The organism is Agarivorans sp. Z349TD_8 (assembly GCF_050870825.2).
Classification (GTDB): Bacteria; Pseudomonadota; Gammaproteobacteria; order Enterobacterales; family Celerinatantimonadaceae; genus Agarivorans.
The window spans coordinates 3,803,279-3,860,949 of record NZ_CP194037.2; the positions used below are offsets into that span (position 1 = coordinate 3,803,279).

The window sequence follows — 57,671 nt, forward strand, 5'->3', positions numbered from 1 at the left end:
TGATTTTGTCATTGGCGGTCACGGTAGAATGACTAATCTCAGCGGCGGTCATCGACATTTGATGAATGGCTGCTGATAACTGTTCCAACTCCTGCGTTTCAACATCCACACTATGACTGGTCGTTAAAGAGATAGAAGCTAACTCTTTAGATAATAACTGCAAACGTTTGGTCGAATCAGCGGTTCTACCCAAAATCGTTTTAATTCTCGCTTCCAATAACCCGATATGAAAACGAGCGATATCGAAGGGTTTCGCGCCTTCATAAATGTAACGGCTAGGACTGTCAAAAGATGCTTTAAGTTCGTTTATCTGATTCGGGAGCTTCACCAAAACATCAAAGTTAATGGCAACTAACAATATCAATAGTAATGCTAAAAAACCAGCGGCAGCCATTCCCCATTCACTTACCGCACCGATGAAAGCAAACAGTAATACCAGCATTGTGGCTCCAATACGCATATTGGAACCTCGCCATACAGACTCAATGGCTTTTCCCTGATTTAACTTGTTATAGATCAGCTGGGCACGCTGTTTCAACTCTGGTTTAGCCGAAACCCGAACGGATTGGTAGCCAACATGACGCCCCCCTTCATAAAGTGGAGTCACATAAGCATCGACCCAATAATAACGACCATCCTTACAACGATTTTTCACCATTCCGCGCCACGCCTGACCTGCCTTCAGCTTAAGCCACAAATCAGCAAAAGCGGCTTTAGGCATATCGGGATGGCGTACAATATTATGATGTTGTCCCATCAGCTCATCTAAGGAATAACCTGCCACTTCACAAAAATCATCATTAGCGTAAGTAATATCCCCTTGTAAATCAGTCGTTGAAACGAGCTGCTGGCTGGTACTAAACAAGACTTCTTCATCAGTAATTTTCATTATTGAATTGCCAATAATCTTCATCGGTGATTTAAATATAAGTCAACTATCAATTATGTTAGGGAATTAAGAGTATATTTGTCATTAATTAGCGACTCCCAACACAGTTTTCTAAATCAGCATCGATTCCTTAACATATGAAGGTCTATGAAATCATCCACGTTTACCACAGCCAGTCACGCAACCCCCTCAGCATGCCTCGCGCCTATTCATTTTTCATAGTCGATGTGTATTCAGACAACTCTTTGATCAATAGGCTTTGATATACTCATTTCGAAATACAGCCATCGGCATAGTTCTTAACGTGGTGAAATAACTTTTACGGCACAGACTCATCTCACGACTATCAGCAGTCACTCAGTGGCTTGCTCATTGATACCGACCCATTACAATAATAATGGCAAACAACAGTCCGAAGGGTTTGGCTAAATCACAATAGAATCGATAACAACAAAACCAACAAAATAAACAGCTTAGTTTGTATCGGGATATATAAAACCTGTGTCAGATAAGCCGATGCTCTAGACTCACTTGTCGAGTAATAATGAACCATGCTGTTTCACATATTGCAGAAACGTTTCTGCAATAGGCGACATCGGACGAGAACGTCGTCGAACTAGATACCATTGAGTGACTATTGGTAAATTTTCAACATTGACAATACTCAAGCCTTCTAAGCCGCCATAACTCAAGGTGTGTTCCGATAATATGGACACCCCAAGTTCCGACATCACCGCATATTTTATAGCTTCATTACTCTCAATCGTCATTCGTACATTCAATTGGCAGTTCTGCTGCCTTAAAAAACCATGAATCGCATGGGCGGTGCCAGAACCGGGTTCGCGCATTAAAAAAGGGTAGCTGACAAATTGCTCCAGAGAGACTTGTGCTTGTTCTGTTAAAGGGTGATGTTCTGGGGCAATCGCCAATAAGCGATTCGGTAGAAAATCGATCAACTCTAAATCGGGATCTTCAGGGGGGTGACTAAATACATAAAAGTCATCTTCGTCAGCAAAACTTCGCGTGATAGTTTCAGCGCGATTTCCCACCTTAAATTTGATGTTGATATTGGGGTATTGCTCTGAAAAATCGCCGACTAAACGGGGGATAAAGTATTGTGCAGTGGTCACCACCGACAACGAAAGCACCCCACTATCTAAGCCTTTAAACTTATCGAGTTTAATCTCAAGATACTTAAACTGTTTAAGGATCTCGCGCGCAGATTCTACAAGCATATTGCCTACTTCAGTAAAATGTAGCCTTTTCCCCGAAGTGTAATAAAGCGACATGCCGATAGTCGTTGCTAATTTATTCAGCTGCATCGACACCGTCGGTTGAGTGAGATGTAAAATTTCCGCAGCACGAGTGATACTGCCTTGCTCATGCACCACAACCAACAACTCTAGTTGGCGTACAGTTCCCACTTGAGAATGCGAACGATAAGGATTGTTCATATAACAACTCATAGACTTTTATCTATGTATATTATAGTTAATATCTAATTTTATCTATTATGATTGAAGTAGATAATCCTTGTTCCTATATCAACAGGGCTTATTCAATGACTAAAACTCAACTCTTGTTTGGCTTAAGTATCGGCTTAATATTAAGCGCCATTGGGATCACAACTTGGCAACAACAACTCACCAGTGCCGCATTACTCATGGTGGGACTAGGCCTTTGTGCCCTCAACTTAATATCTTGGTCAATTGAGCTGATCAAACAAACCAAGCAAAATATTCACCGACAAGCGCCACATGCCCTGACTAGCTCAAACTACAATGGGAATCCCTAAGCATGCAAATCGATGTTGTTGTCGGCTTCTTCGTGTTAGGGGCATTCGCCAAACTGATAAAAAGCGATTTAAAATTACCCTCGGGCTTGTATCAAAGCTGCTTGATTTTTTTACTACTTGCCATTGGCCTTAAAGGCGGTATGGCATTACATTCCAACAGTAGTTTAGAGATCCTGCCACAATCACTCGCGGTGATGATCTTTGGTGCGCTATTACCCTTACTCGCTTTTCCAATATTGTATTTTATTGCAGGTTGGTCACGCTTAGATGCTGCCGCCACAGCGGCTCATTATGGCTCAATTAGTGTTGGCACCTATGCCGTCGCAGTTGCCTATGCTCAATCATTGGGGCTCGCTTATGAAGCCTATTTACCCCTATTTGTGGCGCTACTCGAAGTGCCAGCGATTGTAGTTGGAATTTTACTCGCGCAAAACCAATTCAAGTGGAAAGAAATGCTGCCAGTGCTACGTGAAGCACTATTGAATAAGGGGGTCATACTGCTGTTAGGTGGGCTTGCAATCGGCGCTTGGGCGGGGCCTAGAACGGCATCTATCATGCCATTTTTTGGCGAACTGTTTCATGGGATGCTGGCCTTGTTCCTTCTGGAAATGGGTCGTGTGGCAGCCGAACGGATCCGTGATATTCGTAAACAAAGTGCCTTTCTAATTAGTTTTGGTATCGCGATGCCGGTGATCGGTGGCTTTTTAGGCGCCATGCTTGGTGCTGCGATAGGCCTTTCGGTAGGCGGTACATGTTTGCTAGCGGTGTTAGGTAGCAGTGCCTCTTATATCGCAGTGCCAGCAGCCCTCGCAGTGGCGCTGCCCAATGCGAAGGTGAGTGTCGCCCTTACTGCCTCACTGGCGATTACTTTTCCCTTCAATGTATTGGTAGGGATCCCTGTTTACTTCGCATTAATTCAGCATTGGTTTTAAGCGAAGAATAAAAAGAGATAACCACAACAGAGTCATTTGAAGCGAAAAGTTTTAATCGGCGCAGCGCCTTACAGAGCCTGCGCCTGACTCCGCACCGCGTGATTTATCCCTATCCACATAAACCAAATGGTTCCGCGTCCGATAGCGGGCACCTCTTCCTAAAATGACGACAAGCAACAAACTCTTTAACTCACCACGTATCGGCTCAGTTACGCCAAGCGGTAACAAAAATAAACCCAGCGCTTAGCCAAGCCAACTAGTTGTATTATAATCAATATTACTAAGCCGCTTCATTTTCTCATTAAAAATGAAGCGGTTCCCTCTACTCGTATTTCTCTAAGGTTAGCTTATTGCCAAATATTCAGTTAAAACAAGAAGACAAGATGGTGGTGAAAATTAACCACCAAATGGAAATGCACACCCATCGACGGGTTGATGTGTACCTGTCCCTTCCCAAAGAAATGGGGATTAGTGCCAAAACATTAAAAGAAAGCAATTATTTTACCAGCAACGTCATCAGCAAACACAGTTATTACAGCCCTGGCTTACATTTGCCTTTATTGCAAAGCCGTTTTGCCAGCATGAATAATTTGGCCATCGAAGAGTACCGCGTCAACTTAAATCTGTTTGCTTATCAATATGCAGTTGCACTCGACGTCGATTTAAGGCTGTTGTTAAAAGAGCAAGACATCGAAAATTTCTACAATCTTGCGAATAGTCTGATGGAGCAGAGTAGTTCTCTGCTGAAAAAGTTTCGCCGTAGCACCCCCACCGGAGCAGCCCAACTGGCTCACTTCGAAAATGCCGACAATTACTTATCTTGGCATACCGAGCAAGTATTTATGAAACTCATCGCAACTCGCCCTCGCAATGGTGAATTCTCAGAGCAACTGAAGCTTATCTTAGATTATACGCGAAGCGAGAAAAACTATCGTACCGAGCGAGCCTATAACTCGACAGCAACGATTAAAGACCCCAACCGAATTGCCAATAAGATGCGTTTAATTCGCCGCCTAATTGAGTACGGCGTTGTGTTTAAAGAAAAGACCTATGCCCTTGGCAATACCAGCCGAAAATTTGTCACTGGATTGGCAACAGCCTTAATCATGGTGGTGGTATTAAGTTTAATCATCAAGACTCAGGGAGCCTTAAGTGGTTTAACGGCTTTAATGGTAGTTGTACTTGCCACCATTTATGGTGTGAGGGAGGTCTTTAAAGAAGACTTAAAAAATGCCCTGTGGCGATGGATTAGCAAAGGACGAGCAAAATGGTCTAGAGAACTACACGATAGCGCAAACAATACCTTGATTGCCAAGCAAAAAATTTGGCTCGATTATATTAGAACCAAACATTTACCAGTGCCAGTGGCCGATATACTCGCCCACCGCCATCGCCGTAATCGCCAAGCTGAAGAATTACTCCACTACCGGATAGAAAGCCGGGTGTTTGGCCGTAATTTTAGGGCTGGTTATAGCGCGATTAACGAATCCTTGTACTTCAATTTAAGACCCTTCGCTCGTTATTTGGAAGGAGGGCGAGGCGTGGTTTATCAAGAAGACAAGGGGAAAATATCCAAAGAATCCATCGAACGTCGTTATCAAATTAATCTGATATTGGCCATCGCCGATGGTGATCAAGAACCAATTTACCAACGCTATAAAATCACCTTAAATCGTAGCAAAATCGCTGATATTGAAGCGGCATGAAGGCTTTTCTTGCTCAGCCCGGTCGCGAACTAAATCAAATACCAATCTGACGAATGATATAATCGGCTTATTGCACAGAATAAATCTGCCGATAACGAGGAGTGAAGCGCAATAATTCGTGATTCTAGTCCCACGATTCAGAATGCAACTAGCGGTGATATTTAGGCCAGCAAGAGTAAACAGATAATTAGTGGGATTGATATAAGCCCAGATAGATCGACATTGATCGCAAACAATATCCAAGAGCAACGCTGCGGCTATCCATTCGAGGAAAGCCGCTCAAAATGTTCACAATAGGGCCTGCAAAGCTTACAGTTACCAGCTTAGCCCGCGGTAGTCGCTAAGCACCAACCGCCAAACAAGCACTCACTAATTGCGGAATCGACTGCTGCGCTAGCCCTGCAATATTGATCCGGCCACCACCCACAATGTAAATGCCATACTGTTCACGCAACTGTTCGGTTTGCTCAAAACTAAAACCAGTGAGCGAAAACATTCCTTGATGAGCACTTAAATAATCAAAGCGCTCACTGTTAGATTGTGTTCTAAACTCTTCGGCTAAGGCTTGGCGAAGGCCGCGCATTCGAACACTCATAACATTCAGTTCTTGTTGCCACAAATCTCGCAATTGCTCATCCCCTAAAATTTCGCTCACAATTGCAGCCCCCCAATTTGGTGGCATAGTGTAACTACGTCGAGCCAATTCAAATAATTTACCTCGCGCATTCATCGCTTGCTGTAAACTTTTCCCAACCACAATGGCTGCGCCAGTCCGCTCACGGTAAAGGCCAAAGTTTTTTGAATTAGAACAAGTCATGACTAATTCAGGTAAACTGTCAGCTAACAGTCGAAGCCCTGCGATATCTTCGTCGACCCCTTGACCAAAGCCCTGATAAGCCAAATCGATAAAAGGCAAAAATCCATGATTTAACGCCAACTGATTAATCTGCTGCCAAGCCGCATAAGAAATATCGGCACCAGTAGGATTATGACAGCACCCGTGGAGCAACAATACATCCTTAGGGCCTAGCTTCGCCACCTGTTCTAACATTGCGGCTTCATCAACCTGCTTAGTCTGCGGGTTAAAGTAAGGATAATAGGCGACCTTCAAACCTGCCGCTTCCATGATCGGTTGGTGATTCACATAACTAGGCGTTGATACCCACACCGTCGCATCAGGGCGAATACTGGCGATTAAATCGGCTAACAAACGCAAGCCACCACTGGCGCCCGGCGTTTGCATAGCAATAGAGCGAGCATGCGCAGCCGTATCGCCTAACAAGAGATCTAATATGGCTTGGTTATAACTTTGGTTTCCAGCTAAGCCCAGATAGGCTTGAGTGGTTTGCGCCGCTAACAAACGCTCCGAAGCCAAAGTGACCGCCTGCATCACAGGAGTAATGCCCTGCTCGTTACGGTAAACGCCAATACCTAAGTCGAGTTTATTAGGACGAGGATCCTGCTGGTAGGCAACGCCTAAAGATAAAATAGGATCGTCTTTGGCTTGGTCGATGGCTTCAAACATGGGGCTTCCTTTTAGTAAATGCCTTGAATAACAGCAAAAATGCTTCATCTATATATCAGACATCTGCACAACTGGCTAGAACGAATATACACCTTAGCTAAACTCACCTCATGATATGCTCAAAATAGCCCTTGATAAGACCAGCATCGAAGCCAAAACAAGCTTGGCCTATGCACTAAATCTGCATTCAATTGGTGATTCATATAGACCTGCTAGTTAAAATCATTTTCCTAGTACCGATATGGCTCCTCTGTAACCAGTCAATCATCCAGAGATAGCCATCAAACTCAATCGCCGAAAGTCAGACCGATAATGGTAAAAGCCTCCGCGAATTTGACAGCTCAGTAAGTTTGCAACTAAAGTTGCACACTCTCACTGCAGATCATCGTACTCGCTTGGTGTGTAGTGCTCATCATTTCAATAGATTTAAGGAACGTTCATGGCTAGAGCAAGTGCTCGTCACATTTTGGTTGATAGCGAACAACAGTGTTTAGAACTGAAACAGCAAATCGAGAATGGCGCAGCCTTCACCGAAATTGCAAAGCAACATTCGAGTTGCCCATCAGGCGCCAATGGCGGTGAACTCGGCGAGTTTGGCCAAGGCGACATGGTGCCAGAATTTGATCAGGTGGTATTTAACGAAGCGCTCAACACCGTTCATGGCCCAATCAAAACCCAATTTGGTTATCATCTGCTAGAAATAACCAGCCGCAGTTAAGTTCAAACGGTTCCATAAAGCCTTGGTGATTGCCAAGGCTTTTTTAACCGCCGGAGTTGGTGCAGATTTACAGTGTTTAATGCTGTCTATACCACTCAACCATATATCACAGCTTATATTTAAGACATCGTGAGGCCAGCTTGACCCGCTGTCGTTGTTGCTCTCATTTGGCGTGCAGTTAATGGCTGATAATGAGTGGATAAAATCGTATCCACAAAATACCAATCTGCACTGGCGCTGGTTTGACTAAAAGTCACCGTTAAGAAACCACGATTATTAACATTCATATATTTTAAACCGTCAATTAAAGAAACCAGACCCGCCTCAACATTCGGCACCGCAGCTTCATCAATGGCTAAATACTCTTCTAAGCCGGGAGAGCTCACCGATGAAGTGGCAAACTCGACTCCAACAACCGCTGAACTTGCGTCACTTAAATCGTTAGCCCAAGCATTATGTGTATCCCCGGCTAACACCACTAAATTTTTTGATTGCTGCTTAAAGAGTTGTAATATTGCTTCACGCTCATCAGCGTAGCCATCCCAAGCATCCAAGTTATAGGGAATATTCGGCAACTGTAACTGAGCGAGCACTTCAGTGGTCAATTTGTCAGCGTTAGCGGCTAAGTAAGACAATTCGTCGGCAGTTAAACTAGGATCGCCAGCGTTTGCACGTGCGGCAAGCTGAGCCAAAGCGCCCAATGAGGCATAGCTTTCAACCGACATTAAACCCAGTACGATCGCTGCCGGTAGGTGCATTTTCCCCATTAAGACTTGCTGACCTAATACCTGCCAGCGGGCACCACTAGCCGAGACGCTATCTTGCAACCATTGAAGCTGTTCACTACCAATCATGGTACGTGTTGGATCACTCAGATCACTGGTCAGCGTGGTTTGATCCAAATTCCCGGTCGCAGCATCGAAGTAATCCGCGTAATCGAGTTGCTTGTCTCTTGCTAAGACCCGGGTATCTAACATATGTAAATCGACTAAATCACCAAAGCTAAAGCTTCGGTATATTTCCTGATAATTCCCTTCATTCCACGGCCGGATCGGAAGCCATTCGAAATACGCTTGTAAGGCCCCCAGTTTACGCTCTTCAAAATCACCTTCGCCATCATTGTGATTTTCGGCCCCCTCACGCCAGGTATCATTCGCGACCTCATGATCATCCCAAACGCATATAAAAGGCACTTGTGCATGGAGTTTTTGTAAGCTTAAATCCGTGTGATATTGAGCATAGCGAGTACGGTAATCACTCAGTGTAAATAACTCTCCAATCGGCAATACTTGGCGATCGATTTGCTCTGCATTAGCACTGGCATAGCCGCCTCTCGGATATTCATAAATATAGTCCCCAAGGTGCAATACAGCATCTAAGTCTTGATGCTGCGCGGCCAAATCATAAACATTAAAATACCCCGCAGGATAATTAGAGCAAGACATTACCGCCAGTTTAACCGAGCTTGGAGAACCTTGTACTAGGGTGCGGGTTTTCCCCACTGGCGATTGACGCCCTGCGCTAATAAAACGATAAAAATAGCGACTCCCAGCTTCTAAATCAATCACATCCACCTTGACCGTATAATCGCGAGATGCATTGGTTACCATTTGCCCATTGCTCACCAATTGAGTAAACGCCTCATCGCTGGCCACTTCCCAGGAAACGGTAATATCTCCCGCATACGCGGGCGTAACTCGAGTCCATAGGATCACCGCATCGGCAAGTGGATCACCACTTGCCACACCATGCGTAAACTCAACCGGTATTGCCGATTCTTGACTGCTACCACAGCCCATTAAACCATAAGAAATTACTGCTGCGCCTGCGCCTTTGGCAGACATGATTAAAAAATTACGACGAGAAATTGAAGCTGCCATTACTACTCCATTAGCATTAAATAAAAAGTGGTCAGATGACTTACAGCGCTTAGTGTGGGAGGTGAATATGACAACTTAATTAAGTACTATAAATAAATCTAAGTAATTATTTTTATCATTTAGAGTCCATGAATGAGCGATAATGGCCTACCGGTGCATGTTGCTTCGAAACCAAATCTGTAATCGCAGCGAAAACTCTAAAATAGAGCTTTCTAAGCAACGACTTTGCAACTTTCCCATCCAACATAAAGAGAATAAATTCAGCCACAGCTTTCTTGCTAGAGCGATCCTTGATTGATTTGACACTGATCACGCTGCACAACTAAATAGTGCTCAAGCAAGCGCCGAAATCATCATTAAGGGTCAAGTGCACTTCGATAACAAGCGGCTCGACGTTCGATTTCGCGCGTCCAATATTTGCTTTTTTAAAACCACAAAACGGTCTGCTTACCTTGCTAGGGATCGTGTTTTCTAATCAATTTAAGATCTATCAAGGACTTATTCGATAACGCTAATACTGCTAAGTCAGCCCTGAGGGCTTGGAATAAAAGCAGTGCAATGATCAAACAAATTACTGGTATACTTATGCAATTAGTTTTAGCAACGAGACCAGTACATGTTAGACAATCTTAAAATCCCCGAAAACATAGAGCAGGAACCTGAACTCCCCATTCCTAGCATCGAAGAGCAGAAAAAAGTTGTCGCAGAGTTAAAACGCTTAGAAGAAGCTGGTGAACTCACGCCGGAAATTCTCGAGGCCTACATGACCGGCAAACGTAAGCCTGAGTAATCTTCTTCGCTTCATAGGGATAAACAAATGCCATCGAATCGTTTATCCCTAAGCGTCAATCATTAAACAATGTATTCAGCCTGAATATTTATCTTCCACATCCCTCCTTCATCGAGTCTCTGTATCGATAATTCCACCAAGTAAACTCAGGCTAAATTCAACATTCGGTTCATATCATTCAACATGTCGCGACTCATGATTACCGTTGAGCATGATCAAACAACTATTCCCAGTGAACATCAATCTATCCGCCGCAAAAATAGCTGACGTTTTACATTTCTTTACATAGCTTGACGTTTTACAAGATTGTATTCAGTAAACTTAAAGTGACGATATGTATTTGGGAACCACCATGAAAAAGCTTTATTATGCTGCCGCGCTATTGTTAATCGTTTTGTCAGCATTTTGGTTGCAAGCCGAGCCTCAGCTCTGGTCCTATGACAACTTCTTTCAATATCGCTCGGCGCTGGTGCAATATAGTGGCATGCTCGCACTGGCGTTAATGACCCTAACGATGATCCTGGCTTTGAGATTAGCCTTTGTAGAAAGGCTCACTCAGGGTTTAGATAAATCGTATCGCCTGCATAAATGGTTGGGCATAGCGGCCTTGGTGACCGGGATCTGCCACTGGCTATTGTCGATTATTCCACGATACTTAGTGAGCTGGGAAATTCTCAGTCGGCCAAGTCGCTCACATGGTCCACGCAACCCCGATTCCTTCTATGCAGTCATTCAACCGCTACGCCATAGCGCCGAAGATATTGGTGAATGGGCTTTCTATGCCTTCGTTATTCTGGCGACCATCGCCTTAATTAGCGCGATCCGTTACAGCAAATTCAAAATATCCCATCGCTTCATGTCGCTCTGTTATTTGGCGATTGCGATGCATTCGCTCATATTAATTAAACACAGTTATTGGCCTTACCCAATCACCTATATTTGTATCGGTCTTGCTGTCTTAGGCTCTTTGGCCGCGCTTTGGAGTTTATTGGGCTTGATCGGTAAGTCCCGTCAACATCAGGCTAGGATTAGCGATCTCAAGTTCAGCCCCGATAATCAGGTATTGGAATTACAACTAGCAGCCCCCACTTGGCAAGGCCACCAAAGTGGACAGTTTGCTTTTTTAGGCTTTGCTGGCGAGCCCCCTCACCCCTTTACCATTGCCTCTACCAACAATAAAAGTGGGCAACTACGGTTCTTAATCAAAGAACTCGGAGACTTCACTTCCACCTTGAAAGACCGTATAAAAGTGGGAGATAAGCTTCGAGTAGAAGGTCCCTATGGCTACCTCGCCTTTAAAGATCCGGCCCCCCAACTTTGGATCGCCGGCGGCATTGGCATCGCCGTATTTGAGGCCATCTTAGAGGAACGTCAGTCCTGTAAAGATAGTCCTGATGCGATACTTTATTATTGTACCAGCGCCCCCAATCAGGCCTTGATTGAGAACTTAATTGAACAAGCGCAACGCGCTCGGGTCGACCTGCGGATCATCAACCGCTGTAAACAGCAAGCAACATTGCCTGCTCGGCTCAGTGTCGCCCAACTTCAGGCAGAGGTGGGGGATCTATTCGCTCGTAAAACCTGGTTCTGCGGCCCCAGTGCTTTTTCCGGCGATCTGCGACGTGACTTCGCCGCCATCCACTATCCACTCAAACACTTCCACGAAGAACTTTTTGAAATGCGCTAAACCACGTCGCTCCCCACGCCGATGCCAAAGGGACCCGCCAGGGTCCCTTATGTCAACGCGCCAGATCTCTGGTCTGCAACGGCTTTACCCAAGTACCGAGGGCCAACGCTTCGAGCCAACCCTCACATCGTGAGCCCAGCCTGCCACAACATTCAAGCCTCTGGCGAGCCAGCTGACGGCTGCTCAAGCGACTTAGAGAATATGAGCGATCACCGCCTGATTGCGGTACTCAAGCCGAAGCTCAATGTCTCCGGCATCCACTCGAGTAAACTCACCATAGCGCTGACCGGCCTCAATGAGAGGAATTGCATCACCGGCGTTTAAGTCCAGCGCGCTTAGATCCAAGTGGAGTTCTCCCCCCTCAATAAACAACTGCTTCGCAACATTGACCGGCGTAAAATCAGCCCCTGGCACCAGCTTTAAAATCCCGCCTTCCTGAGTAAAGTGACCAGCAATATTTAAAGGCTCGCTCAGAGCCACGCTTAGACCGCCATCTAACAAATAAACATCACCGGAACCTAGCGCATGAGCACTCTCGGCAACAATCCTACCCTGCTCAATTAAGCTGCCGCCGCGGTAAGAATTATTTCCGGCAAGATGCAAGCTGCCCGAGCCCTGCTTGGTGAGTTTGCCGGCCCCGCTGATATCGTTATACCACCAATCCCGAGCGTGAAAACCGCCCTTACGCGCATCCATATTAACCGTTACATCGCCGATAAATGCCCCATAACCATCGGCAGCGGTGACTAAGTCAAGCCGGCCCCAACCTTTGCTGTCATCTAAAATAGGGTAACCGGAATCGAGCGCCGTGGTATATAACACCGCACGACGTTGCATATCACTCAGATAGGGCTGGCGAGTCTCTAACAAACGTTCCGCACCTTCCGGGATCTCTGGCGCTTGACCCGCAAGTTGAAGGTTTTGGCTAAACCCGTAGCTTAAACGTTCACGATAAACCCGTTTATTCGCCTGACGATCTGCATAGCGATTATTATTCCCAACCTCGACAATAATGTTATCGCCATCAATAAAACCTAACTCATGTTCGACCCAGCGATGTGCGTAATCATACAGCTCTAGTCCTTCAGCTTGCGCTTGCCCAGCAAAATACGCTTGCGCTTGCTGATAGGCAGCTTGTGCATTCTGATAGATGTGGTCCTGACCTAAGGCATAGGCCGCAATCGTTTGAAAATGTATCCGCGCGCCCATAACATCTAAGGGAGAATGCATTCCGGTAATGATTCGGTTCTCACCCAATTGTGAGCCACGAGTCAACAGCTCTGCATAACGCTGCGGGAAGGCGTAGGCGTAGGCCATGGCTGCCAAATAACCCGCATTGGTATGGCCACTGGGGTAACCACCGTCCTTACGACGATTTTCCCCTTCATCAGTTAAGGGATCATTTCCATGATGCCGAGCGGCGCAGCGCAGACCCGGCAATACCTTCACCGGACTCTGATACCGGTCGTAAATTCTTTGCTCGGTGCTGCCATCCTGTTGTTCACAGTGATGAAGATAGGTCCCCAGATAGTCAACTTCTCCAGATGCCGTCATCCGCCAGGGCCGAGGACTAGAGAAAATATATTTAGAACCATTCGCCGAAGCTGGCGAATTTTGGCGAAAATCGTTCACCAACTGCACCACTGCGCCGAGGTCGGCGTGAATATCACCTGAGTAATCGCCACCATCATTATGAACCGCAAAGAAGTTCTCATTTTCAAGCACATCGCTCACCCGTGGAACATCCAGATCGACATAGGCACCACTCCCCGCAAGGTAGGCATGAGTCAGGGGACCAAAACCATCGATGACGCTGTAGTTTTTACTACGCCGATCATCGGAATAACTCTCGATGGCTTGTTCCGGGGTTCGCTGCTCGGTCACTTGCAACACGTAGCTCATATTATGTCGCCAGGCATCGGCATCGATGATCTTTTGCTCCTTGAAGCTTTCCGGCCCATCACCATTTGCATCGTTTTGCCAGCCCGCTAAGCCCAGCTGCCAGATACGATTAAATCCATTTAAGATGGTGGCTACAGGGTTGTGCTCAATCATAAACCGTTCGGGATCTTGAGCATTATGCTCGGCATGCTCGACGACTGGCAAAGGATAAACGCGAGACGGAATCGCCACATCGAGTTCATGGCCCACTCCTTCAGGCTTATTTGGCTTCGTCGGCGAAGGGGATGAAGAGCTAGAAAAATTACAGCCCAGCAGACTAAGCATCAGCAGTGAAGCCAGGCTCAATTGTATTTTATGGTTTGCAAATGTTGTCATATTTTTTGTCAGCAATAAGTAAGTGATAAATTTGAAGAGCCAAGACCTTATATGCCGAATATGACTCGACCATTGCAAAAAAGTAAAAACCAATCCAGCAAAGGTAAAATCCATAAAAAATAATATAAATAATTGATATAAATAGAAATATTTTATTTTTTGGTGGCTTATTAATGCCTAAAACGCAACGAAACCTGAATAATCAGGCCCGACCAAGCGGTGCCTTTACAACACCCGGATAAATAACTGAGCCAAGCGCTCTGTCGCCCTTTCGACCAGCCAAGTGAAATGCTGCTGAAAGTGATTCAGCAATCAATTATCACACTGTGTTGCTTGCTGAACCTTGCTGAAATCACGTTCACTCATTCTCTTATTGAATAAATCATCGGTAAGCGTATGGTCTTGCTGAATCGATTCAGTTATGTGTACTTAGATAATTAATGAAGGAATATTCAATGAACATTAAATACTCGTTAGCTGCTGTTGCTCTAGGTTTATGCTCTACAAATGCTTACTCAGCCGAATTCCTACTCACCGACTCCAGCTCGTCTTTAGATGTAGGGGACTGGAAAGTAAGCAGTGCCTCTCTTGGCTATCAAAGTGATACCCCATTCTCGATTGAAAAACGCAGCCTAAAGGGTGGCAAACAAACCGGTGTCGATGTATTGGTCATCAATAATGGAGAAATGTCGATTACCCTTGTGCCGACTCGCGGCATGGGGATCTACAATGTACAAATGGATGGTAAACGCATTCTAGGTTGGACTTCACCAGTCAAAGAAATTGTAAACCCCGCCTTCATTGACTTAGAGAGTCGCGGCGGTTTGGGTTGGTTAGATGGTTTTAATGAAATGTTAGTCCGCTGCGGCTATGAATGGACGGGCCATCCCGGCGTTGACGATAATGGTCAATTGCTCAGCCTGCATGGCCGCTTACAGAACACCCCTGCTTCCACAGTAAAAGTGATTATTGACGATACCCCCCCTCACAAAATTACCATTCAGGGTGAAGTGAGCGAACGGACCTTTAAAAAAGCAGAGCTGGTCACCATGACTGAGTTTCAGGTGACGCCAGGTGCAAACAGCTTCTCCTTGCACGACAGTCTCACCAATAAAGCCGATTATGATGATGAATACCAAATCATTTATCACTCCAACTTTGGTCGTCCTATTTTGGAAAAAGGCGCCAAAGTCACTGCTGCCGCCAAGGAAATATCGCCATTTAATAGTTATGCCAAAGCTGGACTCAAAGATTGGCAAACTTATTTAGGCCCCACCAAAGACTATGACGAAATGGTCTTCAATTTGAAACCCATCGGCGATAAACAAGGCAACAGCTTGGTGGTGCTGCACAATAAACAGGGTAATCAGGGAGTTGCGGTTGGCTATAACGTAAAACAATTGCCCGTATTAACACTGTGGAAAAATACCGATACCGACCAACAGGGTTACGTCACTGGTATTGAGCCCGGCACTAGTTATGCCTATAACACCAAATTTCAACGTCCGCTTGGTTTAGTTCCCACCATCAAAGCAGGAGAAACTAAACACTTTGATGTGAGCTATACGGTTTTACGGAATAAACAAGAAGTGAAGTCTTCTTTAGCTCAAATTAAAAATATTCAAAAAGGCACAGAGCTGAAGCAAAGCATGGACTTAATCGTCGACTTGGATAAAGTTCAATAAGCGACGCTTATCATTCATAGCACATAGCAGCCTCTCAACGAAAATAATAAGATAGGCTTTACAAGCCCTGAACAACATTCATGTTGCTCAGGGCTTCACTCAAAAACACACAAGCTAATGTATACGAGACACGTCAAAACGTCCCACTAATAGCTCTAAACGCTGAATCGCATTCTCCATTAAGGTGGTACGACGCGACATTTGTTGGGCCGAGGTTTGCAGACGAACGGTAATATCCTGCGCACCACAGGCAGTTTGCTTATGTTTCTCACTATTCGCTGATAAATCGTTGATAATATCGAACAGAGACGATACGGATTTTTGCAGTTGCTCGTTGCGGTTAGAAGATTCATTATTCACGCTGCTACTGTCAACGTTCTCGATGCCTTGCTGCATAAATTTAACCGCAGTTTCAGACTCTCGGTGTAGTTTATTCATTAACTCGCCAATATGATTGGCCGCCTGAGAAGTTTTATCTGCTAGATTTCTCACTTCATCAGCCACCACCGAAAATCCGCGCCCATGCTCGCCAGCTCTCGCCGCTTCAATCGCCGCATTTAAGGCCAGCAAGTTAGTTTGGTCGGTAATCTCGGTAATCAACTTAACAATACCACCGATCTCTTGCATTTCTTTATTAATATCGTTGACACTTTTAGCTGAAGACTCAACAATTTCACGAATGGTGTTCGCTCCTTCTAACGCTTTAAAATACTCTTGCTGAGCACTATCAACCACCTGTTGCATCACCGCCTGCATGGTATGCGCAGAGTCACTGGCAAGCGCAATTTCATCTTGCTGGCTAGTTGCCAAGTTCAACATTGAGTCGATAGACTCAGCAGTTTCCACTGTGGCACCATCCATTTTTTGACAACGCCGTAACATCGAAGCCGAGACCTGTTGCACTTCATTGGAGGCCTGAACCAGTCGGCCCATTAATTCTTCCAGATTATCGATGAAACTATTCACCCAACGCCCCATATCACCAGTCTCATCGGCCTTAAACTGACTGGCATCCAAACGCTGATTTAGGTTGCCATCCCCTTCGGCGATGGTTTGAATCACTCGCGTCATCCCCTTCAGGCCCTGAGTCACCGGAGATGCGCAAAAATGCTTAAAAGCCAAGGCGCTAAATAAGGCCATTGAAAGGCTCAGTCCCCACTGGCCCACTAGGCCCATCTCCAGCCAGTGATTCGCCAACAAAGGAGCAAATAACACCATCAACATACACAGTACATATTGTCGGGTTAAGCTATAGGTCAGCGAGCGATGACGATACACCTCCTCCAGATCGGCCTCACACATCATTCCCCATCTATCAGCAGAGCCCTGCATCTGAAAGGTGACCCCTTTGCCAATAACCGGGATATGCCGATAGTCTGAATAACCAGGATAGTCGACGTAAAGGTTGCTGCCATTGGCGATGGTTTCCCTGACCCCGGGATGTAACTGTCCGGTGGCAGGATCGGTAAAACGGATCTCAAACTCGGTATGTTGCTGAACTTTTACCGTTCCCCACTCAGTTTTCACCCCTGACTTTAAATTTTCGCCATGGGAAAAGGTATTATCTTCAAAACGAGAGCGGGACAGAGCGGTTCCGGGCAAAATACTCGAATCAAAGTTCGACTCCACCATAAAGATATAATTATCGCCAGATTCGCTATAAATATGACCCGCTTCGCGTTGGATCAAATCGCCTAGCACATCATTCGGCACCCGACCACATAAGCAGCCACTCACCTGCTTATCTGAATCAAACAGAGGTAGGTAAAACATCAAAGTCACGGCGTCATGAAAAGACGAGCTGGAAGCCCCTAAGCTTAAGGTCCGCGGATCCACATAAGGGCCATGTAAAAACTTGTCCTGCAAACCTTGTTGTAAGGCTTTACTATCGCATTGGGTTTCGGCCAGTATCGCAGCCGATGAATGACTTACCTTCCCCTTATGATCGACTAAAAATAGCTCGGAGAAATCTGCACCACGAGAAATTAAATGCTGCAGGGTATCAACTTTATCTTGCGTCTTCTTGGTCTGTAAATAAAGCGCAGCATTTTCTAAGAAAGCCCACTGACTATTCACCCAGGCTTGCAATATTTGCACTCTGGTTTGCGCAATACTTTCAAAAGTTTCCGCCAACAACTCGCTTCTCCCTCGATTTAGCCAAGTTGCCTTCTTCATAGCCAATTTACCGGTACTTCCCATCCAGGGGAGCCAACGCCGCTCTGCATTAGTCAAATTCATCCGTCTATCTCGCATAATTATTTTTATTGAGTCACGCCAATGCAATCAATAAGCCAGCCAAGCAAAATAAGCACCAAGCCAGTGCGGTAAATAATAAATCATACAATTTTAAAAAACCAAGCACGAAAAATGGAACCAATTTAGTGCGCGCGCACCAAAAGCAAGCCCATATATAGTGCCTTTCGGTTGGGTGCGTAGACGAGCGCACAAAAACAGAAATATTTTTTTATAAAATAAACAACAACATAAAATTAAATCAGCGTCTTTTCAGCACAATAATAAATAACAAAAAAATGAAGGGGGAGGGCTAGTAATAAACATAGTAAAATTTAAAAATCTCACTATTGTCTGCTACTTTTTTATGATTAAATTACTTAATAAAACCGTGATACTTCTCCAAAGCAGCACAAGCAACTGAACAAAAATGAATATTTATTTAAATTTTACGCAAACATCAAAATTGAATATTAACTTCAGTATTCAGCGTTGTGACAAGTAAGTTCAAACGTCAAAGTCCTACAGGACCCTAAAGCTGATTGCGCTTCAGCGAGGTTTTACATCCAATCAACAGCCGAACCATTGAAGATGGCGCACAATAATTTGAACACCAACACTGTCGAACAAATGCAGCGACAAATTTTATCTGAAACGAAAATATCTGACCAAAACTCAGTAAACCTAGCCCATGCTCCCTCATCGAGACAACTGAACAAAAACAAACTCAGCTAAGCATCAGATTAGTTTGTGATCCCAATAACAAATTAATAACCGCAAAATTAATATGGCCAACTATAGTTAATTCTGACATTTATGTTATTTAGGGATGAAATTGCATACTTGTGCTGCAACCATTTAGCTAAATACTTAATGAGATTTTCAAGGCTTAATAGGCGACAGAAATGGAAAACCCTCAAGCTGATAACGATCCAAATGTCCGTCCACTCACCTTTGCGGATCCTTTAACCGACGAGCTGTTAAAATACTCACTCAGAACGCAACTTGAGTCTCTTTTCAAGACTGAAATGACGATTCAGCAGCGACAACATCAACTTCAACAAAGCTTTGTTGAGGCAATAACCTTAGTACTCGCAGACAAATCAGCAAAACATCAGCAGTTAGTTGCAGCCTTTGAGCAAATGTATGAGTCGGCGACGCAATCAATGGCTTTAGCTGAATTAAGTCAAGAATTACTGACCCGTCAGTACGTATCGAGCAGCGGACTTATTATGTCGCCTCTCAATTGTCGCCACACCATTAAAGATGTTTATCGTATTCAAGGTTATGTGCGTGGTATCGATCTCGCAATTAAACAACAGCTACGTCAAAAATCAGTAGTAAATGTTCTCTACCCTGCCTGCGGCCCATTCGCCCCGCTATTACTCCCCTTACTTAAATATTATCAGCAACACGGTCAGATCAAAGCGGGCCAACTTAAAGTTACTCTGCTCGATATACAAGCTGGTGCGATCCTCTCGCTTCGCCAGTTAGTGAGTGATCTGGAGATTACTGACTATATCTGCGACATCGTCGAGCAAGACGCCACCGAATATATTCCCGAACAAAGCATCGATTTATTGATCTTGGAAGCAATGCAACATGGTTTCACTCGAGAAGGACAGCTGAGTATTGCCAAACACCTGGTGCACTACCTAGACCTAGAAGGTAGCCTGATCCCGCAACAAGTGTCGGTACGCGGCATCATGGTGATTGGAGAGACCGAGTTTAGCCATCAATGGCAAAGTGCAGCATTTACTCACTCACTCAATGTAGACCCAACGGCACAAGCCGACCGTATTGAACTTGGTGAGATTTTCAAGGTCAACAAATCCAGCTTATTAAAGGCACAGCCAATTGCTCTAGATGGCGGGATAAAGGTTCTCACAGCCAACCAATTGACCATTCCAAAAGGCATTGAAGATATGCCTCAGCGGATATTGGCCATTTATGCGCATATTCATACCTACGGCCAAGAAACGGTTCAGCAGTATGACTCAGGTATCACTCATCCTCGACCGGATATGAGCTTTTACATCGATGCCCAGCCAAATCAAATTGATCACCCTTATTTTGTCGCAAACAGTGGCGATACAGTGCAGTTTTTTTATCAACTCACAGGATTACCTGGTTTTATAGCAAGCAAGTTATAGGGAATGATGATGAAACAACAATATGCAATTTTTACTGGTAGCTGTTTTGCATTTCCCACGATTCAGCGATTGCAGCAGCTGGATATGTTGGCTTGTGTCGTCCTGGTGAATAGCCCAGCGAATCCAGATCTGACCCAGTTACAAACGCTTCTCGCGCAACATCAGATAAAAGCGTTGCAATATTCCCTCCAAAGTGAAATTCAATTATTGGCAGAGCTTGATGCATTGCAAGTCAGCGCTGGTCTTGTGTACTGGTTCAGGCATAAGATCAGCCCTCAAGTCATCCAATTTTTCAACGGTTGGCTATTCAATATTCACCCAGGAAAGTTGCCCGATTACCGAGGACCAATGCCGCTGTATTGGCAGTTGCGTCATGGAGAGAAGCAACTTTGTTTAACCCTACATCGAGTCGCAGCCGAATTTGACAGTGGGGATATTGGCATGGAACAGCTCGTGCCAATCCACCCCTTCGATAGCTTGCAATGTTTATATCAAAAGGCCGCACAATATGCACCGCAGCTCATTGAACGCTTATTGGACGCTATCCAATCTGATGATATCTGTTGGCAAGCTCAAGCGCAGAAAGATGTTACTGGCGCGCCGAAGATCAGCGAACAAGACCTAGTAGTAGATTGGCATCGTCACTCCAGTGAAGACATTGTCAATATGGCTCGGGCAGGAAATAGCGATTGCGGGGGCGTAATACTGCCTTTTCCCCAAGGTTACTTTCATCTATATCAAGCAAGCAAGGTCAACTGTGAACTATCAGGGATAACTGTTGGAACGGTTTTAGAGGTGAGCATTCAAGCGGGAATGCTCATAAAAACCAAAGATAGCGCGCTAAGGCTAGACATCATTTCCTGCCCACAGGGCTTTTTTGATGGCTACCGTTTTGCTTTGTTATTTGGTTTAGACGCTGGCACCTGCATCGACATGGCGCTTCATCGAAAAAATAATGTTTAGAGATGGAGAGCACTGACTAAAGCGTTCCCTCTGACAATAAGTGAATAGAGAGATAAACAGCAAATTTAGACAGATACGATAATAGCCTTAGCGATATATTTATCATATCTCGACTGAAACCCTAACCTAGAAGCGAGAGAGCGATGAAGATCAAAGTTAATGTTACCAATCACTACCTCTATCAATTGGCCATTTTACCTTACAACCATGGGCTGCTCCCTGATTCAATACAGCTTTCAGAGACAGAGCGTATCGCCAAATCAAAAGGAACGGGGTCATTTCAGGTGCTCAGTGGAGAAGCCACCATTGTTTTCGTGCCGGGGATGGGCGAGTTACTCATCCATTTTTTAGGTCAGCAAAAAATTGAAAACTGCCATGACAAATTTACCGAGACCTTTAGTGATTTTGATCACTATCAACAGATGGTATTGCTCCGTTATAAAACAACAGAATTATATTGGCGATTTCCAAGTGCAGAAAGCGATGCCGAGCTGGATATCAGTGTCAATGAATTAGGCACTCTGTGCCTGGATAAAGTCCATCATGGCGAAGCCAGAAAAATATCGCTACCTGAATTTTTTATTCCGCCGGTGTTTCTGGTCGACTTACCAGAAAAATGTGAACCGATTTAAAGCCTATGAACATTCACCCTATGCTTTCCAACAACGGCAACACATGTATCGTTATCGGCAAAAATACGCCTTTTAACATGCATGAAGCTGAGCAAAGTAAACCACGTTTAATCAATATGATGAGGATTAATTATGTCTGCTGAACCCTATCTAGGCACCATGACACCATTTGCTGGCACCTTCACGATCGAAAAATTTGCGATATGTCTTGGACAACTGGTCGCTATTTCGCAAAACCCGTCACTTTTCTCAATACTCGGAGCGACGTACGGCGGGGATGCTCGAACCACCTTTGGGATCCCCGATATGCGTGGCCGCTCCCCTGTCGGTGTTGGCACAAGGCCTGGCGGGAAAACCTATTATCAAGGACACATGATGGGTAACGAGTACGCTGTTCTTGCGCTATCACAAATGCCGGAACATACGCACGCAGCAACATTCGCGCCGAGCGGGAATATATCAGTCTCAAGTAGTTTGCAGGCTGCCACTGACACTGCAACAACGACCACCCCAGCATCGAACACCCACCTCGCTGCTGGAGCCTCAAGTATGTACGTTGCACCCGGCTTTCAACCCCCCACCCTAACCGAGATAGAAGGCTTGACGGTAGAGTTGCAAGGAAGCACTGGTGGCAACGTGACTGTAGACAACACTGGAGGTGGTAATGCCATTGATATTACTAATCCGGTGCAGGTGGTGAACTGGCAAATATCGTTGGATGGACTGTACCCACCCAGAGCTTAGCTCGTCCCTGAAATCTAAATGGCGCAGTGAACAACAACTTCGCCATTGATTTGCAAACAGCGAAAGGTATCGCATCGAAGTGAGTTAAGGCAATTAAGATAATTGTATTTGATAGGGAAGACTCGAATGAAAAGGAATAAAAAGATGATTGATCTCACCTCCGCGTTCGCTGGATTACTTATCACTGTCTCGGTCAGCGCTTTTGGTGCAGATAGCTGGGAAACATCCTCATCATCGGACAGGGAACCGTCTATTACCACGCGGTCAATTGAAGAGGCCAAGCATCACTTAAGCCCTCTGGTTGGCGAAGATCAACACATTTTCCAGTCGGTTCCATTTGACCGGCTCGTGATCATCGATGCAGACGTCCCACACAGTGCTGTATTACAGAGAGCTTTTGGCATGGATATGGATAACCAGATTATTCAGCTCTCTGCACTAGATACCTTAGCCACGCTTAGCGAAAAACTGGCAAGTTTTGTAGATCTAGACGCGATTCATCTCATCTCACATGGTGCACCCGGACAACTATTCTTGCTGGGTGAAACTCTCTCCTCAAACACCCTTCGGTCCTCTAATCAATTACTCGCAGCATTGAAACACGCACTCAAACCAAGCGGTGACCTGCTTATTTATGGCTGCCAAGTTGGTCAAGGTGCGCAAGGTGCCGAGTTTGTTAGCGCATTAGCCCAACTGACTCAAACCGATGTCGCTGCATCTATTGATAATACCGGGGGTGTTCAGCAAGGGGGAAACTGGATTCTTGAGCGTCAGTTCGGCAAGATAAATACGGCGCACCTCTTTAATTCAAACGCTCTATTATTGGCAGATTATCCAACCGTGCTTGGCCAACAAGTCGTGAAATATGGAAACATCAGTTCTGCGATTGTTGATGATGTGACAATGACCGTGAATATTTCTCCCACCGTCGATTTAACCATCGACTGGGGAACGGGAACCCAAGGCAGTAATGTATACACAAATAGTCGGGTACAGCAGTTAACAGCGCTTGGCGGAGCGGTTGGTCCCGTTGATGTGGATGACACTTTTTATAATAATCGAAGCGGAGGATTGCAACTCACCGCTACAGGCAACTTCTCGCTGGATGCGTTTGAACTATTTCGAAGAGGTGCAGCGAATGGGAATACCGAAGACTTTACGCTGATTGGTTTTGATAATGGCTCACAAGTTGTTTCAGATACCCTAACTTGGGTGATTACTGGCTCCTTTGCTGCCGAAACCTTTACCCGAGGTTCAGGCACTTGGGCAGCCAATCCCGCATGGCAATCGGTAGATAAAGTGGTGATAGTCTGGCCAACTGAGGTTGCCGGGAATACGACCGGGATCCAAGGAACGGCTGGCTATCAAGAAATAGCTATATCCAGCGTGACGATTTCGGATTTTGTCGCTGCGACTAACACGGCCCCAGCCCTTGATTTAAATGGTGTTGGCGCGGGTAACGATCACACGATCTCGTTTAGCACCAGTACTGTATCCATTGCCCCCGATGCGACGGTCACCGATGGTGATGGCGATACCATGAGTACTATCACCGTCACGATGGCAAGTCGCCCGGACGGAAGTGCAGAAGGCTTGAACGTGACGGCCGCAGCAAAGAATGCACTAGGTGGTATCAGTGGACAAAGTGACAGTGTGCTGCAAAATACCATTAGCATAACAGGCGCATCAGCGACCACGGCACAAGTGGCTACTTTTTTGCAAAGTATCACTTATAACAATACGGCGGGTTCTCCGGATCTGAGCGCCAGAAGCGCGACGGTGGTGATCAACGATGGGACTGATGATAGCCTCACTCGGACCGTGACGATTAATGTGACAGGAGATATCACTCCGCCCAGTGGCCACAGTGTCGCCTTGAATCAAACAAGCTATAACGCGACTCAAGCCAGCAGCCTATCCTTCCAGTTTGCTAGTGGTGAAATTGGAGCAAACTACAGTTATAGCCTGACATCAACTGGGGGCGGGAGCGCAATTACGGGGACAGGCACACTTGCCACGGCCGTAGATACGGTTAGTTCTTTGAATGTCACAGGGCTGAATAATGGGACATTAACCCTGAGTGTGGTTGTGACCGATGCGGCAGGCAATGCGGCGACAGCGGTCACCGATACGGCCACGCTCGATAAAATATCCCCCACTGTGGTGACAACCACATCAGATAACGCGCTAAAAATGGGAGAGACGCCAACCCTAACCTTCACCCTGAGTGAAGCAAGTAGTAATTTTTCTTCTGGGGATGTCGTCGTTACGGGAGGAGCACTGTCAAACTTTAGTGGCAGTGGCTCACTGTATACGGCTACATTTACACCGACCACAAACAGTACCACGGCGGCAACAATTAATGTGGCCGCAGATACCTTTACCGATCTAGCGGGCAACAACAATACGGTTGCAGCTCAACTGAATATGACGGTAGATACCCTGCGTCCCAGCGTGACCCTGTCGAGTAACAAAACCCAGTTAAAAGTCACTGAAACCGCCACCATTACCGCAACATTAAGCGAAGCGAGCAGCGACTTTGCGGTCAGTGATATCGCAATCATCGGCGGTACCTTAAGTGGATTTACCGGCTCAGGCACCAGCTATACGGCCACCTTTACGCCAACCACAAACAGTACCACGGCGGCAACCATTAATGTGGCCGCAGATACCTTTACCGATCTAGCGGGCAACAACAATACCAGTGCAACCCAACTGAATATGACGGTGGATACCCAGCGTCCCAGCGTGACCCTGTCGAGTAATAAAACCCAATTAAAACTCGCTGAAACCGCCACCATTACCGCAACTTTAAGCGAAGCGAGCAGTGACTTTACGGTCAGTGATATCTCTATTACGGGCGGAACCTTAAGTGGATTTACTGGCTCAGGCACCAGCTATACGGCCACCTTTACGCCAACCGCAAACAGTACCACGGCGGCAACAATTAATGTGGCCGCAGATACCTTTACCGATCTAGCGGGCAACAACAATACGGTTGCAGCTCAACTGAATATGACGGTAGATACCCTGCGTCCCAGCGTGACCCTGTCGAGTAACAAAACCCAGTTAAAAGTCGCTGAAACCGCCACCATTACCGCAACTTTAAGCGAAGCCAGTGGTGACTTTACTGTAGGGGATGTCGTCGTAGCAGGTGGCAGCCTGTCAAGCTTTAGTGGCAGTGGCTCACTATATACGGCCACCTTTACGCCAACCACAAACAGTACCTCGGCGGCAACCATTAATGTGGCCGCAGATACCTTTACCGATGCTGCGGGCAACAACAATACGGTTGCCACTCAACTGAATATCGCAGTGGATACCCTGCGTCCCAGCGTGACGCTTTCTAGTAATAAAACCCAGTTAAAAGTCGCTGAAACCGCCACCATTACCGCAACGTTAAGCGAAGCGAGCAGCGACTTTACGGTCAGTGATATCTCTATTACGGGCGGCACCTTAAGTGGATTTACCGGCTCAGGCACCAGCTATACGGCCACCTTTACGCCAACCACAAGCAGCACCACGGCGGCAACCATTAATGTGGCCGCAGATACCTTTACCGATCTAGCGGGCAACAACAATACGGTTGCCACTCAACTGAATATGACAGTAGATACCCTGCGTCCCAGCGTGACCCTGTCGAGTAACAAAACCCAGTTAAAAGTCGCTGAAACCGCCACCATTACTGCAACGTTAAGCGAAGCGAGCAGTGACTTTACGGTCAGTGATATCGCGATCATCGGCGGTAGCTTAAGTGGATTTACCGGCTCAGGCACCAGCTATACGGTCACCTTTACGCCAACCACAAACAGTACCTCGGCGGCAACCATTAATGTGGCCGCAGATACCTTTACCGATGCTGCGGGCAACAACAATACGGTTGCCACTCAACTGAATATCGCAGTGGATACCCTGCGTCCCAGCGTGACGCTTTCTAGTAATAAAACCCAGTTAAAAGTCGGTGAAACCGCCACCATTACCGCAACATTGAGTGAGGCCAGTGGTGACTTTACTGTAGGGGATGTCGTCGTAGCAGGTGGCAGCCTGTCAAGCTTTAGTGGCAGTGGCTCACTGTATACGGCTACATTTACACCGACCACAAACAGTACCACGGCGGCAACCATTAATGTGGCCGCAGATACCTTTACCGACGCTGCGGGCAACAACAATACGGTTGCCACTCAACTGAATATCGCAGTAGATACCCAGCTGCCCAGTGTGACGCTTTCTAGTAATAAAACCCAGTTAAAAGTCGGTGAAACCGCCACCATTACCGCAACATTGAGTGAAGCCAGTGGTGACTTTACGGTAGGGGATATCGTCGTAGCGGGTGGCAGCCTGTCAAGCTTTAGTGGCAGTGGCTCACTATATACGGCCACCTTTACGCCAACCACAAACAGTACCTCGGCGGCAACCATTAATGTGGCCGCAGATACCTTTACCGATGCTGCGGGCAACAACAATACGGTTGCCACTCAACTGAATATCGCAGTGGATACCCTGCGTCCCAGCGTGACGCTTTCTAGTAATAAAACCCAGTTAAAAGTCGGTGAAACCGCCACCATTACTGCAACTTTAAGTGAAGCTAGCAGCGACTTCACGCTCGGCGATATCTCTATTACGGGCGGCACCTTAAGTGGATTATCTGGTTCTGGTACCAGCTATACTGTCACATTGACCCCCACGGTCGAGGGTCAAATAAACGTTTCCGTTGCCGCAGATACCTTCAGCAATGCATCTGGGAACCTGAATGTAGCGTCAACAACTCAGCATATTCAGTATGACGGAACCTCCCCTTATATTACGGCATTGCTTCCTGCAGATAACAGCGCCAATGTGGCTAAGGATGCGTCGTTGGCGATCACATTTAACGAAACCATCGTTGCCGGGAGTGGCAATATTTCGATTTTTGACAGCGCCGATGATAGCTTACTCGAAGCCATAGCGGTGGGTGGTTCGAAAATAATCATGACTGGGCAAGTTGTGACCATCGACCCTACCGCCACTTTTACGCCTACTCACAGTTATTATGTGCTGATCGGGAACAATGCCCTAGAAGATAGCGCAGGCAACACCTTTAGCGGCTTTTCGACACAAAACTCATACAACTTCACCATTAACAACCTCGTCCCTCATGTATCCGATGATACCGTTTCAATCGCTGAAGATAATCAAGTTGCGATTGCTGTTTTGGAGAATGATAGTGACGACGATAGTCCAATCAATTTAGCGAGTATGACGATTAATAGCCAGCCGCTTCATGGCATTACCCGCGTGAATACCGGAACGGGAGTCGTGAACTACACACCAGATCCTAATTATGTCGGCAGCGATAGCTTTACCTACACTGTTGAAGATATCTATGGAGGCGAATCCATACCCGCAACAGTTACCCTAACAGTGGCACCTGTTGCCGATGATCCGGTAGCGCTCAATGATGTTGCAGAGACAACGGAAGATACCTTATTACCAATTGACGTTGTTGCCAATGATACCGACCCAGATATTGGCGATATACTAAATACCACTCAAATTGTAGTCACACCACCCAAACATGGCAGTGCCATGGTAGCTGATGGCAAAGTGAACTATACACCCTCCCTTGATTTTACCGGGACAGATCACTTTAGCTACACCGTTGCAGATAGCACTGGGCGAGTGTCGAACCTTGCCACGGTCACGATCAATGTATCTGGAGCAAATGAGGCTCCTATCGGCGTTGCAGATAGTGTCACAACAGACGAAGATCATGACATTGATATCAATGTGCTTGTCAACGATACCGATAGCGACGGCACAATTGATGTCGCCAGTGTCCAAATAGTTAAGCCACCAGCGCATGGTTCGGTGAGTGCAAATGCCAGTGGAGTGTTGACCTTTACCCCTGAGGCTAACTATAGCGGCGGTGATAATTTCACCTATGTTGTTGAAGACGATTTACATGCTAGTTCTGCAGAAACCACCGTCACGGTGACCATCAATTCTCTCAATGACGCGCCAGTTGCCCGCGATGACATCGCGATGCTGCAGGCAGATATTCCCCATCGCATCAATGTGTTGGGGAACGATAGTGATATCGATGGCACACTCAATCTGAGTTCGATTTCTATCGTAGCAACGCCAACGCAAGGGCTTGCCACAGTGATTGCTTCTGGCCTGATTCAATATACCCCAAACACACATCTTAGTGGAGAAGACAGCTTTACCTATACGATTGCCGACAACTCAGGTGCCATTTCTAATGTGGCCACCGTGACGCTGACCAATAATGTGGTGAACCACCTCCCCATAGCGAATAACGATGAAGCCTCAACAGAAGAAGATCAGCCGGTCAGCCTAAATGTAACCAGCAACGACAGCGATGTTGATGGTTCACTGGAAACCACATCTTTGATGATCGTAACAACTCCGAGTTTAGGTTCGGTCACCGTGAATGGCGATGAGTCGATCACCTACATCCCTCAGGCAAATGCCAGTGGCCTAGATAGTTTCATGTATACCATCAGTGACAATGAAGGGGGGCGCTCCAATCAAGCCACCATACATATCACGATTCGCGCGGTGAATGATGCCCCCAGTATCAGCATTGACTCTACCATCAGTACCGATGAAGATAATGACCAGAACCTAAGTTTTACTTACACAGATGTAGATGACAACACGGTCGTCGCAAGTGTCAGTACCCAAGCAAGCCATGGCACAGCCAGCGTAAACGGCACCAGCGTGAACTATATACCCGAAGCGAATTTCTTCGGTAGTGATAGCTTTACCCTCACTCTCACCGATAATGCGGGCTATACCACCACCCAACAAATTAACGTCACCGTTTCTTCAGTCAATGATGTGCCGAGCATCAACATAGGCTCCACCTTAAGTACCGATGAGGATAATAACCAAAGTCTCAGTTTTAGCTACTCGGATGTGGATGGCGATACAGTAGTCGCTTCAGTATCCACCCAAGCAAGCCATGGTACGGCCAGCGTAAATGGCACCACCGTCAGCTATGCCCCCGTAGCGAACTATTTTGGCTCGGATAGCTTTACCCTCACCCTAACCGATAATAATGGTTACAGCACCACCCAGCAGATCAACGTCACCGTGGCGTCGGTGAATGATGCGCCCAGCATTAGCATGGGCTCCACCTTGAGCACCGATGAAGATAATAGCCAAAGTTTGAGTTTTACTTATTCAGACCTAGACGGTGATACCGTGGTCGCGAGTGTTAGCAGCCTAGCTAGCCATGGTACGGTGAGCGTAAACGGCACCAGCGTGAGCTATGCACCCGAAGCGGATTTCTTTGGTAATGATAGCTTTGTCCTCACTCTCACCGATAACAATGGTTATCAAACAACAAAAACCATTACCGTGAATGTTAACGGACTTAACGACAAACCGATTGCCGAAGATGATTTACCAATTTTACAAACCAATGATGAGAACCGCTATCAAATAGACGTCTTAGCCAATGATAGTGATGCCGATGGCGACCCTATTTCCATTATTGCAGCCTCGGTGAGTGTAGGAGAAGTGCGAATTAAAGATAAGCAACTCGTTTATCAAGCGCCTATTGGCACCGCGGGTAAAGTCGAATTTAACTACATGATTCAAGATCCAACGGGAGCAAGTGCCAGTGCCCAAGTCTCTTTACTACTGCAGGCGATTGCCAATGAGCGATTACCTATATTAAGTCCACCTGAGGATGTTGTCGCAAATGCCACGGGCTTATTTACAAAACTTGATATCGGAAAGGCAAGTGCGATTGATGCAGCAGGTGAAGCGATTCCAGTTTCTCTGGTGAATGGCCCGAGCTTATTTCCTCCCGGCAATAACACCGTACATTGGCAAGCCAGTGATGCTCAAGGCAACACCGTGATCTTAAGCCAAAATATAAAAGTAAATCCATTAATTTCAATCGCTAAAGACCAACAAGTGGTTGAAGGTACAGAGCAACAGGTTACGGTATACCTGAATGGTAAAGCCCCTGACTACCCGGTTCGCATTGCTTATAGCGTTTCGGGAACCGCAGATGAGAACGACCATGATTTAAGTGACGGGGAACTTATTATTGAGCAGGGAACGGAGGGGGTGATTCCATTATTCATTTACCAAGATTCGCAAACAGAAGGAAATGAAACCATTGAAATTCACCTCAGTCGCGAGCACAACTTAGGCAATAAGTCGGTACATACTTTAACGATTGTTGAAAACAATGTGGCCCCAGAAATGGAGCTTCAAGTTTCACAAGCTGGAGAACAGCGGCATTTAGTGCTCAATAATCAAGACTTAGTGCTCATTAAAGCCTTAATATCCGATGCTAACCCAGCTGATAATCACACTATAGTCTGGGTTCCCAAGCATTCAGAGATGATTAATTTAGCGACCGAACAGGATCAATTCATTTTTAACCCAACATCCTTAGTTCCTGGAATATACCCGTTAACCGCAACGGTAAGTGATGATGCCCCCGAAGCTCTCAGCTCCAAACAAAATATATATATTGAGGTGACCAACGCACTCGCCGAACTGGGGAATGAAGACAGTGATAATGATCTGATCTCAGATGCCCAAGAGGGCTATAAAGATTCTGACAATGACGGAGTTCCTGATTACCTCGACGCCATTGATGAATGCAATGTATTACAAGAACAAGTCTTACACGGACATCAATTCTTAGTAGAAGCAGAGCCCGGCGTTTGTTTACACAAAGGAGTCACCATTGCTGGAAATCAAACAGGCGGCGCGCAATTACTTGAACACGAGCTACTCGCCAATGATGAGATGACGAATGTAGGTGGTATATTTGATTTTATTGCGACGGGTTTAGCGACACCGGGACAAAACTATACGGTAGTACTCCCCCAACGCTTACCTATCCCCGAAAGTGCTGTTTATCGAAAATTTCAAAACGGACAATGGGTTAATTTTGTCGAAGATACAAATAATACAGTCCGCTCTGCGGCTGGCGAACAAGGGTACTGTCCGCCCCCCAATGATCCACAGTGGGCTGCTGGCTTAAACGCTGGATATTGGTGTGTGCAATTAACCATTCAAGATGGAGGCCCAAATGACGATGATGGCCTTGTGAATGCCAGTATTACCGATCCGGGCGGAGTCGCCATAAACTTAAGTAACAACCAATTTCCTGTCGCAATGCCCGATAGTGTGACCGTAAAATGGAATGAGAGTATTGTTATTGACGTTCTCGCAAATGATACCGATCCAGATAACGATACACTTAATATCACTGCCGCAACGGTCGACTTTGGCGAATTATCCATTGAAAATTCGCAACTGGTATACACCACGTCAGATAGCTTTTTCGATAAAGCAACCATTCAATACAACATTACCGATAACCATGGTGGATCAGCTTACAGCTCCGTTGTTATCCAAGTTGTCAACAACTTTGCTCCGATAGCCCATCAAGATAGCGCCACGACCGACGACCATAGTCAAATCAAAATTTCGGTCCTGAGCAATGATCTCGATGCCGACAATGATCAACTAACCCTCACTCAAGCAAGCGCAAACTATGGAGACGTAGTCATCAATGATGATCAAACCTTAACTTATACACCCAAACTAGGTTTTGATGGCGAGGATATGATCACTTACAGCATACAAGATGAAAAATCAGCAAGCGCACAAGGCACGGTAATGGTCACGGTGAAAGCCTATGTATCAACTACTGTTGAAAACTCTTCGGGAGGCTCTATGGGAGTCACTATGTTGTTATTCGCAGGCTTGCTCCTGCTACGTCGCCATAAACAAATAGTCAGCATGCTATTATTACTTATCATTAGCGCTCAGGCACAAGCAGAGCCAAACCGATGGTCAGTTGAAACAGAACTTGGCTATGCCAAAGCACACCACAACAGTGAACTCGATAACATTCCTTCGGTACAAGTCATGGATACTGATGACTCAGATTTTGCTTGGTCCATTGGAATTGCTTATCGTTTCAAACCCAAGTGGAAGTTAGCCCTTCGCTACATCGATCTTGGTCAGGGCAGTGCCACTTTAAAAGCGGAGACTCTCTCACCCGAGGAATACCACCAAGCCGTCGCTAAGGCGACGCCAGTACTTAGCCATGGTTTCGCAAGTGATTTGAGTTACCAACTGCTGAATAACGAACATATTCTGGTTGATGGCAGCCTAGGCCTGTTCCGCTGGAAAAGTCAGTTAGAAAGCGTTGTGCAAGACAGTGAGATCCAACATGATAAAACCGCCACCGATCCCTATCTCGGTCTACAAGCCGCTTATCAATTAAGTCCTCAATGGGGCCTAGGCCTTGGATACGCTCATTATTTCATTTCTGAGAACGATATTGACGCTTTCAGTATAAAACTTATTTATCGTTTATAAGCCATCCTATTTACAGGGTTCTATTATAAACAAATCCGCAGCTCTTTCGATTTGCAGCACCAAAACCTCAAGGTGCTGCAAATTCTCGGCTTAAATCGCAATCAAATATCCTTGAAATACCTCAACAGATAACGCTTGCTATAAATAACTCATTGTAGCCATTCAAGCACTTGTTGATAACTGGGTACACTGCCTTTGTGTATCACCTGTTCATCAAGCACCACCGCAGGTGTCGACATCACCCCATAAGCCATAATTTGAGCTGGCTGTTCGACTTTCTCCACACTAATTTCGCTATCTAATTCATTGGCGGCTTTTTCTAATAAAGCGACGGTATTTTTACAGTTACGACAACCTGAGCCTAAAACTTTAAAATGTTTCATGATTCACTCCTAAATAAAAGTACTTAAAAAATTAAAAATCCAACCAATCAAGGTAAAGGAACACAACAAGGTCACGAATAAAATGGCTAATAAACGCCATTGCATCACTTGTTTTAACAAAATAAATTCCGGCATACTGGCGGCCACAGTACTCATGCAAAAAGCCAGCGTTGTACCTAAAGGTAAGCCGTTCACTAACAAACTTTCCATGATGGGGATCACCCCTGTCGCATTCGAATAGAGGGGAATGCCAATCACCACCGCAGCAGGCACCGACCACCACTGACCACTTCCCAAATGTTGTTCTATCCAACCATCAGGAACAAAACCATGTAAGGCTGCACCAACTCCAACGCCGATAATCACCCACTTCCAGACACGAGAAAAAATAGTTCGAGTTTCATCGAAAGCAAATTGATGGCGAGCTCGATAACTTAAACGTGTAGAACGTTGCTCATTAGAAGGCTGTGCACTTTGGCTTTGTCCCTCTTGTAAGGCCTTGGCCGCAAAAGACTGCAACCATCGCTCCGCATGAATGGCATCAAGAAACAGCCCGCCAAGGATCCCAACCGACATCCCTATCAGCAAATAAAGTAGGGTAAACTTCCACCCAAGCAGGCTCATCAGCAATAATATGGCAACTTCATTGATAAGCGGCGAGGTCAGTAAAAAGGCCATGGTGATGCCCAAAGGGATCCCAACTGAACTAAATCCCAAAAACACTGGAATACTAGAACAAGAGCAAAATGGAGTAATCGCGCCAAAGACACTCGCCAATACATAGCCAAACCCGCGGCTTTTACCCTGTAGAAAATCCCTTACTTTTTCCACGTCTAGAGACGCCCTTAATAAGCCAATGAAGTAAATCATCACCAGCAACAAGGCAAAAATCTTGGTGGTATCTTCAATAAAAAAATGTACCGCAGTGGCCCATCGCTCATCAGGTTCTAAATTTAATAAGCGGTAGGTAAACCAGTCTGCGAACCAGCTAAAATAGTAGAACATCATTGTCTCCCCTAGAGTTCACACCATCGGCAATGCAACCATGGTGAACTCACTTGTAATTTTCGATTAGCAGTGTCTTTAGGGTAAGACGGCACAGGAAGTGAAAAGATGCAAAAATATATGCTCCCTCTTAAGGATAGTTAAACTTCGATGCTCCACACTGGTTGCGAATCACAGTTATAACGGAAGCGAAAATCGGAATAATAAGCACAGTAAGTGTCGACGGAAAAATTTGATCACTCCATGGTTCATCGAATTCCTGTCCAAGTGCCAGTTACTTTAAACTAATGCGTATTTGCCCCGTTCTGTGTTAGCAACGGGGTAAAAGCTTTCGCCTACGGCGACGTCATTAAGCTTCAACGAGCAAAGCTTAGCTAAGCAAAAAGAAAGCTCGCCCTGCATCTTCTTAAACCCTGCGTTGCTCATTCTCAAGGGCGTTGAACTAAACACTACGCTCAAACAGACTTCAATTTTGCACCCTTGTTCATTTGCGCTACTCGGCGAAGATGAAGGGATTTAAAAGCGTAATCTTGGCTATCGAGAGTATGAAAGGTTTTTGTTTTTAGAATGGGTGTCTAGTTTATTTTAGTTTATTTCTGCCCTTGTTCATTTGTGCTACTCGGCGAAGATGATGGGATTTAAAGCGTAATCTTGGCTATCGAGAGTATGAAAGGTTTTTGTTTTTAGAATGGGAGTCTAGTTTATTTCTTTAGCTACGGGGTCAAAGCTTTCGCCTACGGCGACGTCATTAAGCTTCAACGAGCAAAGCTTAGCTAAGCAAAAAGAAAGCTCGCCCTGCATCTTCTTAAACCCTGCGTTGCTCATTCTCAAGGGCGTTGAACTAACTCGCTACGCTCAAACAGACTTCAACTTTGCTCCCTTGTTCATTTGCGCTACTCGGCGAAGATGATGGGATTTAAAGCGTAATCTTGGCTATCGAGAGTGTAAAAGGTTTTTATTTTTAGAATGGGTGTCTAGTTTATTTCTTTAGCTACGGAGTCAAAGCTTTCGCCTACGGCGACGTCATTTTTCTTTGGCGAGCAAAGAAAAACGAAGCAAAAAGAAAGCTCGCCCTGCATCTTCTTAAACCCTGCGTTGCTCATTCTCAAGGGCGTTGAACTAACTCGCTACGCTCAAACAGACTTCAACTTTGCTCCCTTGTTCATTTGCGCGACTCGGCGAAGATGAAGGGATTTAAAAGCGTAATCTTGGCTATCGAGAGTGTGAAAGGTTTTTGTTTTTAGAATGGGTGTCTAGTTTATTTCTCGGTGCGAATACTGTAATTGTGCTGATAAATTGTATTTCTAAATCGCTGCTGGAGCCGCAATGGTGTGTTTGACATGTTGCGCACTTTTTATCTGTATATATACAGCATTCTTAGTTTCGTTTGCGTCATTTGTCAAAGTAATCAATGATAGAAATGGATCAACGATTGATTGATTCCGAGTAAAAAACTAAGGTAGACAATGGGTTAATATCAAATCATTAATTGATGAGCGAATGTGATGAAGGTCATGTTTTTTTGTGATAGGCCGCACGCTCATTGAATGGGATAGGCCGCACGTGCGGCCTACTTAGCGTTAGGTGTCTTAACTCTGAATACTAGGAATTTTTTATGAAAACTGAAACAATAATTGATTATGAAAGTCGCCTTAAAGAAGCCATGTTAGATTCTAATGTTGTGGTACTTAACGAACTTTTATCTGAAGAGCTTGTTTTTACAAATCATTTTGGGCAGCTTATGTCTAAATCTGATGACATAGAGGGACATCGTTCAGGCTTTGTTAATATCAATTCAATCAAATTATCAGATCAAACCGTAAAAGTGTTTGGTGATACTGTTGTCGTATCTGTCCTTTCATTAATAGAGGGTACATTTGGTGATGCTCAAGCTAATGCACTTTTCCGCTTCACCCGTATTTGGAAAAAAATTGAAAGTGGTAAGTGGCAAGTTATTGCTGCTCACTCGACAGCTATATCCGATGCAAGCACCTAATCGGGTAGCCGGAGGTATCTAGCCTCCAGCCCCCACAACACCCTGCATGCGGCTCCGCACAGGGCGTTTCCTGAAAACGGTTAAAATACAACGGCCGATTAGCTCCTTTGCATTCCAATGATGGCTTCTGTTTTTGCGCCATGACTCCTCAGTCCGGTCGGATACGGAGACAATGAGCTGCACAGGCTCCTCATTGATTTTCAGGTTCAGGCCTTCACCATGTCCCAACCATTACACAATAGAACGGCATTGGGACTTTTTATCTGAAAAAAAAGCCGTCTGCTTAAATCGCCATGGCGTGAGTTAAACGATCAGCTTGTTAAGCAGAGCTCCCCACTCTTTGTTTATAAGAAGTAGAACATGCACTTTCTCTTTTCTCTGCACTGCTGCATCATTTACGGTGGCCGTTAGATCACATGGCTTCGTTGTCTTGTGCCAACTCGCCTCCAGCCTACGCCTCATATGATATTCTTGTTCATCAGCTCGCCCTCTCTTTAGATAAAAAGGCGTCCGGCTTCCTTCAGACATTCCCTCGCGGCAATGCCCTTGCCATTCGCTAGTAGTTAGCGTTTAATAATAAGAATGTTATTAAACGGTGACCTTCCTACAGAGGACTTTCACCTCATTAGTTCATGCCCATGCTGGGCGTACACAAGGCAATTAAAGCTGACTCCATAAGTCAACCCGATTTTTGCTAAAAACAAGAGCTGCAAAAATGCGGTTCAACTTATTCCGCAGTTTATTGCGGCGCTGGAGGATCCCCTCATAAATCTTTGAGTCCTGAAGGGTGAGTTAACCAGCGAAACGCATTAATTGCCCAACGTATTCGCTGTTCTGTTATCACATACTCAGGCCTTCGCCGTACTTCTTTTCCTAACCTTACTACCGATAAAACCGCCCGTTTGCGGATGGTATTGGCCTGAAAGTGTCGTTGCCAACCCACTTGCTGAGCCACTAAACCTAAGCACCACAAAACATGCGTCATTGCTCACGCACATCAGCTCAATCGACTCGCACCACAGGCATGGGATTAGCCCCCGCAAATCTGCCGAGCATGCCATTGGTATATCGCTAAACGGTCACTATTTAAATGGTGGTTACCGAGCAAGCGGTCCATGCGTTTAATGCAGTGTTTAGGTGAGGTACGGCTGGTGATATTACGCCCTAACTCGGTGAGAGACAATTTATCGCCATCTAATAGCGATGTTGTTGCAACCATCAGAGAGTTAAGGCGTTTTTTGTGAATATTGAGGCCAGCTCAATAAGCATTTGGTGTAGAATTTGAGTTTCGCGCATCCCGACTGCCTCCGTGCAGGTTTGATAGGAAAGGTTTTTGGCGAAATTAATTAGATCAAACAACGGGGTGCGCGTCTACTTATATGAATTCTCAAGAGATTATGAGGGGATTCGCTAGATTGCGGCGTTATGGTTCAAGGAGTATGAAGTGAAAGAAGTGTTCCCAATAATGTTCGGAGTCTTATTTTGCTCGGTATTTGTCTGGTTTTTCCTTTGCTACCGACTATTCAAAATATTAGAAACTAGGCATCCCGAAAAATATGAATCTATGGGTAAACCAAGCCTCATCATGAATAGTTCACTTTCTAGCAATATTACGTTCATGAAGTTTCTCTTTAAAAGAGAGTGGCGAGAGCTAAATGACTCAGGGCTGGCAACGTTGGGCAAATCTATGTTGGTTTTCTTTGCCATCTACATTGTTGGTTTTCTAACATTATTCTTTTCGGTGCCACTAGGCTATGCACCATAATCGGGTAGCCGGAGGTATCTAACCTCCAGCCCCCACAACACCCTGCATGCGGCTCCGCACAGGGCGTTTCCTGAAAACGGTTAAAATACAACGGCCGATTAGCTCCTTTGCATTCCAATGATGGCTTCTGTTTTTTTGCGCCATGACTCCTCAGTCCGGTCGGATACGGAGACAATGAGCTGCACAGGCTCCTCATTGATTTTCAGGTTCAGGCCTTCACCATGTCCCAACCATTACACAATAGAACGGCATTGGAACTTTTTATCTAAAAAAAGCCGTCTGCTTAAATCGCCATAGCGTGAGTTAAACAATCGCTTGCTAAGCAGATCTCCCACTCTTTGTTTATAAGAAGTAGAACATGCACTTTTTCTTTTCTCTGCACTGCTGCATCATTTACGGTGGCCGTTAGATCACATGGCTTCGTTGTCTTGTGCCAACTCGCCTCCAGCCTACGCCTCATATGATGTTCTTGTTCATCAGCTCGCCTTCTCTTTAGATAAAAAGGCGTCCGGCTTCCTTCAGACATTCCCTCACGGTAACGCCCTTGCCATTCGCTAGTAAGTTCATGCCCATGGGCGTACACAAACATAGGCAGCATCGCCCTACGGGCTGGATGCGCTAACGCACGCCGCTGCTTTCGGCGTTATCTCCGTCTCAGCCATACTGAATCTAATCCAGCATACCTTTGAACAAACAATCAGCGTAACTCACTTTTGTCCAGAGGCGTGTTACAGCGAAGAATCGCAACCCAAACATATATGGGATCCACGTATTTACAAAGTGATCATTTCAATAGACGGTTAAGATACGTACGTATATTCGGCTTCTTGTTGAAGGCGCTACCTGGTAAGGCCTTACCACATACTGGGATCCTCGTTTTTTTCATTCTCCTAAGTCTAGTCTTGGCAAAGGAGGGAGTGGATCCCATACATCAAGTTGGAAGTCATACGAGATATTTGGCAAACAAACAACCTGTGTCCAAATTATAATAATGTGACTGTGAATCTGGCTTACTAGAGCAGATTTACTGTCATTCATGTGGGTCTGACTTATGAACCCGCTCATTATCCAAACTTTCTAAACGACATTTAAATTGCATATTGAGTTCTGCAAGTGTAACGGTCTCAAGTTGAGCGATAAACACACGTCGAGACATCTCTAGAGCGTTGTTAAGAGACTCATCAGCTATCTGCTGTACTAAACATGTTGGATTGTCGGAATCGCTTGATATTGCAAATAAGCGAGGCATACCTAAGGCTTCGTAAAGCCCAAGCAACGTAATTTCGTCGATGCGTTTCGTTAATATCCAGCCTCCATTATGCCCTTTGTTGGACATAACATAACCTCTATCACGTAACCCTGACATTGTTCGCCGGATGACAGATGAATTCGTGTTTAGCATCTTAGCTAAAACTTCAGAGGTTAAAGGTTGCTGAGTATCGTGCATGTGTAGTAAGGCATGAATAACTCTTGATAGCCGAGAATCGGTTCGCATCGCTAACTCCTTTCATGTTGCTTTTAAAGATACATGAAAATACAATGAGCTTCACGATACATTTGAAGTTACATGAGTTGGGTATAATGCACGATCAATATCTACCAAACAGATGGCAAGCACTCTTCTTCTTGTTGCTTGCCAACTTCCTCAATATATTGGATGTGACCATTGTTAATGTTGCTATTCCGCGGATTTACCAAGATATGGATATTTCACATTCTCAAGCACAATGGGTATCAATCATATATTTGATAAGCTTCTCTGCCTGCTTGCTTCCTTTGGGTAAGCTGGGAGATATGTATGGCAAATTGCGATTATTCAAAAGCGGGCTAATCGCCTTTATGGCGACATCATTGATGTGTGCGGTTTCTCCTAGCATTGAGATGCTAATGTTCAGCCGGTTTTTTCAAGGTTTTGCAAGTGCGATGATGGTTCCACAGGTGTTAGCCATTGCAGTGTCAATGTTTCCTGTAGAAGAAAAAACAAAGATGTTTGGTTATGTGGGGATTGTGGGAAGTTTAGCGTCAATCCTTGGCCCCGTCGTCGGAGGGATGTTGATTTCACTCAATCTATTCAGCCTTGATTGGCGAATTATCTTTGTTATAAACATTCCCATTGGAGTAATCGCGTATTTTGGCGTGAAAAGAAATCTAGCGAACGAAGTGAAAAGGTCACGATTACGAATAGATTGGCTAGGGAATAGTCTAGTTATATTGATGAGTATTTCTCTTATTGTGCCTCTCATTGAAGGCTACAGCTTAGGCTGGCAACCATGGATACTGGCTGTGTTAGCGATGTCTCTACCTAGTATATGGGGTCTCAACCTTTGGTTGAAGAAGCCTACAGCAGATAGTAGTCGTCCTAAATTGATATCTGTTAGCCTGTATACAAACCGTTTCTTCATCAACCAAGCTATGTTCATGATGTTGTTTGGTACCACGACTCCTGGGTTGTTCTTTGTTCTAACATATTACATGCAGAGGCATCTTGGCTTTAGTCCGTTTGAATCAGGAGCGGTGACTTTGGCATTCCCTTTAGGGGTTCTTATCTCTTCATCAGTGCTAAAAAATAGCCCTTTATCATGGCAACGCTACAGAGTCTTTGGTGGTTGTTTAGGACTTACCGTTGCATGGTCAATACTATATCTCACAATTAGCTATGTTTCTGTATTTGATGAGTTATATTGGATTTCATTGCCTTTATTCATAGGAGGGCTTGGAATGGGAAGCGCAATAATTGCGTTATTTCAAAGCATGATGAGCACTGTAGATAGAGAAGATTCTGGTACTGCTTCAGGTGCAATGCAAGCATTGCAACATATAGGTATGGCAATAGGTATTGGTATAGCTGGCCAGATCTATTTTATATCTATTGATTTTTATGAAATGCCACTGGTAGCGATGAAAAACTGCGTGTTATACAGCGCAGTCATGATTGGAGGATTTACGTTGAAGTCTCTTCATAGTTTCATCGACAAAAAAAGAAATATCGTTGACGTTGTAAGAAACTAAGAGCACATAATTGTGCTCCCAAGTAATTGACCCTGTAAATAATTCTGTGTAACTGCTTTGGGTTACAAGTAATCAGTAAGTCGAAAATCAACGATTAGAGCATGATTTCTATCGTGTTTTTGTCAAAAAACTTACCCAGCGTTGCAGCCAGACTATACCTTGGCATTAACTGATAAGCATTCTTCCGAGCCAATCCCCCTTTAATAAGCAATGTCCAACAATGAATTTGGAAGTGAGCAAGCTTTAGTATTCATTAAACGCCCGCTACAGACCAAGATGACTGCATTTTTCCATCAAACTATAGTGTCCTTCGATAGTAAGCCAGCTGATTTAAGAGCGCTTCGGTTTAAAGCAACAGATCTGCTGTTGCTCATCATAAGCAATTTGACATGCACAATTAAGTTGCTGTTTAAGCTTCACTCTGGCGCGCTGCAAACGAGACTTAGCCGCCGATAAACTCAGTTTATGCTGCCTCGCATAGTCTTGTTGCGACATCCCTACAATGTCACAGCACTGAATAATATGACGATCGCGCTTCGCTAATCGCTCGAGCTGTCTGGGTAAGCATTGAACTAAGGCATCGATCGGCTCAAGCGCCGTTTGTGGCTGCTCAAGACGATTCAAATCACGACTGCTAATAAACTTTGCAGACTCGCGATAGTGATCGACTAAACGATTTTTCGCAACTTTAAACAACCATGCTTTCACATTATCGAGACGACAAAACTTGTCCTTCTGGCGTAAGGCTTTCACAAAAACATCTTGTAGCACATCTTCTGCTAACAAGGAGTCTTGGGTCTGTGAGAGTAACCAACCCAACAAAACTGTTTGATATTGTAACCACGCTTGAGTTAAACACGGTTTCGGCTGAGTACGCGGCATGAATCACCTTTTAAAGATTAATGGAGCACAATTGCATTCAATTTCTGAGATGGCGAGTGCCGTCCCGTCATATCCGATGGACACTCGCAAGATTAACTGTGCCGTTCAAAGACCCTCCCACTATACGGAGTAGGCTTCGATTTCCATTTTTAATTGCTCAGCTAACTTGGCCAAAGCCATCGTTGAGCTGGAGCTTTGCTCGGCTCCCTGAGCCGTTTCATTAGAGATATCACTAATCGCAATAATGTTCTGATTGATCTCTTCGGTGACTGAGCTTTGCTGTTCAGCAGCAGTCGCAATTTGTGCATTCATCGCCGAAATATGATCAACACTTTGAGTAATTTGCGCTAAAGCGTCCCCCGCCTGTAAAGATTTTTCGGCTGTTAACGTGGCGTTATTAGCCCCCTGTTCAAGCCGTTGGGTCGACTCTCGACTGCCCTCTTGTAATTGCGAAATCGTTTGCTGAATTTCCCCTGTCGACTGTTGAGTGCGACTGGCAAGCGTTCGAACTTCATCGGCCACAACCGCAAAACCTCGTCCTTGCTCACCTGCCCTAGCCGCTTCGATTGCCGCGTTAAGCGCAAGTAAATTAGTTTGCTCTGAAATACTTTGAATCACTTCTACTACGCTACCAATTTCTTCCGCATGCTGCGCTAGCTTTTGCATTTCTTTAACCGAGTCTTGCATTTCATTGGACAAACTTTCGATCATCGCGATACTCTGCCGCACCACCTGTTGACCATCGGCGGCGGCCAAATCGGCTTTTTCCGATGCCTCGGCGGCTGTACTGGCGCTTTGCGCGACTTCATGAACAGTGGCCGTAAACTGGTGCATCGCCGTTGCAATTAACTGAGTTTGTTGCTGTTGATCAAAAATGTTTTGTTTGGTTTGCATCGCAACCGATGAACCTTCTTCTGCAGAACTAGCAAGCACTTCAACCGACTGCTTATTGGTACTCACCACATGTTGAAACTTAGCCACGATGGTATTCACATCGCTGGCAATATCAGTAAATTCATCCTCTCCATCCACATCAATTCGCTGGGTTAAATCCCCCGCAACAATCAAGCTCGATTTAGCTTGAAGCTGACGAGCCGCTTCCGAAACGCGCTTCACTATCAGTGTCGACAGACCAATAATCACCAACAAACTTAAACTAATAATAATACCAACCGACCACATGAAATGTTCGGTATCAGCTTCGGCCTGTTGAAAGTTTTTAGCGGCTTCATCTATTTGCAGCTTTAAGAATTGTTGGGCGGCCTTGGTGACAGAGGCATAACCAGGGTTAATCACCTTTAATAATACCAAATTAGCATCAGTAAACTGGCCTTGCTGTAGCGCTTTAATCGCAACCTCAAAACCACGCTGCGTCACTTGGTCAACTTCTTTCGCAAGCTGCTGAGTAACCCTGCGTTCTTCATCCGATAAATCTGAACCTAATATTTCCCGGTCAATCAGCTGATGCAAGGCTTCAATGTTAGTTTGAATCGCATCGATATGTTTACCTAAAGGATGGTCATGCATTTTTGCAAATTCAGAGCTGGGATCGTGCTGAAAGGCCAATAATAAGGAGCTTCGCGCACTGCCGATATTATCCAAAATCTTACCAGCTCGAACGGTGTGTTGTATCCCTTGAGTATATAAATCTTCTATTGCGGCTTTCTCTCGGTTCATCCCGGTAATACCTTCATAAGCCAAAAAACCAAAGGCAATAAGAAATAATAAAATGATAACTTTAAGTCGAAAACTAACTGTGCGCATAAATCCTTCCATGTGAGAGAAAACCCAAATCACCGTAAATTTGAATAAATGACCAAAATTGGCTCGAAATCCCTTATTCGTCACGGTCAGTGTTATTCAAAACAAACGTATCTTAATATTAATCTTCCAAAACAGCGTCAAACCCTGTTAATCAAACCCTGCGGTGCATTGGTTGCGCATTAAACCACCATTTATATGGATAACTAATTTCACATGGCATACCTTGCTTAAAAACACCATAAACCGCAGTAAAAGAATCCCCCCAATATGAACCGTTGCTGATAGTTAAATACTAGAACAAGCAGCTAACTATCATTCACAATCTATTTGATAAGAATCAATAAAACAGTACTTTGCTTGAAGAAAGCATGGATTAGATATAAGCAATCTTCCAAATCAAAACACAAAGCGAAGAAGTATCAACTATTCAAGGGATAACGAGTTGATTCAGCGCCGCTGGTTTTGCTATCGACCACAGCCAAGGAAAGTTGAACAATTTGCTCCAAAGTAAAATATTGGTCAATCGCAAAAATACCGCCTCCCCAATCATTAGTCTCACTTGCGGCCGGTCGGCAGCCAGCAATATAAAGCCGCTTTCTTAAGTATTTCTTAAGAAAACAATTTTAAGCTCTCTGCGTTCAGGCTGATCCTCGTTTGCTGTTAACAGAGCCATGAGGAAAGCTTCATTTATTAAAATTAACCACTGATTAAGACTTATGAAACAAACTCATACTGGCCTCGCACGCATTATTTATGCCACAGGATTTTCTATAAATGGTTTCATTTCCGCCTGGAAAAGTGAAGCCGCTCTCAGGCAGGAAGTCACGTTATTACTGCCTTTAGCCATCACAGCCTTATTTCTGCCTGTAAGCAAGAGTGAGCAGATTTTGCTTATTGGTAGCCTGATACTGGTTCTGATTGTGGAATTACTCAACTCAGCCATCGAAACGGTGGTTGATCGCATCGGCTCTGAATGGCACGAGCTGAGTGGTCAAGCCAAAGACATAGCCTCAGCCGCAGTGCTTACATCTCTCATTTTCGCTGCTTTTACTTGGAGTTGGATTCTCATTTAACATGCGTTCATTCACTAGATTCGCCTTACCCTATTGGCTCGCCACTTTGTTCATCGCCCTGTATTTTGCAGTGGTACTTAACCTTCCCATATACGCCAAAATAAGTGAGATATTCAGCCACCTCGAACAAGTAAAACTAGGTTTCATCATAAGCATTCCGCTATTTTTTATACTCGCTTTAAACCTGATATTTCAGCTGTTCTCTTGGCCGTTTCTGTTTAAACCATTTTTTATTCTATTGATCTTATTATCGAGTATTGTCAGCTACAGTAGCTTTAACTATGGCACCATTTTTGACCAGGATATGTTGGTTAATATTTTGGAAACCAATGCTGGTGAAGCCAGCTCATATATCAGCTTATATTCACTAACCTGGATCCTTGGCTTAGGCGTTCTACCAAGTGTTCTACTCGCACTATTACCAATAAAAAAAGAGCGCACCTTTATTCGTTTCATCGCTAAAAAATGCTTAGCCATGATCCTATCTGTTTTGGGTATTCTATTAATCGCAGCTTTGTATTATCAAGACTACTCGTCGGTCGGTCGAAATAATTCCTATTTAAACAAAATGATTATTCCGACCCAGTTTGTCTACAGTGCCTATGGGCAGGTCAAAGACAGCTACTTTAGCAAACCCATGGTCTATAAAACCCTCGCAACCGACGCCAAACAAATAGCAAATGCTGCTGCGAACACAAGTGCAAATAAGCCGAACTTAATCATCTTTTTATTAGGTGAGACCGCCCGCGCACAAAACTATCAATACCATGGCTATGCTCGTGATACTAACGCTTATACCCAAGCCTATCACCCGTTCTTCTTTTCCAATATGTCCTCCTGCGGCACAGCCACTGCAGTATCGGTACCTTGTTTATTTTCTAACATGAATAAAGCTAACTTCAATCGCAAGCAAGCCGATCACCAAGACAACCTGTTAGATATTCTGCAACGAGCTGGTATTAACTTACTATGGAAGGAAAATGATGGAGGCGATAAAGCAGTCGCAAAAAACATTCCTCTCATCAATATAGATACTTCGCGACAAGATCAACAATGTAATGGTCATAGTTGCTATGACATGGTGCTATTGGAAAATCTCGATCAACAAATCTCGGCGATGTCAGGGAATCGTATGATTGTGATGCATCTGATGGGGAGCCATGGCCCCACCTACTTTCAACGCTACCCAAGTTCAATGGCAACCTATCAACCCGATTGTCCACGAGCCGATATTGAAAACTGTTCGATAGAGCAAATTCAAAATAGTTACGATAACAGCATTCGCTACACCGACTTTGTCACCGCACAAGTGATAAAACACTTACAAAGTTTGCAACAATACAATACTGCGCTGATCTATGTCTCAGACCATGGAGAATCACTGGGTGAAAATGGCCTGTTTCTGCATGGCATGCCCTACAGCTTAGCCCCAGAAACTCAAACCAAGGTTCCCTTGCTGTTTTGGATGTCTCCAGGTTTTGCGAAGCAAAAACATATCGACTCAAGCTGTTTAAACGCTTCTCGTGATAAGCCTTATTCCCACGACAATCTATTTCATTCCTTACTCGGTTTAATGGATGTCTCGACTCAGGAATACCATGCCTCTGAAGATATATTCAGCCCTTGTCGTTCACTTACAAACAGCTCTTTTTAGCCTATTTTGTCAAACCTTAAGTCTTCCTTAAGTTTTGCAACTTATGATGAAGTTGAAACTAAACGAACAGGAGAACAAGATGTCACCGATTAAAATGTCAACTCAACTTATTGCATGTATCCTAGCCGCAACCTCCTTTGTGGCTTTAGCCGACCCTACTTGTACTCAACAGCCTGAAAGTACTTGGATCCCCATCGAACAAGCCCAACAGCGGGTTGAAGAAATGGGTTACAAAATCAAAGTATTTAAAAGAACCCACACTAGTTGCTATGAACTTTACGGTCATACCAAGCAAGGAAAACGAGCAGAAATTTACTTTAACCCAACCAACATGGAAAAAGTAAAAGAGGAAATCGATGACTAAACACTACGTTTGGGATTGGCTAGTAAGACTGACTCACTGGACCGTTGCAATACTATTTTTAAGTAACTTTTTATTGCTGGAAGAAGGCAGCGAACTGCATCAGTGGGCAGGCTATGGGGTCTTAGCCGCTATTGCGACGCGTTTAGTCTGGGGCTTGATTACCCGTTCACCGGCTCGACTCAGTACTTTTAGGCCGTCAATCGCAGCAGGTATTGCTCACCTAAAGGAGGTGCTTGTGAGCAGGCAAGATCAACACCACGGGCACAATCCCGCAGGTGCTTTGATGATCTGGCTCATGTGGTTTTTACTGATTGCTACTGGTCTTTCGGGCTGGGCAACCCAGACCGATCTATTCTGGGGAGAGGAGTGGCTTGAGAAAGTCCATGGATTACTAGCTGATCTGTGTATGATCGCCGTTGCAATCCATGTTTCAGCGGTGATCATCATGACCAAAATCACCGGCAACCCTTACCTCAATGGCATTTTGTGGGGTCGTAAAAACTAATCTGGTGTACAGTCAACAATGCAGTTCCACTGCAGTGTTGACTGTACAAAACGACGACACTGGAATGACTATTTTCGCGACAATTGTTGCTTCAAATAAATTACACCAAACTCTCCCTTGAGGTGATTTATTTAAGAACCGCACATCATCCCAACGCTCGGTTCAAAGCGCTCAGCGACCAGACTATGTTACCGCTTCACTTTAATCGCAGCTCAGGCGCTATACCTATCAGCCTTTGAACAGAAGAATCCCCGCCTTCTGCAAACAAACTCAGCTCGAAGCAACATCGACCACTTCGAGTCTACAAGTCCTCGCTTCTGGCATATTAAGCCTGAAACTGATGAATCAAGCGCTGTAAGGCTTGTAGTTTATCGACCAACATCCCCGTACGCTCGACCGACTCATCCCCTGTCACCGCCGTTTCCTCGGTTAGCTTATTAATATTAATCAAGTTACGATTAATTTCTTCGGTCACCGTGGCCTGCTCTTCTACTGCCACTGCAATTTGATGACTAGTATCCGTCACACGATGCAACATATCACCAATTTCAATCAGCGAATCTCCGGTATTCTGAGCATTCACTAAACATTGCTCAGAGAGCACCTCACCCGAGGCCATGGTTGAAATTGCCTGCTCAGCAGTAGTTTGCAAATTATTAATCATGGTATGGATTTCTTCGGTAGAAACTTGCGTTTTCTGGGCTAAGTTTCGCACCTCTTCCGCCACCACAGCAAAACCGCGCCCAGCATCGCCAGCTCGAGCGGCCTCAATGGCCGCATTCAAAGCTAACAAGTTGGTTTGGTCGGCAATCGAACCAATCACATCGAGGATCCCTTCAATTTGCTGACTACTTTCAGCCAATTGACTCACCACTGCTTGGGAGTTTGCTAACTCCTTATGTAAAGCCTGCACCGAGTCGATCGTGGTATCAACCTGTTGTCGCCCTGCAACCACCGCGGTATTGGCTTGGCTGGTCAGCTGCGATGCTGACTCGGCACTTTCCGCCACTTCTCGAGTAGCATGGGCCATCTCGGTCACCGCTGTAGCGACCTGAGTGGTTTCATCGTTTTGCTGAGAGAGACTCTGTTTCATAGACTGCATGGTCGCCAATTCATCCTCGGCAGACAGCAGAATATCGCCTGTGGTTTCCCCAGTGCGAGCCACCACTGCACGCAATTCAGCTTGGCGCATCCGCAAGGCCAATTCAATGGCCGAAAACTCATCATAATGATCAGTGTAAAGATTTTCCATCAAAGGGTTGTGGTAGGCCTGCTGGGCTCGTTGATTCAGTTGTTGAATCCGCGAGCGTTGTCGCCAACCGAAAAATAGGCTGGCAGCACCAAGTAAAGCGCCTCCCCCGGCCAACCAATACATTCCCGCAGTCAAAGCCTGCCATTCCAGCAAGCCCAACATGCTTAGCGTTAATAGCAACATATAGGAAGCATAGTGATGTCGCCAGCCCAATAAACGCTGCGGTTTTTTTCCTTGCTGCAATTGACTATAGGCCGCATCCGCTCGTTTAATTTGTTCACGTTCAGGGCGTGATCTCACCGACTGATATTCAATGGTTTCACCCTGTTCATTTTTAATCGGCGTAACAAAGGCACTCACCCAATAGTGATAAGCGCTATCTTTGCAGCTATTTTTGACTAAACCCATCCAGCTTCGGCCCGATAGCAAGTACTCCCACATCTGGGCAAAGGCCACTTTGGGCATATCCGTATGTCGGATAATATTATGTGGTTGACCAGATAACTCAGTGGCCGAGTAACCTGCTACATCACAAAAGCTTTGATTGGCATAAGTGATATAACTATCGTTATCGGTGGTAGAGATCAGACTGTCAAATTCAGAGTAATCGACTTCTTGTTGAGTTACGTGCTGTTGTACTGCCATAACGAATACTTAAATCTAAAAGATATAAATATACACAAAAAAATACACATAAAAAAAACAATTTATGTATTTAACAAATATGTAATACACTGATATTTGTCTTCTATTTTATCATTAGTTTGTTTTTCAAAATATTGCTCTGAATTTTGATAGCTATCCGTAGAAATAATATGTTTAGAGTCATAAAAACAGTCTTCAACAGATAAAACCATGAATATTCATCACTCGGTTTTTTTAATATATTTAACTAACTAGCAAACTAAAGTATCCACGACAATCCCCGTAGATTCGCACTCCAGGCCGATAAATCAAAAAGCCATCGAACCTTTAAGGTTCTCAATCAAACTCAAAAACTTAGAAATATCTTTGATTCATATAATAAATTCGGCGAAGCCAAAAACATTTTCACTTTATTTCAAAAGCATTGCTAATAAGCGGCCATAAATTATTTTAGACATTACTAATATATAAATTAAAACTGTGAACTCCCTACATGGATCCTTTGATAAATTTTGATCTAGATAGCTCTCATAAAATGCAGCGTATGCTAAATTTTTACTAATTTTGATTTCTTAAGATTTAGCGTCGGCAGTGAATCACCTGCCTTCATAACACCGTGCCATAGCATCGTTAGCGACTAACGAATGGCAAGCTATTGCCTATTCTTAGCGCGGCAAGATGGTGCACTGAACTTAAGGAACCCTGATGAAAGCAAAATCTGTCGATTTATCAAGTCCTCCCGACCTTACCTTGAGCCATGGCACAGGTGCCGTCGCAAAACGAAAACCAATTTATCAATCGCTGCTGCCACCTTGTAATGCTGCCTGTCCGGCGGGAGAAAATATCCAAGCTTGGCTATCACTAGCTCAACAAGGTGATATACAACAAGCTTGGCAGGTATTGATGAACGACAATCCTTTCCCAGCGATCCATGGCCGAGTTTGCTACCATCCCTGTGAAGCAGCCTGTAATCGCAATGAGGTGGATCAAGCCGTCTCGGTACACGCCATCGAGCGTTACTTAGGCGATGTCGCCTTAGCCGAAGGCTGGCTACCAGAATACAATGCCACGCCGAGTGGCAAAAACATCTTGATTGTGGGGGCTGGTCCCAGCGGCTTAGCCGCCGCCTACCACCTAGCTCGTTTAGGACACAGCGTAGAAATACGCGATGCCGGCAACAGCGCTGGCGGCATGCTACGCTTTGGCATTCCGGCCTATCGCTTACCGAGAAATATATTGGATGGCGAGATCTACCGCTTACTTAGAATGGGGGTAAAAATCACTCTCAACCACCGAGTCGACGATCTAAAACAGGAGCGAGAACAAGGTGGGTTTGCCGCCGCCTTTGTTGCCATTGGCGCTCACATCAGCAAGAAAACTGAGATCCCAGCCCAAGAAGCGAGCAAGATCATCGATGCCGTCAGTTACTTAGAAGCCATCGAACAGGGCCAAAAACTCAATCTCGGTCGTAGAGTCGCCATCTACGGAGGAGGTAATACCGCCATGGATGCAGCCCGCAGTGCCAAACGCCTTGGCGCCGAGCCAATGATCATCTATCGCCGCGACATGGCGAATATGCCCGCCCACCAGTTTGAGGCCTATGAAGCGCTGGAAGAAGGAGTGCAAATCAATTGGTTACGCACCATCAAAGACTTCAGCGAACAACAACTCACCGTCGAGTTGATGGAATTAGACGAACAAGGTTACCCTCAACCCACCGGTAAGTTTGAAACACTTGCCGCCGATAGCCTGATCTTAGCCCTCGGACAAAACGTCGATACTCGCCTGCTCAGCCAGTTCGAACAGATCCGTTATCACGATGGAGTGGTGGAAGTAAATCAACACATGATGACCGGTGCCGAAGGTATTTTTGCCGGCGGTGATATGGTGCCTTCGCTACGCACTGTGACCATTGCCACAGGCCACGGCAAAAAGGCCGCCCATTGCATCGATACTTGGTTACAACAAACAGAACTAACCACGCCCCCAAAAGCAAAAATCGCCACCGCCGAACAGCTTCACCTCTGGTATCAAACTGATGCCCCTGTCAATCCCAAAAATCAACTCTCCCCCGAACAACGGGTTGATGATTTTAGCGAAGTCACTCAAGGTTTAAGCGCTGAACAGGCTCAATTTGAAGCCCAACGCTGCTACTCCTGCGGCAATTGCTTTGAGTGTGACAGCTGCTATGGCGCTTGCCCACAACAAGCCATTAGTAAGCAAGGCGAAGGACAAGGTTATGCCATCGACTATCAACGTTGCACTGGTTGTCAAGCCTGTGTAAACCAATGTCCTTGTGGTGCGATGACCATGATCGATACGGAGGAGGAAAACCAATGAAACCACGCATGCTCACCCTCGACGGTAACGAAGCAGCGGCTCGAATCGCCTATTTATTTAGTGAAGTTTGTGCCATTTATCCCATCACCCCCTCTTCAACCATGGCTGAATTGGCCGATGAATGGGCCAATCAAGGAAAACCCAACCTATGGGGACAAATACCAGAAATCATTGAGATGCAAAGTGAAGGCGGTGCGGCTGGCGCGGTTCACGGCGCGCTGCAAGGCGGCGCTTTAGCCACCACCTTTACCGCTTCTCAGGGCTTGATGTTAATGCTCCCTAATATGTACAAAATTGCTGGAGAGCTAAGCCCAGCGGTATTTCATGTAGCCGCTCGCGCCTTGGCTGCTCAAGGATTATCGATTTTTGGCGACCATCAAGATGTAATGGCAGTGCGCGCCACAGGCTTTGCCCTGCTCGCATCGGCCTCGGTGCAAGAGGCGCAAGACATGGCTTTAGTGGCCCATCTCGCAAGCCTACGCTGCCGCATTCCCTTTGTGCATTTCTTCGATGGCTTTCGAACCTCCCACGAAGTCAATAAAATTGCCGCTCTGGACGCCACGCAAATTAAGCCGCTGGTCGACGATCACTGGGTGTGGCAACACCGCCAACGCGCGCTCTCACCAGAACGCCCAAAAATTAGAGGCACCGCTCAAAATCCCGACGTTTATTTTCAGGCTCGCGAGAGCGTCAATCCTTATTATCAACACGCCCCCAGCATCGTTGCCGATGTGATGCAGCAGGTCGCGAGCCTAAGCGGTAGACCTTATCGCCCCTTCGATTATCATGGTGCCGCAGACGCCAGCGAAGTACTGGTGGTGATGGGCTCGGCGAGCATCACTGTACAACAAGTGGTCGCGCACCGCTGTCAACAAGGCGAAAAAGTTGGTGTGGTTACGGTACGGCTATACCGTCCCTTTAGCAGCGAACACTTTTTGGCGGTATTGCCAAATACGGTGCAAAGGATAGCAGTGCTTGATCGCACCAAAGAGCCCGGCTCACAAGCCGAACCATTACTACTGGATGTTCAATCGGTGATCCACGAACACCCCGAGCGCCTGCATATTAAGGTCTGTGGTGGGCGCTATGGCCTATCCAGCAAAGAATTCACCCCAGCCATGGCCGATGCGGTCTTTAAATCCCTACGCGCTTCGCCAGTTAAAACTCGTTTTAGCGTTGGTATCAACGACGATTTGAGTCACCTCAGCCTAACAGTTGATAGCAAAATGACTTTGCCAGAAACCGGCGTCAGTAGCGCACTGTTCTATGGTTTAGGTTCCGATGGAACGGTTGGGGCCAATAAAAACACCATTAAAATCGTCGCCGAACGTCCGGGGTATTATGCGCAGGGTTACTTTGTTTATGATTCTAAAAAGTCTGGCTCAACCACGGTTTCGCATTTACGTTTTGCCCAACAACCGATAGATGCGCCCTATTTGCTGGAACACGCCGACCTAGTCGCGGTTCACCAACCGCAATTATTACGACAAATGGACTTAGTGAACAAAATCAAAGCACAAGGCTGTTTGTTGCTCAACAGCAGCTTGAATGACCAACAACTTTGGGACTCATTCACCGCAGATACTCAGCACTCTATTCTTGAGCAACAAATCAAGGTATATGCGATTGATGCCACCGCGGTCGCCCTCGCTGGCGGCATGGGGCGCCGAATCAACACGATTATGCAGGCCTGTTTCTTTGCCTTGGCCAACATTCTGCCACTCGAGCAAGCCTTAAACGCCATGAAACAAGCCATTACCAAGAGCTATCAACGCAAGGGGGCTAAAGTTGTCGAGGCCAACCATGCCGTTGTCGATGCTAGTATCGCCGCGCTACGAGCAGTGACTTTAGGCCAGACAAATTCGGCACGACAACTGAGCCCCGCGCTCAGCCCGCAGGCTCCGGCCTTTATGCAACAGGTCACCGCCAAGATGATCCGTGGTTTAGGCGATCAAATTCCGGTATCGATGCTGCCCGATGATGGCACTTGGCCCAGCGGCTCTAGCCGTTATGAGAAACGTAACATTGCCGCCACACTGCCCAAATGGGACAGCGAGGCCTGCATTCAATGCGGAAACTGTGTCATCGTTTGCCCACATGCGGCGCTGCGCGCCCGTTTCTATCATCAAGCTTACTTAGCCCAGGCGCCCAGCAGTTTTGCGTCGGCAGCTCTGGCCGCCCGAGGCTTTCCCGATACCCACTATACTTTGCAGCTCTACGGGGATGATTGTACTGGTTGCGGATTATGTTTCGAGGCCTGTCCGGTGCGCGGCCCCGAACAACAGCGAGCGCTCACCATGCAGCCCAAACCGCAACAGCAACAACCGCTGCGTGACGCGCTGGCTTTTTTCGAAAGTTTGCCAGTCAACGATCGCAGTCGTGTGGATTTTTCCACTGTGCATGGAGTGCAATTTCTTGAGCCGCTGTTTGAATTTTCCGGGGCCTGTAGTGGCTGCGGTGAAACACCTTATTTGAAACTGATTACCCAACTATTTGGCGATCGTATGTTAGTTGCCAATGCCACCGGCTGTTCATCTATTTATGGCGGTAATTTACCCACCACTCCTTGGTCAAAAAATGCCGAGGGCCAAGGACCCGCTTGGTCAAACTCGCTATTTGAAGACAATGCCGAGTTTGGTTTGGGTCTGCGACTCAGCGCCGATCAACAGCGACGCGAAGCCGAGAGACAACTACAGCAATGGCAACCCGCCTTCGATCCAAAACTCATCGAAGCGGTACTCAACGCGCCTCAGCAGTTTGAATCCCAACTCAGAGCACAACGTCAACGCCTGCAGCAACTAATGCAACAAATTAAAGGCCATGCTCACGCACAAACGCTCAGCTCGGTATTAGATTATCTGTTACGTCGCTCGGTATGGATAGTGGGCGGCGACGGCTGGGCCTACGACATTGGTTTTGGCGGCTTAGACCATGTATTGGCTTCCGGCCGAGACGTGAATATTTTAGTCATGGATACCGAAGTCTACTCCAATACCGGTGGCCAAATGAGTAAATCAACCCCGCTAGGCGCGGTGGCTAAATTTGCCGCCGGCGGAAAAACCATGGCCAAAAAAGATGTGGCCCTGCAAGCCATCGCCTATGGCAATGTTTATGTGGCAAGAGTCGCGCTGGGCGCCGATCCTCAGCAAACGCTGTTGGCCTTACGTGAAGCCGAAGCCTATCCCGGCCCTTCACTAGTGATAGCCTATTCACATTGCATTGCCCACGGTATTGATATGCAAAAAGGTTTAGAGCAGCAACAAAATGCAGTCCTCAGTGGGCACTGGCCATTAATTCGCTATAACCCAGTGCTGCGCCAGCAGGGAGCGAACCCTTTTGCCCTAGACAGCTTACGCCCCAGCGTGCCCTTAAAACACTACCGAGAACAGGAGAATCGTTACCAGATCTTAGCCCAGAGCCAGCCCGAAGAGGCGCAACGTTTAATGGATATTGCCGAGCAGGTGGCGCGTCAAAAATGGGCCACCTACGAAGAAATGGCCCATCGAGATGCCAGCCATTTCCATCCCGATGCACGGCGTGAACTTTAAACAAAGAGGGAGAGGCGGCGCCAGCCATACTCTCCTTCGCTCCGATGCGCGCGTGAAAATCAAACAGATACACCTTAAACAAAGCGCGAAAAGAACAGGCGCTGACGCGACAAAATTAACAGAACCGAACAGGACCTTTGACTTTGCAGGGCAAAACTTTAGCTGGGGATTCCCCCTGACATATCTCTTCCATCCCTGTCACCATTGATTACCTGCATAAGGGTGCCGCTGAGGCTCATAATCCCAAGTATTCGAATCAGCAAAACAAAGGAGCCTTTTCATATCCTAAACTTGTTCATTTTTAGCGAGCTTGGCCGACCGATGTTCAATAGACGACCCATCTCGCTCAATACAGAATGTTCTAGATAGCTATCGAGCTTACGCCACCGAGGTTTATGAAGTTTAACTAAAGTCCCCAAGATAGCGACGATTACTATGGGATTAAAAGCCTGTAGTCTAATCTTTAATTAACTCGATAATGAATGTTAAAACAATGAGCTAGCCCTAAAATAAAACATATTACTTAAACGATAAATGATTATTATTTGTCACCGATATATCAAGTCGGTATATTAAATAAACAAAAGGAATTTTCATCTAGCCCATAAGATATACGCTCTTTTTAGCCCTAACAGATGACCCCATAGAGGGATAAATCGTGCGCAGCTAAATAACGATGACTTAGCAAATTAAGCGAGGATGCATGCAGAAAATAAAAGGCAAAAGTGTTTTTTGTTTGGTCGCAACTTGTCTCATTTGCTTACTTCTGATTGTTTCCCCCCAATCGACTTTCGCTCAAGTTGATGCGCAACAACCGCTCAAAATTGCTTATCGGATCGACAGTGCCCCCCTTCAATATCAAGACGAATCTGGTCAAGCCAGCGGCGTTCTGATCGATTTCTGGCGAATATGGGCCGAGAAGAGCCAACAATCTATCCAGTTTATCGGAGGAAACAACAGTGAAACTCAACGCTGGTTAAATGAAGGAAAGGTGGATGCGATTGCAGGCCTGTTCAGCAGCGCCCGACGTGAAACCCAAATGGCATTTTCTAAGCCCTTATTACATAGCGCTTATTCCCTATACTACAACCCCAACTTAACTCAACTTGATACCAACCTCGATATCAACCAACGCTCCATCGGCGTGACTCAGGGTAGCTACCATCATCAATGGCTGCTAGAACATTACCCCAAGGCTGATATACATAGTTATTCCGGCTACAACCAGCTATTTGAAGCCGCAATCACTGGAGAGATTGAGCTGTTCATCACCCAAGCTATCTATCTAAAAAAATACCTCAGTGATCATCCGGTGAGCGTTCGTTTTGAAGCCTTTACGTCGGTGCTGTATGACCGAGCCTACCGCGCAGCTGTAAAGCGCGATAATCAACAGTTGTTAGCTAAAATTAATCGCCACTTGGCAGATATATCCAATCAGGACAAAAATGCTATTTCTGCAAAATGGAGCGGTTTTCACTGGGAATATCTGCCCCCAAAATTAAATGCTATCAATAATGCCAAAGTTCAGCTCAACTTAACCCCGACAGAACAAGACTGGTTAGCGAAACATCCAGAGATCACCATTGGCGTTGATGGCAATTGGCCACCGGTAGACTTTACCAACCAACAAGGCATACATAGCGGAGTCCTCTCCGAATATTTAGAGCTTATCGAGAACCGTTTAGGGATCAGCTTAAAAGTGAAAAGCAATGCTCGTTTCAAAGACATGGTTCAGCAGTTAAGGAAAGGAGAAATTAAGCTCGGCACTACCATTGTACAAACCGCAGACCGAGAACAAGACTTATGGTTCACCCTCCCCTATTTCAGCGCAGTGAAAGTCATAGTCAGCAACAGCGAAGGCAAGCAATATAGTGACTTAGCTCAGCTCTCGGGGAAAACGCTAGCCATTGAAGATGGCTTCTTCCTTATCGATGTACTGCGTAAAAGTCATCCCGAGATCAACTTAAAAACCTACCCTTCCACCGCTGATGCCTTGAAGGCTCTCTCCTTTCAACAAGTTGATGCGTATGTGGGAAATCAAGCGGTAATCTCGTGGTTAAAACAAAACTTACAGCTCAGTAATATTTCCTTTAGCGGTGACCCTCAGCTGCCTTTCGCCTTACAACGCTTTGCGGTACATCAAGACCCACAATGGCAACCCTTGGTCGGCATTCTGAATAAAGCCTTAGCCAGTATCAGCGTTGCCGAACGCCAAGCCATACTCAGTCACTGGGTAAACAACCGCCAACAATTCATCAATGCCCTCCCTCTCAATCTAAGCAACCAACAAAATATTTGGCTAGAACAGCACCAACAATGGAACATTGGCGTAGACCCTAAATTTGCCCCCTTGAGCTTTGTGGATGAAAAAGGCTCCTTTGGCGGTATCTCTTCAGAAGTTCTGAATATCGTGACCAACATTATTGGCGTAAGCTATAAACTTTCTGAAACAAGTAGTTGGTCAAATACCTTACAAGCTCTCCAGCAAGCCGAGGTCGATATCGTCCCATCGG

At 45.6% G+C, this 57,671-nt stretch carries 35 protein-coding genes and 1 pseudogene (2 of these 36 running past the window's edge); 22 read left to right on the plus strand and 14 right to left on the minus strand.

The features are described 5' to 3' along the window. Nucleotides 1-889: the 5' portion of a methyl-accepting chemotaxis protein gene (locus tag ACRRS1_RS17160; protein WP_432451982.1), read on the minus strand. Its footprint begins 644 nt before the window's first position; 889 of the gene's 1,533 nt are visible here — the first part of the coding sequence; the start codon lies at nt 887-889; its stop codon lies off the left edge, out of view. Between the two features lie 527 nt (nt 890-1,416). Continuing rightward, on the minus strand, nt 1,417-2,343 hold the full coding sequence (locus ACRRS1_RS17165; RefSeq protein ID WP_432451981.1) for a LysR family transcriptional regulator: 927 nt from the start codon (nt 2,341-2,343) through the stop codon (nt 1,417-1,419). A gap of 107 nt (nt 2,344-2,450) precedes the next feature. On the opposite strand from ACRRS1_RS17165, the gene ACRRS1_RS17170 reads away from it, so the two are divergent. From ACRRS1_RS17170 to ACRRS1_RS17180, 3 genes are all read left to right on the plus strand, one after another. Next, the gene (locus tag ACRRS1_RS17170; protein WP_432459984.1) at nt 2,451-2,684 is read left to right on the plus strand and encodes a hypothetical protein; all 234 of its coding nucleotides are present in this window, start codon (nt 2,451-2,453) and stop codon (nt 2,682-2,684) included. Between the two features lie 2 nt (nt 2,685-2,686). Beyond that, a complete protein-coding gene (locus tag ACRRS1_RS17175) occupies nt 2,687-3,616 on the plus strand; it encodes a sodium-dependent bicarbonate transport family permease (RefSeq protein WP_432467290.1) in 930 nt (309 codons plus the stop codon). Between the two features lie 350 nt (nt 3,617-3,966). Then, a complete protein-coding gene (locus ACRRS1_RS17180) occupies nt 3,967-5,322 on the plus strand; it encodes a hypothetical protein (protein ID WP_432467289.1) in 1,356 nt (451 codons plus the stop codon). A gap of 340 nt (nt 5,323-5,662) precedes the next feature. Here the strand turns inward: ACRRS1_RS17180 and ACRRS1_RS17185 are convergent, their stop codons facing one another. Further along, nucleotides 5,663-6,847 (minus strand): aromatic amino acid transaminase, encoded by a 1,185-nt coding sequence (locus tag ACRRS1_RS17185; RefSeq protein ID WP_432451977.1) that lies wholly within the window; start codon nt 6,845-6,847, stop codon nt 5,663-5,665. Between the two features lie 439 nt (nt 6,848-7,286). Between ACRRS1_RS17185 and ACRRS1_RS17190 the strand changes: the two genes are divergently transcribed. Beyond that, nucleotides 7,287-7,565: a peptidylprolyl isomerase gene (locus ACRRS1_RS17190; RefSeq protein WP_432451976.1), complete on the plus strand. Its 279-nt coding sequence runs from the start codon at nt 7,287-7,289 to the stop codon at nt 7,563-7,565. Nucleotides 7,566-7,684: 119 nt separating this feature from the next. On the opposite strand, the gene ACRRS1_RS17195 is transcribed toward ACRRS1_RS17190, so the two are convergent. Continuing rightward, nucleotides 7,685-9,445 (minus strand): alkaline phosphatase D family protein, encoded by a 1,761-nt coding sequence (locus ACRRS1_RS17195; protein WP_432467288.1) that lies wholly within the window; start codon nt 9,443-9,445, stop codon nt 7,685-7,687. 616 nt (nt 9,446-10,061) lie between these two features. Between ACRRS1_RS17195 and ACRRS1_RS17200 the strand changes: the two genes are divergently transcribed. Continuing rightward, entirely contained in the window at nt 10,062-10,235 is a 174-nt protein-coding gene (locus tag ACRRS1_RS17200; protein WP_432467287.1) for an ATPase, read from the plus strand. Between the two features lie 352 nt (nt 10,236-10,587). Then, complete coding sequence (locus ACRRS1_RS17205; RefSeq protein WP_432467286.1) at nt 10,588-11,922, plus strand: ferredoxin reductase family protein; 1,335 nt, start codon at nt 10,588-10,590, stop codon at nt 11,920-11,922. Between the two features lie 192 nt (nt 11,923-12,114). Here the strand turns inward: ACRRS1_RS17205 and ACRRS1_RS17210 are convergent, their stop codons facing one another. Beyond that, the gene (locus ACRRS1_RS17210) at nt 12,115-14,199 is read right to left on the minus strand and encodes an autotransporter-associated beta strand repeat-containing protein (protein WP_432467285.1); all 2,085 of its coding nucleotides are present in this window, start codon (nt 14,197-14,199) and stop codon (nt 12,115-12,117) included. Between the two features lie 455 nt (nt 14,200-14,654). Here ACRRS1_RS17210 and ACRRS1_RS17215 point away from each other — a divergent pair, with 455 nt between their 5' ends. Then, a complete protein-coding gene (locus ACRRS1_RS17215) occupies nt 14,655-15,884 on the plus strand; it encodes an aldose 1-epimerase family protein (RefSeq protein WP_432467283.1) in 1,230 nt (409 codons plus the stop codon). Nucleotides 15,885-15,998: 114 nt separating this feature from the next. Here ACRRS1_RS17215 and ACRRS1_RS17220 read toward each other — a convergent pair whose 3' ends face one another. Next, complete coding sequence (locus ACRRS1_RS17220) at nt 15,999-18,122, minus strand: methyl-accepting chemotaxis protein (protein ID WP_432467282.1); 2,124 nt, start codon at nt 18,120-18,122, stop codon at nt 15,999-16,001. An 899-nt stretch (nt 18,123-19,021) separates the two neighbouring features. On the opposite strand from ACRRS1_RS17220, the gene ACRRS1_RS17225 reads away from it, so the two are divergent. The 5 genes from ACRRS1_RS17225 to ACRRS1_RS17245 all read left to right on the plus strand — a co-directional run bounded on the left by ACRRS1_RS17225 (nt 19,022) and on the right by ACRRS1_RS17245 (nt 32,973). Then, nucleotides 19,022-20,269 carry a hypothetical protein gene (locus tag ACRRS1_RS17225; protein ID WP_432467281.1) on the plus strand — a complete coding sequence of 416 codons (1,248 nt, stop codon included), beginning with the start codon at nt 19,022-19,024 and terminating at the stop codon, nt 20,267-20,269. A 9-nt stretch (nt 20,270-20,278) separates the two neighbouring features. Continuing rightward, nucleotides 20,279-21,232, plus strand: coding sequence for a methionyl-tRNA formyltransferase (locus tag ACRRS1_RS17230; protein WP_439022889.1), 954 nt, complete (start codon nt 20,279-20,281; stop codon nt 21,230-21,232). Between the two features lie 143 nt (nt 21,233-21,375). Continuing rightward, nucleotides 21,376-21,864: a hypothetical protein gene (locus ACRRS1_RS17235; protein WP_432451967.1), complete on the plus strand. Its 489-nt coding sequence runs from the start codon at nt 21,376-21,378 to the stop codon at nt 21,862-21,864. 132 nt (nt 21,865-21,996) lie between these two features. Beyond that, nucleotides 21,997-22,608, plus strand: a complete 612-nt coding sequence (locus ACRRS1_RS17240; protein ID WP_432451966.1) for a phage tail protein — start codon at nt 21,997-21,999, stop codon at nt 22,606-22,608. Nucleotides 22,609-22,734: 126 nt separating this feature from the next. Beyond that, the gene (locus tag ACRRS1_RS17245) at nt 22,735-32,973 is read left to right on the plus strand and encodes an Ig-like domain-containing protein (RefSeq protein ID WP_432467280.1); all 10,239 of its coding nucleotides are present in this window, start codon (nt 22,735-22,737) and stop codon (nt 32,971-32,973) included. A 149-nt stretch (nt 32,974-33,122) separates the two neighbouring features. On the opposite strand, the gene ACRRS1_RS17250 is transcribed toward ACRRS1_RS17245, so the two are convergent. Together ACRRS1_RS17250 and ACRRS1_RS17255 are read right to left on the minus strand one after the other, a co-directional pair. Beyond that, nucleotides 33,123-33,356, minus strand: coding sequence for a thioredoxin family protein (locus ACRRS1_RS17250; protein ID WP_432451964.1), 234 nt, complete (start codon nt 33,354-33,356; stop codon nt 33,123-33,125). A 9-nt stretch (nt 33,357-33,365) separates the two neighbouring features. After that, nucleotides 33,366-34,361, minus strand: coding sequence for a permease (locus ACRRS1_RS17255; RefSeq protein WP_432468972.1), 996 nt, complete (start codon nt 34,359-34,361; stop codon nt 33,366-33,368). Between the two features lie 1,615 nt (nt 34,362-35,976). Between ACRRS1_RS17255 and ACRRS1_RS17260 the strand changes: the two genes are divergently transcribed. After that, nucleotides 35,977-36,357: a nuclear transport factor 2 family protein gene (locus ACRRS1_RS17260; protein WP_432467279.1), complete on the plus strand. Its 381-nt coding sequence runs from the start codon at nt 35,977-35,979 to the stop codon at nt 36,355-36,357. A gap of 763 nt (nt 36,358-37,120) precedes the next feature. On the opposite strand, the gene ACRRS1_RS17265 is transcribed toward ACRRS1_RS17260, so the two are convergent. Both ACRRS1_RS17265 and ACRRS1_RS17270 read right to left on the minus strand, forming a co-directional pair. Next, nucleotides 37,121-37,342, minus strand: a complete 222-nt coding sequence (locus ACRRS1_RS17265; protein ID WP_432467278.1) for a hypothetical protein — start codon at nt 37,340-37,342, stop codon at nt 37,121-37,123. Between the two features lie 20 nt (nt 37,343-37,362). Continuing rightward, a pseudogene (locus ACRRS1_RS17270) lies at nt 37,363-37,653 on the minus strand (IS4 family transposase); the annotation flags it as partial. Between the two features lie 148 nt (nt 37,654-37,801). Between ACRRS1_RS17270 and ACRRS1_RS17275 the strand changes: the two are divergent. Beyond that, nucleotides 37,802-38,122 carry a hypothetical protein gene (locus tag ACRRS1_RS17275; RefSeq protein ID WP_432467277.1) on the plus strand — a complete coding sequence of 107 codons (321 nt, stop codon included), beginning with the start codon at nt 37,802-37,804 and terminating at the stop codon, nt 38,120-38,122. A gap of 1,030 nt (nt 38,123-39,152) precedes the next feature. On the opposite strand, the gene ACRRS1_RS17280 is transcribed toward ACRRS1_RS17275, so the two are convergent. Then, on the minus strand, nt 39,153-39,617 hold the full coding sequence (locus ACRRS1_RS17280; protein WP_432467276.1) for an Rrf2 family transcriptional regulator: 465 nt from the start codon (nt 39,615-39,617) through the stop codon (nt 39,153-39,155). A gap of 86 nt (nt 39,618-39,703) precedes the next feature. Between ACRRS1_RS17280 and ACRRS1_RS17285 the strand changes: the two genes are divergently transcribed. Beyond that, a complete protein-coding gene (locus tag ACRRS1_RS17285; RefSeq protein ID WP_432467274.1) occupies nt 39,704-41,131 on the plus strand; it encodes an MFS transporter in 1,428 nt (475 codons plus the stop codon). A 330-nt stretch (nt 41,132-41,461) separates the two neighbouring features. On the opposite strand, the gene ACRRS1_RS17290 is transcribed toward ACRRS1_RS17285, so the two are convergent. Both ACRRS1_RS17290 and ACRRS1_RS17295 read right to left on the minus strand, forming a co-directional pair. Next, nucleotides 41,462-42,013 (minus strand): sigma-70 family RNA polymerase sigma factor, encoded by a 552-nt coding sequence (locus ACRRS1_RS17290; protein ID WP_432451951.1) that lies wholly within the window; start codon nt 42,011-42,013, stop codon nt 41,462-41,464. A 120-nt stretch (nt 42,014-42,133) separates the two neighbouring features. Continuing rightward, nucleotides 42,134-43,777, minus strand: a complete 1,644-nt coding sequence (locus tag ACRRS1_RS17295) for a methyl-accepting chemotaxis protein (RefSeq protein WP_432467273.1) — start codon at nt 43,775-43,777, stop codon at nt 42,134-42,136. A 716-nt stretch (nt 43,778-44,493) separates the two neighbouring features. On the opposite strand from ACRRS1_RS17295, the gene ACRRS1_RS17300 reads away from it, so the two are divergent. The 4 genes from ACRRS1_RS17300 to ACRRS1_RS17315 all read left to right on the plus strand — a co-directional run bounded on the left by ACRRS1_RS17300 (nt 44,494) and on the right by ACRRS1_RS17315 (nt 47,373). Then, nucleotides 44,494-44,850 (plus strand): diacylglycerol kinase, encoded by a 357-nt coding sequence (locus tag ACRRS1_RS17300; protein ID WP_432451949.1) that lies wholly within the window; start codon nt 44,494-44,496, stop codon nt 44,848-44,850. Nucleotide 44,851: 1 nt separating this feature from the next. Next, nucleotides 44,852-46,504, plus strand: a complete 1,653-nt coding sequence (locus ACRRS1_RS17305) for a phosphoethanolamine transferase (protein WP_432467272.1) — start codon at nt 44,852-44,854, stop codon at nt 46,502-46,504. 79 nt (nt 46,505-46,583) lie between these two features. Beyond that, the gene (locus ACRRS1_RS17310; RefSeq protein WP_432451947.1) at nt 46,584-46,868 is read left to right on the plus strand and encodes a PepSY domain-containing protein; all 285 of its coding nucleotides are present in this window, start codon (nt 46,584-46,586) and stop codon (nt 46,866-46,868) included. Further along, a complete protein-coding gene (locus tag ACRRS1_RS17315) occupies nt 46,861-47,373 on the plus strand; it encodes a cytochrome b/b6 domain-containing protein (protein ID WP_432451946.1) in 513 nt (170 codons plus the stop codon). Before ACRRS1_RS17310 ends, ACRRS1_RS17315 begins: the two co-directional genes overlap by 8 nt. Before the next feature lie 325 nt (nt 47,374-47,698). On the opposite strand, the gene ACRRS1_RS17320 is transcribed toward ACRRS1_RS17315, so the two are convergent. After that, nucleotides 47,699-49,270 (minus strand): methyl-accepting chemotaxis protein, encoded by a 1,572-nt coding sequence (locus ACRRS1_RS17320; protein WP_432451945.1) that lies wholly within the window; start codon nt 49,268-49,270, stop codon nt 47,699-47,701. Between the two features lie 705 nt (nt 49,271-49,975). On the opposite strand from ACRRS1_RS17320, the gene ACRRS1_RS17325 reads away from it, so the two are divergent. From ACRRS1_RS17325 to ACRRS1_RS17335, 3 genes are all read left to right on the plus strand, one after another. Next, nucleotides 49,976-51,610 carry an NAD(P)-binding protein gene (locus ACRRS1_RS17325; protein ID WP_432467271.1) on the plus strand — a complete coding sequence of 545 codons (1,635 nt, stop codon included), beginning with the start codon at nt 49,976-49,978 and terminating at the stop codon, nt 51,608-51,610. After that, on the plus strand, nt 51,607-55,158 hold the full coding sequence (nifJ, locus tag ACRRS1_RS17330) for a pyruvate:ferredoxin (flavodoxin) oxidoreductase (RefSeq protein ID WP_432467270.1): 3,552 nt from the start codon (nt 51,607-51,609) through the stop codon (nt 55,156-55,158). The genes ACRRS1_RS17325 and nifJ overlap by 4 nt, the downstream gene beginning before the upstream one ends. A gap of 703 nt (nt 55,159-55,861) precedes the next feature. Beyond that, nucleotides 55,862-57,671 carry the 5' end (the start) of a transporter substrate-binding domain-containing protein gene (locus ACRRS1_RS17335; protein ID WP_432467269.1) on the plus strand. 2,831 nt of this gene lie beyond the right edge of the window, so the window shows 1,810 of its 4,641 coding nt (coding positions 1-1,810); its start codon is at nt 55,862-55,864; its stop codon lies beyond the right edge, outside the window.

What these genes read in the sequence shown, in the direction of transcription:
- ACRRS1_RS17165 (WP_432451981.1), bottom strand. Translation starts at nt 2,343, where the DNA reads ATGAACAATCCTTATCGTTCGCATTCTCAAGTGGGAACTGTACGCCAA.
- ACRRS1_RS17170 (WP_432459984.1), top strand. Translation starts at nt 2,451, where the DNA reads ATGACTAAAACTCAACTCTTGTTTGGCTTAAGTATCGGCTTAATATTA.
- ACRRS1_RS17175 (WP_432467290.1), top strand. Translation starts at nt 2,687, where the DNA reads ATGCAAATCGATGTTGTTGTCGGCTTCTTCGTGTTAGGGGCATTCGCC.
- ACRRS1_RS17185 (WP_432451977.1), bottom strand. Translation starts at nt 6,847, where the DNA reads ATGTTTGAAGCCATCGACCAAGCCAAAGACGATCCTATTTTATCTTTA.
- ACRRS1_RS17190 (WP_432451976.1), top strand. Translation starts at nt 7,287, where the DNA reads ATGGCTAGAGCAAGTGCTCGTCACATTTTGGTTGATAGCGAACAACAG.
- ACRRS1_RS17195 (WP_432467288.1), bottom strand. Translation starts at nt 9,445, where the DNA reads ATGGCAGCTTCAATTTCTCGTCGTAATTTTTTAATCATGTCTGCCAAA.
- ACRRS1_RS17200 (WP_432467287.1), top strand. Translation starts at nt 10,062, where the DNA reads ATGTTAGACAATCTTAAAATCCCCGAAAACATAGAGCAGGAACCTGAA.
- ACRRS1_RS17205 (WP_432467286.1), top strand. Translation starts at nt 10,588, where the DNA reads ATGAAAAAGCTTTATTATGCTGCCGCGCTATTGTTAATCGTTTTGTCA.
- ACRRS1_RS17210 (WP_432467285.1), bottom strand. Translation starts at nt 14,199, where the DNA reads ATGACAACATTTGCAAACCATAAAATACAATTGAGCCTGGCTTCACTG.
- ACRRS1_RS17215 (WP_432467283.1), top strand. Translation starts at nt 14,655, where the DNA reads ATGAACATTAAATACTCGTTAGCTGCTGTTGCTCTAGGTTTATGCTCT.
- ACRRS1_RS17220 (WP_432467282.1), bottom strand. Translation starts at nt 18,122, where the DNA reads ATGAATTTGACTAATGCAGAGCGGCGTTGGCTCCCCTGGATGGGAAGT.
- ACRRS1_RS17225 (WP_432467281.1), top strand. Translation starts at nt 19,022, where the DNA reads ATGGAAAACCCTCAAGCTGATAACGATCCAAATGTCCGTCCACTCACC.
- ACRRS1_RS17230 (WP_439022889.1), top strand. Translation starts at nt 20,279, where the DNA reads ATGAAACAACAATATGCAATTTTTACTGGTAGCTGTTTTGCATTTCCC.
- ACRRS1_RS17235 (WP_432451967.1), top strand. Translation starts at nt 21,376, where the DNA reads ATGAAGATCAAAGTTAATGTTACCAATCACTACCTCTATCAATTGGCC.
- ACRRS1_RS17240 (WP_432451966.1), top strand. Translation starts at nt 21,997, where the DNA reads ATGTCTGCTGAACCCTATCTAGGCACCATGACACCATTTGCTGGCACC.
- ACRRS1_RS17245 (WP_432467280.1), top strand. Translation starts at nt 22,735, where the DNA reads ATGAAAAGGAATAAAAAGATGATTGATCTCACCTCCGCGTTCGCTGGA.
- ACRRS1_RS17250 (WP_432451964.1), bottom strand. Translation starts at nt 33,356, where the DNA reads ATGAAACATTTTAAAGTTTTAGGCTCAGGTTGTCGTAACTGTAAAAAT.
- ACRRS1_RS17255 (WP_432468972.1), bottom strand. Translation starts at nt 34,361, where the DNA reads ATGTTCTACTATTTTAGCTGGTTCGCAGACTGGTTTACCTACCGCTTA.
- ACRRS1_RS17260 (WP_432467279.1), top strand. Translation starts at nt 35,977, where the DNA reads ATGAAAACTGAAACAATAATTGATTATGAAAGTCGCCTTAAAGAAGCC.
- ACRRS1_RS17265 (WP_432467278.1), bottom strand. Translation starts at nt 37,342, where the DNA reads ATGACGCATGTTTTGTGGTGCTTAGGTTTAGTGGCTCAGCAAGTGGGT.
- ACRRS1_RS17280 (WP_432467276.1), bottom strand. Translation starts at nt 39,617, where the DNA reads ATGCGAACCGATTCTCGGCTATCAAGAGTTATTCATGCCTTACTACAC.
- ACRRS1_RS17285 (WP_432467274.1), top strand. Translation starts at nt 39,704, where the DNA reads ATGCACGATCAATATCTACCAAACAGATGGCAAGCACTCTTCTTCTTG.
- ACRRS1_RS17290 (WP_432451951.1), bottom strand. Translation starts at nt 42,013, where the DNA reads ATGCCGCGTACTCAGCCGAAACCGTGTTTAACTCAAGCGTGGTTACAA.
- ACRRS1_RS17295 (WP_432467273.1), bottom strand. Translation starts at nt 43,777, where the DNA reads ATGCGCACAGTTAGTTTTCGACTTAAAGTTATCATTTTATTATTTCTT.
- ACRRS1_RS17300 (WP_432451949.1), top strand. Translation starts at nt 44,494, where the DNA reads ATGAAACAAACTCATACTGGCCTCGCACGCATTATTTATGCCACAGGA.
- ACRRS1_RS17305 (WP_432467272.1), top strand. Translation starts at nt 44,852, where the DNA reads ATGCGTTCATTCACTAGATTCGCCTTACCCTATTGGCTCGCCACTTTG.
- ACRRS1_RS17310 (WP_432451947.1), top strand. Translation starts at nt 46,584, where the DNA reads ATGTCACCGATTAAAATGTCAACTCAACTTATTGCATGTATCCTAGCC.
- ACRRS1_RS17315 (WP_432451946.1), top strand. Translation starts at nt 46,861, where the DNA reads ATGACTAAACACTACGTTTGGGATTGGCTAGTAAGACTGACTCACTGG.
- ACRRS1_RS17320 (WP_432451945.1), bottom strand. Translation starts at nt 49,270, where the DNA reads ATGGCAGTACAACAGCACGTAACTCAACAAGAAGTCGATTACTCTGAA.
- ACRRS1_RS17325 (WP_432467271.1), top strand. Translation starts at nt 49,976, where the DNA reads ATGAAAGCAAAATCTGTCGATTTATCAAGTCCTCCCGACCTTACCTTG.
- nifJ (WP_432467270.1), top strand. Translation starts at nt 51,607, where the DNA reads ATGAAACCACGCATGCTCACCCTCGACGGTAACGAAGCAGCGGCTCGA.